The organism is Vibrio sp. 704, assembly GCF_033339295.1.
In genome coordinates this window covers 113096-170766 of record NZ_JAWOUH010000006.1, presented here as the reverse complement: position 1 = coordinate 170766, position 57671 = coordinate 113096, and the positions used below count along the sequence as shown (strand labels likewise).

General features: G+C 41.1%; 52 protein-coding genes (1 of these 52 cut by a window edge). 28 read left to right on the top strand and 24 right to left on the bottom strand.

Going from position 1 to position 57671, the window contains the following annotated elements:
* The 12 genes from cysC to R7R24_RS11425 form a co-directional block, all read right to left on the bottom strand.
* Window positions 1-575: the 5' portion of an adenylyl-sulfate kinase gene (cysC, locus tag R7R24_RS11480; RefSeq protein ID WP_054576848.1), read on the bottom strand. The gene continues 55 nt to the left of window position 1, outside the view; the window shows 575 of its 630 coding nt (coding positions 1-575); its start codon is at window positions 573-575; its stop codon lies off the left edge, out of view.
* A 2-nt stretch (window positions 576-577) separates the two neighbouring features.
* Window positions 578-1492: a sulfate adenylyltransferase subunit CysD gene (cysD, locus tag R7R24_RS11475; RefSeq protein WP_049534422.1), complete on the bottom strand. Its 915-nt coding sequence runs from the start codon at window positions 1490-1492 to the stop codon at window positions 578-580.
* Window positions 1493-1521: 29 nt separating this feature from the next.
* Window positions 1522-3258, bottom strand: coding sequence for an SLC13 family permease (locus R7R24_RS11470; protein ID WP_054576849.1), 1737 nt, complete (start codon window positions 3256-3258; stop codon window positions 1522-1524).
* The gene (gene waaA / locus R7R24_RS11465) at window positions 3258-4502 is read right to left on the bottom strand and encodes a lipid IV(A) 3-deoxy-D-manno-octulosonic acid transferase (RefSeq protein ID WP_054576850.1); all 1245 of its coding nucleotides are present in this window, start codon (window positions 4500-4502) and stop codon (window positions 3258-3260) included. Before waaA ends, R7R24_RS11470 begins: the two co-directional genes overlap by 1 nt.
* The gene (waaF, locus tag R7R24_RS11460) at window positions 4496-5551 is read right to left on the bottom strand and encodes a lipopolysaccharide heptosyltransferase II (RefSeq protein ID WP_005379458.1); all 1056 of its coding nucleotides are present in this window, start codon (window positions 5549-5551) and stop codon (window positions 4496-4498) included. The genes waaA and waaF overlap by 7 nt, the downstream gene beginning before the upstream one ends.
* On the bottom strand, window positions 5548-6270 hold the full coding sequence (locus R7R24_RS11455) for a glycosyltransferase family 25 protein (protein WP_005379459.1): 723 nt from the start codon (window positions 6268-6270) through the stop codon (window positions 5548-5550). Before R7R24_RS11455 ends, waaF begins: the two co-directional genes overlap by 4 nt.
* On the bottom strand, window positions 6267-7253 hold the full coding sequence (gene lpxM / locus R7R24_RS11450; protein WP_318119495.1) for a lauroyl-Kdo(2)-lipid IV(A) myristoyltransferase: 987 nt from the start codon (window positions 7251-7253) through the stop codon (window positions 6267-6269). Before lpxM ends, R7R24_RS11455 begins: the two co-directional genes overlap by 4 nt.
* A gap of 126 nt (window positions 7254-7379) precedes the next feature.
* Window positions 7380-8321, bottom strand: coding sequence for an ADP-glyceromanno-heptose 6-epimerase (gene rfaD, locus R7R24_RS11445; protein WP_005379462.1), 942 nt, complete (start codon window positions 8319-8321; stop codon window positions 7380-7382).
* Window positions 8322-8468: 147 nt separating this feature from the next.
* On the bottom strand, window positions 8469-10661 hold the full coding sequence (locus R7R24_RS11440; protein ID WP_191116043.1) for a YjbH domain-containing protein: 2193 nt from the start codon (window positions 10659-10661) through the stop codon (window positions 8469-8471).
* A complete protein-coding gene (locus R7R24_RS11435) occupies window positions 10658-11416 on the bottom strand; it encodes a capsule biosynthesis GfcC family protein (RefSeq protein ID WP_191116044.1) in 759 nt (252 codons plus the stop codon). Before R7R24_RS11435 ends, R7R24_RS11440 begins: the two co-directional genes overlap by 4 nt.
* A complete protein-coding gene (locus R7R24_RS11430) occupies window positions 11413-12093 on the bottom strand; it encodes a YjbF family lipoprotein (protein WP_191116045.1) in 681 nt (226 codons plus the stop codon). Before R7R24_RS11430 ends, R7R24_RS11435 begins: the two co-directional genes overlap by 4 nt.
* A 69-nt stretch (window positions 12094-12162) precedes the next feature.
* The gene (locus R7R24_RS11425) at window positions 12163-12381 is read right to left on the bottom strand and encodes a hypothetical protein (RefSeq protein ID WP_031780921.1); all 219 of its coding nucleotides are present in this window, start codon (window positions 12379-12381) and stop codon (window positions 12163-12165) included.
* A gap of 403 nt (window positions 12382-12784) precedes the next feature.
* Here R7R24_RS11425 and R7R24_RS11420 point away from each other — a divergent pair, with 403 nt between their 5' ends.
* The 11 genes from R7R24_RS11420 to R7R24_RS11370 all read left to right on the top strand — a co-directional run bounded on the left by R7R24_RS11420 (window position 12785) and on the right by R7R24_RS11370 (window position 26604).
* Window positions 12785-13303: an outer membrane beta-barrel protein gene (locus R7R24_RS11420; RefSeq protein WP_191116046.1), complete on the top strand. Its 519-nt coding sequence runs from the start codon at window positions 12785-12787 to the stop codon at window positions 13301-13303.
* A 64-nt stretch (window positions 13304-13367) separates the two neighbouring features.
* Window positions 13368-16070 carry an SLBB domain-containing protein gene (locus tag R7R24_RS11415; RefSeq protein ID WP_213970183.1) on the top strand — a complete coding sequence of 901 codons (2703 nt, stop codon included), beginning with the start codon at window positions 13368-13370 and terminating at the stop codon, window positions 16068-16070.
* Between the two features lie 182 nt (window positions 16071-16252).
* Window positions 16253-17230, top strand: coding sequence for a Wzz/FepE/Etk N-terminal domain-containing protein (locus R7R24_RS11410; protein WP_005379476.1), 978 nt, complete (start codon window positions 16253-16255; stop codon window positions 17228-17230).
* Between the two features lie 81 nt (window positions 17231-17311).
* On the top strand, window positions 17312-18589 hold the full coding sequence (locus R7R24_RS11405) for a lipopolysaccharide biosynthesis protein (RefSeq protein WP_005379478.1): 1278 nt from the start codon (window positions 17312-17314) through the stop codon (window positions 18587-18589).
* Between the two features lie 54 nt (window positions 18590-18643).
* Window positions 18644-19660 (top strand): ATP-grasp domain-containing protein, encoded by a 1017-nt coding sequence (locus R7R24_RS11400; protein WP_005379479.1) that lies wholly within the window; start codon window positions 18644-18646, stop codon window positions 19658-19660.
* A 111-nt stretch (window positions 19661-19771) separates the two neighbouring features.
* Entirely contained in the window at window positions 19772-21217 is a 1446-nt protein-coding gene (locus tag R7R24_RS11395) for an asparagine synthase-related protein (RefSeq protein WP_005379482.1), read from the top strand.
* Window positions 21214-22326 (top strand): glycosyltransferase, encoded by a 1113-nt coding sequence (locus tag R7R24_RS11390; protein WP_005379484.1) that lies wholly within the window; start codon window positions 21214-21216, stop codon window positions 22324-22326. Before R7R24_RS11395 ends, R7R24_RS11390 begins: the two co-directional genes overlap by 4 nt.
* 33 nt (window positions 22327-22359) lie before the next feature.
* Entirely contained in the window at window positions 22360-23442 is a 1083-nt protein-coding gene (locus R7R24_RS11385) for an EpsG family protein (RefSeq protein WP_005379486.1), read from the top strand.
* A gap of 8 nt (window positions 23443-23450) precedes the next feature.
* Complete coding sequence (locus R7R24_RS11380) at window positions 23451-24539, top strand: glycosyltransferase (RefSeq protein WP_005379488.1); 1089 nt, start codon at window positions 23451-23453, stop codon at window positions 24537-24539.
* A complete protein-coding gene (locus tag R7R24_RS11375) occupies window positions 24536-25798 on the top strand; it encodes a hypothetical protein (protein WP_021034099.1) in 1263 nt (420 codons plus the stop codon). Before R7R24_RS11380 ends, R7R24_RS11375 begins: the two co-directional genes overlap by 4 nt.
* Window positions 25795-26604: a glycosyltransferase gene (locus R7R24_RS11370; protein ID WP_005379492.1), complete on the top strand. Its 810-nt coding sequence runs from the start codon at window positions 25795-25797 to the stop codon at window positions 26602-26604. Before R7R24_RS11375 ends, R7R24_RS11370 begins: the two co-directional genes overlap by 4 nt.
* Window positions 26605-26718: 114 nt before the next feature.
* On the opposite strand, the gene R7R24_RS11365 is transcribed toward R7R24_RS11370, so the two are convergent.
* Both R7R24_RS11365 and R7R24_RS11360 read right to left on the bottom strand, forming a co-directional pair.
* Window positions 26719-27726: a sugar transferase gene (locus tag R7R24_RS11365; protein WP_005379494.1), complete on the bottom strand. Its 1008-nt coding sequence runs from the start codon at window positions 27724-27726 to the stop codon at window positions 26719-26721.
* A gap of 239 nt (window positions 27727-27965) precedes the next feature.
* Window positions 27966-29282: an MBL fold metallo-hydrolase gene (locus R7R24_RS11360; RefSeq protein ID WP_005379496.1), complete on the bottom strand. Its 1317-nt coding sequence runs from the start codon at window positions 29280-29282 to the stop codon at window positions 27966-27968.
* Window positions 29283-30428: 1146 nt separating this feature from the next.
* On the opposite strand from R7R24_RS11360, the gene wecA reads away from it, so the two are divergent.
* The 13 genes from wecA to galU all read left to right on the top strand — a co-directional run bounded on the left by wecA (window position 30429) and on the right by galU (window position 44942).
* Window positions 30429-31535: a UDP-N-acetylglucosamine--undecaprenyl-phosphate N-acetylglucosaminephosphotransferase gene (gene wecA / locus R7R24_RS11355; RefSeq protein ID WP_191116059.1), complete on the top strand. Its 1107-nt coding sequence runs from the start codon at window positions 30429-30431 to the stop codon at window positions 31533-31535.
* A 25-nt stretch (window positions 31536-31560) separates the two neighbouring features.
* Window positions 31561-32847, top strand: a complete 1287-nt coding sequence (locus tag R7R24_RS11350) for a UDP-N-acetylglucosamine 1-carboxyvinyltransferase (RefSeq protein WP_213907289.1) — start codon at window positions 31561-31563, stop codon at window positions 32845-32847.
* Window positions 32848-32917: 70 nt separating this feature from the next.
* Window positions 32918-33841 carry a UDP-N-acetylmuramate dehydrogenase gene (gene murB / locus R7R24_RS11345; RefSeq protein WP_191116050.1) on the top strand — a complete coding sequence of 308 codons (924 nt, stop codon included), beginning with the start codon at window positions 32918-32920 and terminating at the stop codon, window positions 33839-33841.
* Window positions 33826-35130, top strand: coding sequence for a lipopolysaccharide biosynthesis protein (locus R7R24_RS11340; protein ID WP_191116051.1), 1305 nt, complete (start codon window positions 33826-33828; stop codon window positions 35128-35130). Before murB ends, R7R24_RS11340 begins: the two co-directional genes overlap by 16 nt.
* Window positions 35127-36320 carry an O-antigen ligase family protein gene (locus tag R7R24_RS11335; RefSeq protein WP_191116052.1) on the top strand — a complete coding sequence of 398 codons (1194 nt, stop codon included), beginning with the start codon at window positions 35127-35129 and terminating at the stop codon, window positions 36318-36320. The genes R7R24_RS11340 and R7R24_RS11335 overlap by 4 nt, the downstream gene beginning before the upstream one ends.
* A gap of 22 nt (window positions 36321-36342) precedes the next feature.
* On the top strand, window positions 36343-37443 hold the full coding sequence (locus tag R7R24_RS11330) for a hypothetical protein (protein ID WP_191116053.1): 1101 nt from the start codon (window positions 36343-36345) through the stop codon (window positions 37441-37443).
* A gap of 1 nt (window position 37444) precedes the next feature.
* Window positions 37445-38494: a glycosyltransferase family 4 protein gene (locus R7R24_RS11325; RefSeq protein ID WP_213907293.1), complete on the top strand. Its 1050-nt coding sequence runs from the start codon at window positions 37445-37447 to the stop codon at window positions 38492-38494.
* The gene (gene pssD, locus R7R24_RS11320) at window positions 38481-38963 is read left to right on the top strand and encodes a PssD/Cps14F family polysaccharide biosynthesis glycosyltransferase (protein ID WP_191116055.1); all 483 of its coding nucleotides are present in this window, start codon (window positions 38481-38483) and stop codon (window positions 38961-38963) included. Before R7R24_RS11325 ends, pssD begins: the two co-directional genes overlap by 14 nt.
* Complete coding sequence (gene pssE, locus R7R24_RS11315; protein ID WP_213899427.1) at window positions 38960-39412, top strand: PssE/Cps14G family polysaccharide biosynthesis glycosyltransferase; 453 nt, start codon at window positions 38960-38962, stop codon at window positions 39410-39412. The genes pssD and pssE overlap by 4 nt, the downstream gene beginning before the upstream one ends.
* 171 nt (window positions 39413-39583) lie before the next feature.
* Window positions 39584-41677 (top strand): YjbH domain-containing protein, encoded by a 2094-nt coding sequence (locus R7R24_RS11310; protein WP_405516110.1) that lies wholly within the window; start codon window positions 39584-39586, stop codon window positions 41675-41677.
* A 100-nt stretch (window positions 41678-41777) separates the two neighbouring features.
* Window positions 41778-42944: a nucleotide sugar dehydrogenase gene (locus R7R24_RS11305; RefSeq protein ID WP_005379519.1), complete on the top strand. Its 1167-nt coding sequence runs from the start codon at window positions 41778-41780 to the stop codon at window positions 42942-42944.
* 66 nt (window positions 42945-43010) lie between these two features.
* A complete protein-coding gene (locus R7R24_RS11300) occupies window positions 43011-44015 on the top strand; it encodes an NAD-dependent epimerase (protein ID WP_005379520.1) in 1005 nt (334 codons plus the stop codon).
* A gap of 48 nt (window positions 44016-44063) precedes the next feature.
* Window positions 44064-44942: a UTP--glucose-1-phosphate uridylyltransferase GalU gene (gene galU / locus R7R24_RS11295; protein ID WP_005379521.1), complete on the top strand. Its 879-nt coding sequence runs from the start codon at window positions 44064-44066 to the stop codon at window positions 44940-44942.
* Window positions 44943-45039: 97 nt separating this feature from the next.
* Here the strand turns inward: galU and tpiA are convergent, their stop codons facing one another.
* Window positions 45040-45810: a triose-phosphate isomerase gene (gene tpiA, locus R7R24_RS11290; protein WP_005384863.1), complete on the bottom strand. Its 771-nt coding sequence runs from the start codon at window positions 45808-45810 to the stop codon at window positions 45040-45042.
* A 269-nt stretch (window positions 45811-46079) separates the two neighbouring features.
* Between tpiA and R7R24_RS11285 the strand changes: the two genes are divergently transcribed.
* From R7R24_RS11285 to R7R24_RS11275, 3 genes are all read left to right on the top strand, one after another.
* Window positions 46080-46427: a 5-carboxymethyl-2-hydroxymuconate Delta-isomerase gene (locus R7R24_RS11285; protein WP_005379524.1), complete on the top strand. Its 348-nt coding sequence runs from the start codon at window positions 46080-46082 to the stop codon at window positions 46425-46427.
* A gap of 162 nt (window positions 46428-46589) precedes the next feature.
* Window positions 46590-47012: a DUF805 domain-containing protein gene (locus R7R24_RS11280; protein WP_005379526.1), complete on the top strand. Its 423-nt coding sequence runs from the start codon at window positions 46590-46592 to the stop codon at window positions 47010-47012.
* A 225-nt stretch (window positions 47013-47237) separates the two neighbouring features.
* A complete protein-coding gene (locus R7R24_RS11275; RefSeq protein ID WP_318119496.1) occupies window positions 47238-47531 on the top strand; it encodes a GIY-YIG nuclease family protein in 294 nt (97 codons plus the stop codon).
* Here the strand turns inward: R7R24_RS11275 and R7R24_RS11270 are convergent.
* The 3 genes from R7R24_RS11270 to glpX all read right to left on the bottom strand — a co-directional run bounded on the left by R7R24_RS11270 (window position 47525) and on the right by glpX (window position 50048).
* Entirely contained in the window at window positions 47525-47875 is a 351-nt protein-coding gene (locus tag R7R24_RS11270) for a DUF3135 domain-containing protein (protein ID WP_005379531.1), read from the bottom strand. The two genes, R7R24_RS11275 and R7R24_RS11270, sit on opposite strands and share 7 nt — an antisense overlap.
* Window positions 47876-48035: 160 nt before the next feature.
* Entirely contained in the window at window positions 48036-48656 is a 621-nt protein-coding gene (locus R7R24_RS11265) for a helix-turn-helix transcriptional regulator (RefSeq protein WP_005379532.1), read from the bottom strand.
* A 384-nt stretch (window positions 48657-49040) separates the two neighbouring features.
* Window positions 49041-50048 carry a class II fructose-bisphosphatase gene (gene glpX / locus R7R24_RS11260; RefSeq protein WP_005379534.1) on the bottom strand — a complete coding sequence of 336 codons (1008 nt, stop codon included), beginning with the start codon at window positions 50046-50048 and terminating at the stop codon, window positions 49041-49043.
* A gap of 348 nt (window positions 50049-50396) precedes the next feature.
* Between glpX and zapB the strand changes: the two genes are divergently transcribed.
* Window positions 50397-50639, top strand: coding sequence for a cell division protein ZapB (gene zapB / locus R7R24_RS11255; protein ID WP_005379536.1), 243 nt, complete (start codon window positions 50397-50399; stop codon window positions 50637-50639).
* Window positions 50640-50774: 135 nt separating this feature from the next.
* On the opposite strand, the gene rraA is transcribed toward zapB, so the two are convergent.
* The 6 genes from rraA to cytR form a co-directional block, all read right to left on the bottom strand.
* Window positions 50775-51281, bottom strand: coding sequence for a ribonuclease E activity regulator RraA (gene rraA / locus R7R24_RS11250; RefSeq protein ID WP_005379537.1), 507 nt, complete (start codon window positions 51279-51281; stop codon window positions 50775-50777).
* 76 nt (window positions 51282-51357) lie between these two features.
* Window positions 51358-52275, bottom strand: a complete 918-nt coding sequence (locus R7R24_RS11245; protein ID WP_053349706.1) for a 1,4-dihydroxy-2-naphthoate polyprenyltransferase — start codon at window positions 52273-52275, stop codon at window positions 51358-51360.
* A gap of 1280 nt (window positions 52276-53555) precedes the next feature.
* A complete protein-coding gene (hslU, locus tag R7R24_RS11240; protein WP_005397950.1) occupies window positions 53556-54887 on the bottom strand; it encodes an HslU--HslV peptidase ATPase subunit in 1332 nt (443 codons plus the stop codon).
* A 23-nt stretch (window positions 54888-54910) separates the two neighbouring features.
* A complete protein-coding gene (hslV, locus tag R7R24_RS11235) occupies window positions 54911-55462 on the bottom strand; it encodes an ATP-dependent protease subunit HslV (protein ID WP_005383176.1) in 552 nt (183 codons plus the stop codon).
* Between the two features lie 115 nt (window positions 55463-55577).
* The gene (gene ftsN / locus R7R24_RS11230; RefSeq protein WP_172563399.1) at window positions 55578-56126 is read right to left on the bottom strand and encodes a cell division protein FtsN; all 549 of its coding nucleotides are present in this window, start codon (window positions 56124-56126) and stop codon (window positions 55578-55580) included.
* Between the two features lie 224 nt (window positions 56127-56350).
* Entirely contained in the window at window positions 56351-57379 is a 1029-nt protein-coding gene (cytR, locus tag R7R24_RS11225) for a DNA-binding transcriptional regulator CytR (protein WP_254901949.1), read from the bottom strand.
* Between the last annotated feature and the right edge of the window lie 292 nt (window positions 57380-57671).

Sequence of the window (57671 nt, the reverse complement as noted above, 5' to 3'; positions counted from 1 at the left end):
ACAGACAGCTCAGCTGTCTTGATGTGAATTTCTGGAGATATAGGCGCTTGGTACTCAGAGTCGATGCCAGTGAAGTGTTTAATCTCACCTGCGCGTGCCTTTTTATACAGGCCTTTAGGATCTCTTTGCTCGCAGATTGCGAGTGGAGTATCAACAAACACCTCTAAAAACTCGCCTTGCTGCATTAACTGGCGCACTTGCTCTCTATCTGAGATAAATGGCGAAATAAACGCGGTCAGAACAATGTTCCCGGCATCGACAAATAGTTTAGCCACCTCGCCAATGCGGCGAATGTTCTCAATACGGTCTAGATCACTAAAGCCAAGATCTTTGTTTAGACCGTGGCGCACATTGTCACCATCAAGAAGGTAACTATGTTTACCTAACGCTAATAGCTTGCTTTCTACCGCGTTAGCGACGGTCGATTTTCCTGAGCCACTAAGTCCGGTAAACCAAAGTACAACAGGCTTTTGCTGCTTAAGCGCAACACGATCTTCATGAGTTACGCTGGTGTTATGCCAAACCACATCGTCACTCACAGACTCATTGTGCTTCTTTTGATACGGCGAGGTCATAGTTAGAAGTAACCCTCACGTTTCTTTTTCTCCATGGAGCCAGAGCTATCATGGTCAATGGCACGGCCTTGGCGCTCAGAAGTGGTTGTAAGCAGCATCTCTTGAATGATCTCTGGTAGCGTTGTTGCTTGAGATTCAACCGCTCCCGTTAATGGGTAGCAGCCTAGTGTACGGAAGCGAACCATGCGTTGTTCTACCGTCTCCCCTTCACGAAGCTCCATGCGATCATCATCTTTCATGATCAACATACCGTCACGCTCAACGACGGGACGCTCTTTTGCAAAGTACAGGCTTGGAATCTCGATGCTCTCTAGGTAGATATATTGCCAGATATCCAGCTCAGTCCAGTTAGAAAGAGGGAATACGCGAATGCTCTCGCCTTGGTTTACTTTGCCGTTGTAGATATTCCAAAGCTCAGGGCGTTGATTTTTAGGATCCCAGCGGTGATGTTCATCACGGAAAGAGTAAACACGCTCTTTCGCGCGAGACTTTTCTTCGTCACGACGAGCACCACCAAAAGCAGCATCAAAGCCATGATTATCTAAGGCTTGTTTTAGGCCTTGTGTCTTCATGATATCAGTATGTTTTGAGCTGCCATGCACAAATGGGCTGATGTTCATCGCAAGCCCTTCTGGATTTTGGTGCACAATCAGCTTCATACCAAGCTTTTTCGCCATGTAGTCACGAAACTCAATCATTTCTTTGAATTTCCATGTGGTATCAACATGCATAAGTGGAAACGGGGGAATGCCAGGCGCAAAGGCTTTCTGCGCAAGGTGTAGCATCACTGAAGAGTCTTTACCAACAGAGTAAAGCATCACTGGGTTATCAAACTCGGCAGCTACCTCACGCATAATATGGATAGATTCTGCCTCAAGCTGCTTAAGGTGAGTCATTCGTTGTGGAGAAAGTTTCATTCCGGTCTCTCTTTGATTCGATGAGGGAGTTAAACGCCATAGATAGTTGTGATAGCCGTTAATACTAAACCGCTATACGTAATACTCATCGGCACCCCAATCTTTATATAATCCTTGATACAGTACTGACCTGCATTGTAAACCATTAAGTTGGTTTGGTATCCATATGGGCTAATAAAGCTTGCACTTGCGCCGAACGCGACAGCTAAAATATAGCTGTGAAGATTTGCATCTAGACTCGTCGCGAGGGCATAAGCAACGGGGAAGACTAAGGCCGCCGCCGCATTGTTGGTGACCAACTCCGTTAGCAATAAAGTGACCAAGTAAACCATGATAAGCCCTGACAATGGGCTCATAAATTCAGCTTGTTCTGTCATTGCGCTCCGCAGGAGGTCGACTGCTGTACTATTATCTAATGCCTGAGACAGCAAAAGTGCAGATGAAATTACTAGCCATATCTGGACTGGTAGCCTTCGTATAATTTCATTCGTTTTCAGTGCTCCAGTTAATAGTAGAACACCAAGCAACAAGATCAGGTTGTGCAGCAGTGGAGCTATCTCCATAGCTGCGAGGGCGATAGCACTAAAAAAGCCAAGAACAGCGACAATTTCTTGTGGTCCTTTGAGCAGCCTATCGGCTTTTAGCGCTTGGAGCTGGATAAAGTTTTTAGCGATGTTATTTCTCTGGTGATAGTCATCACCTACAGCGAGTACCAGATAGTCACCAGCTTTTAAGGTAACTTCACCGAGCTTTCCGGAAACCGTGTGGCCATCGCGTCGGATCGCGACAACTGCAGCGTTGAACATAGCGCGAAAGCCAATTTGTTTTAAGGTCTTATTTACTAAAGCACTTTCAGGGCGTAATACGACCTCTTTGAGATCATGACTTAGTCTTTCGCCTTTATGAGCAAAGAGTGATAAGCCCGGGAAGTGATTCAGTTGAGTTACTTTTCTAATCTCTCCACAGAATAATAGGCGATCATTTTCCTCTATTAACTCATGTGGTGATACTGGTGAAATAGTTCTTCCTTGGCGATGAATCTCGACTAAAAACAGAGAGTTTAGATTTCTCAGCCCGTTGCGCTGAATAGTTTTACCGATAAGTGGGGAGTTTGGTTCTACCTCAGCGTCAATGAAGTATTGAGCTTGAGTATCTGCTCGTTCAATGTTGCTAGGTAGCCAATGGCTAAGTAAAAACAGGGTGAGCCCGCACCCAAGTACAACAATGCTGCCAACAAGTGAAAAATCAAAAAAGGAGAGACTAGGTAGCCCAGCATCGAGCACCATACTATTGACGATTAAATTCGTCGAAGTGCCGATCAGCGTTAGTGTTCCGCCAAGGATGGCAGCAAAAGATAGGGGAAGTAGCAGTTTGCTGGCTGGGTGAAGGGCATTGGCACGTATTGGGGCGATCATGGTAGAGACCACCGCTGTGTTGTTTAGAAATGCTGAAGACAATGTGGTTATCGAGAACAGTCGAACCCAGGTAGATTTATAGCTAGGTTTGATGACTAATTGCGAGATTCTACGAAGTAGTGAGGTCTTTTCTAAAGCTAGCGAGCAGATGATAAGTAGTACCAGCGTAAGTACGCCAGGATTGGCAATACTGCTAATGAGTTGCTCTGTCGATACGGATCTGCTGCTATATAAAACAAGCAAAACTACTCCAAAAACCTTTTCAGGTTTGTTTTGATACCTTGTGACAAGGGCAATTATTGCAATCACAAAAACGGTAATGACAAAGTAGGCTGAATGGGTCTGTGACATTATTTAATTGCTTCAATTGTTTTTTGAGTCGAGTTTAAATAGCCTTGAATAAAATCACTCATTTGCTGAGAGTTACTATGTTGAAAGCGCTCTAGTACTTTACTCGCTAGCTGAGTTTTATCGGTAATGTCTATAATATTCAGAGCAATCATGTCTTCTACAATCGCTTTGAAGTTGAAGTAACTAGGGCCTGATATCACTGGAACGTTGAGTGCGACTGGTTCAAGCACATTATGTCCACCAACTTTATCCCCAAGCAAACTCCCAGCCATAAAGCAAACATCACTGGCACCAAGGAGAATCAGCATTTCACCCATAGTATCAGCAAGGTATACCTGTGTATCGGCGTTAACTATTGCAGCATTGGTTCTTCTGGTGCTATTAAAGCCGGAATTTTGGCAAAGCGCAAACACATCATCAAATCGTTCCGGATGGCGAGGAACCAAAATAAGTAATGCATTTGGATGAGATTTTAAAACTTGTCTATGTGCATCTAATACCTGTTCGTCCTCGCCTTTGTGGGTGCTAGCTGCAATCCAAATCGGACGATCGTTTCCAAGTTGGGCTCGAAGCTGCTGTCCTTGCTGTTTCACTTGCTCTGATATTTGAATATCGAACTTAATCGAGCCAGTAACGGATAGTTTCTTTTTCTCAACGCCTAAGCGTTCGAAGCGCTCTGCATCTGAATCCGTTTGGCAGAGTACTTGAGTTAGGCATGGATGAAGCTGGTTAAAAAGCCGCTGTATTTTGGCGTAGTTCTGACACGATTTTTCAGATAGGCGCGCATTTACGACAGTTATAGGGACACCCGCTTTGTGAACATTGTGAAGCGTGTTTGGCCACAGCTCAGTCTCAATGATCAACATCTGTTTTGGTTGCACTGCTTTAAGAAAACCTTTGATAGCAAACCCAAAGTCAATTGGCATATAGCGGTGTTCAATTAAATCACCCAACTTAGCAATCTGTTCAGCTCCGGTACTTGTTGTTGTTGTAACTAGAATAGATTGTTCGGGGTTTTGTTCCTTAAGGGCTTTGATTAAAGGTGTTGCTGCTATGCTTTCACCAACAGATACGGCATGTATCCAAATAGGTTTGTCGTTGCTTTTTAGCTTGGGGGTTATGCCAAAGTGCTCTTTCCAGCGAGAGCCGAACTTAGGCTTATTTGGTTTGCTCTTGTACAAACCAAATAAAAGCAGCGGTGACGCTAGGGCGAGTAGTAAGGTATAAACAATACGAACTAACATGAGCTTATCGTAATGGCGTCAAGTTTTTGGATGCTATCTAGCACTTGCTTAGGCGAAAGTTCTGTCAAGCACTTAAGGTGTTTGTATTGACATTCACGCTGGAAACAAGGGCGACAATCAATATCGGTATGAACAATCTCCACTTTTTCTGCGAGTGGGGGGGTGTACTTCGGTGAAGTTGAGCCATACACGGCAACAACATTACAACCAACCGCAGCTGCCACATGCATTAAGCCTGAGTCATTCGCGACAACAGTCTTACATGCAGCAAGGAGATCGACTGCTTCAATTAAGCTGGTTTGGCCTGCCAGAACATGAATGTGCTCATGGAATTGCGTCGGAACAAGTGCGCGAATATTGTTACAAGTCTCTAAGTCCTTTTGAGAACCAAACAACCAGATTTGGTGCCCAGAACGAGCCATTTGCGTCGCAACTTCAGCGTAGTGTGTTTCGGGCCATTTTTTGGCAGGACCAAACTCTGCTCCCGGGCACAGTCCAATAATTGGTTGGTCTTGCGTTAAGTTGAACTTTTTGAGCGTGGCTTGTTGCTCTGCCGCGTTGATTGCAAGGCGTGGGCGAGGCAAGGTTTCAAGCCCGCCGAGAGAGTTAGAATCCACCATTTCTGCTTTTGGATAAGCTAACGCTACATAGCGCTCTACCATGTACTGAAAAGACTTCATGTTAGGGCGTAAGTCGTTCAATAAACCATAGCGCATTTCTCCCTTCCAGCCAGTACGAAGGGGAATGTTGGCAAACCATGGGATCAGTGCTGATTTCGCTGACTTAGGCAAGATATAGGCGTGGTCATATTGCTTTTCACGTAATGATTTGCCAATTTCCCTGCGGCCTAATAAGTTAAACTCACCATGACCGATAGGCATTTCAATCGCTTGATGGATTTCTGGCATACGCTCAAGAATCGGTTTACACCATCCTGGAGCGATAACGTCAATTTGGCTATCTGGATGGCGTTGCTTTAATACGATATATAACGATTGCGACATTACCATATCGCCGACCCATGCAGGGCCAATGACTAAAATCTTCATGCTTTGTTTTTCCAGTATAGGAATTTCAAAATTGACTCATAAGTTCTAAAAAGTTCAGCGTATATTTTATTCGCAAGAGTCATTTTGGATTTATCTTTTCTTTTACCACCAATCGTCGAAGCAATCTCTGCTCTAGTAAAGAGATCTGGAGACACGCTGTAGACTTGAACACCATGTCTCCATGGTTTTTCCATGTAGTCATCGACTGGTTCAATAAACTCTTGAGCATGCATAACAAACTTTGAGGCTGCTTTAGGTGTAACGATATAAGCGGTGGTACCACAAGTGCCTGCTGAGTATCCCCCTAGCATATGATTATCATCAATCGGTACGATTGGGGTGAATACACGCTTCTGAGTGGCAGACAACTTGATGTAGTCATAATTAGAAGTCAATGGAAGGGTATGTTCGAGTACTTGCTTCAGCCCTTCTACGGGGTCGACGTTGTCTTCTAAGATGACGATCGGTTCATCAAGCTCAACACAGCGAACCCACAACTCGTAATGGCTTGCAAAACAGGCGACTTCACTGGTTTTTAATTGATACCCTTTGCGGCGTAGAGTAATGGTAGGACGACTTTTTTCTGAATGAAGAAAACGGTCAACAGAGCCATCTACTGCATCAAAAAATTCAAACGTAATGTCTTGTTGTTTTAACTTTTCTTCAATACGTTCTCGGCGATCTAGCGATCGAGCCAAGCTTACGACAAATACTTTCACTGCACTTTCCAGTCGCTGTTATATCTTGGTTTAAACAAATTGTAATAGTTATTGCCGTCTTCTTGAGAGTGCAGCAACTGTAGTACCCACATATATTGTTCGGGTTTATCACCGACAAAATATTCAATGGCTTCATTACAGGTACGAGCGTCTTGCTCTTCGCCTTTATCCAGCTCAAACGCTGGTAAAATCTCAATATCAAACGTACCATCTTCAGTGTTCATCGACGCAAATAGAGGCAGTACTTTTGAGCGTGATAGTTTCGCAATTTTGCCTAAACCAGGTAGCGTTGCTTTACGTGTTGCAAAAAAATCCACAAACACACTATGCTCTGGGCCGTGATCTTGATCAGGTAGATAATACCCTACATAGCCATCTCGAATGGATTTCAGAAAAGGCTTAATGCCACCTGAGCGTTCATAAACACGACCACCGTATTGGACCCTTTGCTTGTGCATCAGCCAGTCAGCAACATTATTCTTTTGCTTCTTCGCCATTGCAGAAACTGGCATTCCCATTGAAGCGAGCAAGATAGCAGGCACATCAATAGCCCAAGAGTGGGGAACCATTAAAATTACATTTTCGTTGCTATCAATGTGCTGTCGTAAAATGTCTAGGCCGCGAATTTGGCAACGGTTCTGAAGCCATTTTGGTGAGCGTAAACTTAGTAACCCGAAGCGAAAAAAGAACATGGCCGCTGTGTAGAGTGTTTTTTCTATCAAAGCTTCACGTTCTTGGAACGATTTTTCCGGAAAACACAGCTCAAAGTTAACCCTCGCTCGATGAGCTGGACCTTTGTGGGATTTAGACAGTTTTTTGGCTATGGTTTTCGCCAACCACTTTTGTAAACCCAGTGGCATTAATGATAACGGTAAAAATAAGATAACACCTAACCACGTGCCCCAGTACTTAGGCGACAGAAAGTGGCGCTTAAACTCAGGGTTATATGCTTTGGGGTCGAAGTCATCACGTTTTATTGTCATGGCGTGTCTAGTTACCTATTCGTGTACGGGCGAAGTGGTTTAAATGAGAAAAAGATAGTTAGGAATGATACAGGCTATTGCACTTGAGTAAAGGTGGCAGGTTATGGTTCTACCACCTTGTGGTGCTTAACTGTTTTGGATAGTTAAGTATTCGGCAACGCCTTCTGCAACTGTCTTGAATTCAACATCACAACCTGCGGTGCGCAGTTTGGTCAGATCCGCTTGTGTGAATTCTTGGTAAGCGCCTTTTAGGTGCTCAGGGAATGGGATGGTTTCAATTTGGCCTTTGCCATGATGCTTGATAACTGCTTTTGCTACCTCTTCAAAAGATTCAGCACGGCCAGTACCACAGTTAAAAATGCCTGATACGCCGTTTTCTAAGAACCACAGGTTTACTTTACATACATCACCAACGTAAACGAAGTCGCGTTTGAATGATTCGCTGCCCGCGAACAATTTAGGATTTTCACCTGCGTTAAGTTGGTTGTTTAGGTGGAATGCAACTGATGCCATGCTACCTTTGTGGTCTTCACGTGGGCCATATACGTTGAAGTAGCGGAAGCCGGTGATTTGAGAAAGGGTCTCACCATGTTCTTCAGCATCTTGCCATAGGCGACGAACGTAGTTATCAAACTGCTGTTTCGAGTAACCGTATACATTCAGTGCGCCTTCGTATTCGCGTTCTTCAACGAAAGTCTCTGTATCGCCGTAAGTGGCTGCTGAAGAAGCGTATAGGAATGGAATCTCGCGATCTAAACAGTAATGCAGCAGCTCTTTAGAGTACTCATAATTGTTTAGCATCATGTACTTACCATCCCACTCAGTCGTTGCAGAACAAGCACCTTCGTGGAAAATTGCCTCAATCGGACCAAAATCATCGCCCGCCATAATTTGGGTCAGAAAGTCGTCACGATCCATGTAATCTGTGATGTCCAGATCAACTAAGTTCTTAAACTTTTTGCCATTTTTTAGGTTGTCGACAACCAGGATATCGTTAATACCAGCTTCGTTTAGTGCTTTAACAATGTTGCTGCCGATCATGCCAGCGCCACCAGTTACGATGATCATAGAACTTCCACCATAGATTAAAATTTTCTCAGGAATTCTAGCAAGAAACGAAAAGTAGCGCTATTGGAAGCAGGAAGATAGGTTTGAGTCTTCTATACTCAGTATCTAGATATGAAAAAGGGAGCCGCAGCTCCCTTGATTACTTTATTATTCCACATCCGAACGGTTAGGCCTTTGATACCAAGGATTTCGCTCGTCGGTCAACTCAATCAAGCTGTATTTACGTCCGAGTTTCTGTCCTCCGTCACGAGTAAGAGGCTGCCAACTAAAGTTCGCACGATTGTTGCTTGGCTTAACGGTCATGATGTCAAATGGAATCGACAAGTAGAAACCTTTGGTAAAGCTACCTTCACCAAATTCATCCGCAGACAAGTCTGTAAATGACGCAAAGGCACCAGCAATTACGCCACTCTTGAACTGCTTAGAAACATTAATTTGTGTACCAACATCACCAGCTAGGAACTGACCAACATCGACTTGGATCATCAAATCTTGTAGGAATTCCCATTGAGGGTAGTAGTAACCAGATACAAAACCAGTGAAGCCTTTATCAATAACTTGGAACGGACGTCCATATTCTGGCACGTTTTGCCATTTATCATCGTAAACACCGAAGTAACTTTGTGGATCACGTTGAGAAATTAAGTTGACGTCAGCGCCAATCGCCCAGTTAGCTCCTTGTGGACGGTAAAGAAACTCGGTACCGACTCCAGCAAACATACTCTCCAGATAGCCCGCGTAGAATTGCTGATCCATCGTATCGGAATACTCTTGGAACCAAGTCAATTGTAAGTTTGACATGGTTACAGCATGTTCATTTTGGTAAGCGCGGAACATGGTGCGAACACGAGGAACAGTAGTGCCATCAGGTGGAGTGACATAAATAAACTTATCGTAGTTGTTATACCAATCCCAGTATAACGAACCGCCAATTTCAAGGTTGTCCGTCAGCCAATATGAGGCATTACCGCTTAGCCCTACACTAAAGAGATAGAAATCTTCAGCGTTTCCGAGAGTTTGAACTAGTTTAGGTGCAAAGCCCCAATCAAAACGTTCAAAACCATCGTAGATAGATTCTCCCGTAGGCTTAGTAGTAGCCCTTGAGGTTGCATCTTCTATTTTCGGATTGATGTAATTAACTTGGGCAAAGTCGCGATATTTCTCTTTGGAAATAATCGTTTGTTCACCGACTAAGCCTCGGCTACGTTCATTGATCGCATAGGTATCAATATCGTCAGGCATTTCATTATGGAGTACAGCTGCCGCTTTTTCGTGTGCCTCTGTACGGTCACGATATTTTTTCTGCTCACCAACGACAGTTACGGTATTGTTATCAACATAAACACGCGTGTTTCGATAGCCAGCAATTTTGTCTAAATCTTCTGTTACACGTTCCCAATCAACATCAGACAGTTCTTTGGGTTGGTTATCTTCCACTTCTGGGGTTGGTGTGTCTCGCCAGAATGATGGCATGTCATTGAAATTAGTGTTTAGCGTTAAGCCTGCTACTAAAGTATCGCCGCGTTCATAACTTAAACGAAAATCGGCCATGCCTAGACGGTAGAGAACACCAAAGTTCCATGGTGTGTGGGGAGACATATCTATACCGGCCTGAACAACTGGATAGTCTGTGCTGTAATCGTTACCGTCATATTCAAGCTTGAAGCGAAGAGGCTTATGAAGAGTTTGATATTCAATACCACCAAAAAGGGCAGCAGGGCCTTTAAAGGCTCTATCGAAGTTAGTTGTTCCGCCAGTAGATAGAAATTCTGAAGGTCTATCGCAGAATTTGTCTGATGCTTTACAAAAAGGGTTTGTGACCGTATCTCTAGTTCCTAGGTAGCCCCAGCCCATACCTAAAGTAAAATCAAAAGTACCTAATTTCGAATTAGAATATCGTTTTGTCGCCGCAAGAAACTCAGCATCAAAAAGACCAGTACCAGCAAAGTCTCGTACCCCTAGGGCGATTTCTGGCATGTATTCAGATTCTTCCCATAATCTAAATTTAAAATCTATCCCTTTGTCTGTGTATTCATTATCAACATCGGGGAAGGATGATGAGTAAGGCAGGTCCTTAACTTGAGTGTAACGGATGGTTGTTTCTAACCAAGGCATGAGTTGCAGAGTTACATTGTAAAAAAGGTACTCATCACTACCTGTTACCGAAAAGTTGAATTCCCCTTCAGGAGCCATACGTCCGGTTGGCATCTGCATTAAGCCAACGCCACCGAAGTCAGATTGAGAAGGTTGTAAAGAGGGGGCCTCAAAGGGCATGTCTTGAGCCCAAACCAATGCTGGGCCCATTAAAGAAAGGGTTAAGCTTTTTCTAATTGGCATCATTGTGGTCTCTTTGTGGAATTTGGTATCAATTGAGTGAGTAGACGGACAATATCTTGGTCCATTTCGGAGTATTCAAGATCACCAAACGGAATATATACCAATGTCAGAGGTGGTAAGTAATATTGTGTCGTTAACCAAGCTCCGTGATGCGGCTTAACTATGTGACCATCTGGATAGATCAACACTGGCGGTGTTGATAACGCACCAATATTAGTTTTCAAATTCTCTATCTGTCTCTGCAAAGGGATGCCAGCTTGCTCCGTAATGGAATACACGCTATTTAGGTTTCCCAAGAAGTACACTTTCTCTTCGCGCAGAGGGCTTGCGAGCAGGAAATTGCCGCGCAACAGTGGGTTGTCGAATTTATTTAGTCGAATTTTATCAACATCGATCGCAGACAGTAAGCGCGGTGCAAAGCTTTGCTTCTGAATGAACTTGTAGAATGGATGTGCGACCAAATTGTGTTGAATCATTTGATTGAGCACCGAGTTCTTTAAAGCGGTTGAGGTTTTCTCGGCGCGTTCCGATTTATCAAACAAAGTGGTACCAAGAGAGTATTGCAGAGAGACGCCTTGCTCCCTAGCAAGTGCTAACACACTTTCTAAACGAGCCGTCCCTTGAAATTGTAGCCGTTTGCCTGCTTCTAGCAATTCAACATTTAATGGTTGCAATGCAGAGGTTTCTGTTTGAGCGAAGCTAGACATGCTCAAAAGCGGCATGACCAAACCGAATACTGTGAGTAGTTGCTTGCTCATGATTTGCTATATCCCTTCAAAATGGTTAACTCAACCGGAATCATATTTGGCCCTAGGTGTTGTAAGGTTTTAACGACCTGACCCTGTTCATTGACCCAATAGTAGTTTTCGACCGATTGAGAAAGACTGCTAAACTCAACAACTTCTTTATATACGTTGGTCATAGTGCTAGAAATAGGTGTTGTTAACGTCTCTTGGCCTGAGTAAGAACGCGTTATATTTGCAGGAAAGCCATAACGGTATTGTGTTGCCCAATCGTATGAAAGTGTGTAGTTGACAGAGGTTGAGTGTAAAGAAAAATCTGGAACGTCACCGTAAACACCTGCTAAGTCCCCACTCTGTAGACCGATCGTTTTGACGATATGCCCATTCTCTGTAACGATCATAGCTTTATCGGCGCTTACCCATTTTAGTTGTTTTTTGCCGCTGAGTCGGTTTTGCTCCGCAAAAGCTAAAACAACAAATACCTGTTTTTGAGTTCCAAGTTTTAAATAGGCACTGGCATAAGGAACGGCATTTATTTCTTCTGGTGTCATCTCGACATCAATGTAGTTACCGTAGGCTTCTTGAACGGTTGCTGAAACATCATTGAATTTCTGTGTGCAGCCAAAGAGTACAAGGAGTAATGGAAGAATGAGGAGTTGGCGTATCCATTTAGGTATTCGGAAGATATTCATTGATCCCTCTTACAAATAAAATCGCCCTGACTTAATCAGGGCGATTGGCTTCTGTTCTACAAAACGAAATTAGTTAGAAGTAGAAGTAGAAGTAGATGTCGAAGTAGATGTTGAGTCGCTATCTGACGCTGCAACTGCTACTACAGTTACTGCTGCTGCTGCGCCTACACCTACAGCTGTAGTGCCAGTTGCTGACGCAGAAGCTGTGCCTGTTGAGCCTGCTTCTTCTGCTGCAAATGCAGTTGTTGCGCTTAGAGCCATAAGAATAGCTAGAGCTGTATTCTTCATTATTAATCCTTGTGTATCCGGTATAAAACATCGATGTTTGGTAGCATAAAAAATGCTCCAAATTATATTCTAGATAAAAAAGCCTTAGCATGTAAATAGTTTCTTATTTTGCCATGGCTTTCGATCTCATTTCTAACACCAGCGTGACATTGCGCGGTTATCTTGCTCCCTTGCTTGCTGATAAACTATCAAGAGTGCATAATTTGTCGGTCTATTTCCTCCAGAACTAGAGGTTTGGAGGAAATCGGTCGTTTTTACTTACACCATATAGAAAGCGATACAGTGGCTTACGCTCAACGCCTCAGGGCGGTAGCGTGCCAACTCTTCAGTATTTAATGGCCTGCATAGCACGCTTAACTTTGCTTTGGCAGCCCATATTATTACCAGTACTAGGGACTTTTACGTGATAAGAAAGCAGCATTGTTTGGGAATACTTGGTGCACTGGGCTTGAGCCTGAGTTCTTTTTCAGCGTCAGCCGATTTTTACGCAGGCGCTCTAGTGAGCTACTCAAATGCAGAACTGAAAAGCTCATCTTCTGAGTCCGTGAAAGAGGGAAGTCCCTTTCTTCTTAGTGCTCAAGCAGGATACTTCTTTAATGACTACATTGGTTTAGAAGGTCGTTACGGGACATCAGTTCAACGTGACAGTGGTCTTGCCGTTGATAGCGCTTTGAGCGGCTTTGTTAAGTTGAATATGCCGGTTTCAGAGCGAGTTGCACTTTACGGTTTAGCTGGGTATTCAAGCGTTCAGCTTGATCTACAAAATGTAGGTTCTCACAAAGAACAAGGATTTAGTTTTGGGTTAGGTATGCACTACGCTTTAAATAACCAAAGCGCGGTGATATTTGAGTTCGTTGATAACGTCTCTGAAGACCAAGTTCGCCTTAACTCGATTTCACTGGGTTTTCAGCACCGATTCTAATTTAAATACCTAGAGCTCAAACTTGGGGCTAGGGTCTTTTATTCAATTATTATAGTGACATACCATGTTTAAAGGATATTTCTCTATTGCCGCTTTTATATTGGCAAGTACGTTTGCGTCTTATTCAATGGCACAAACACCCACTCCAGAACAAATGAAAATGTTTCAAAATCTACCCGCCGACCAACAAAAGGCCTTGGCGAGTAAGTATGGTTTCTCCATTCCTTCTAGTTCATCTTCAAACAAGTCTCCTTACGAAAATCCGCAAGTAATCCAACCTAGAACTGAAGCTAGTAGCGCTGTATCTTCCAATATCGAAGAACAATGGCTCAAAAAAGGTGAGCAGGAAGAGCTTAAACGTTTTGGTTTAGATCTTTTTGCTGGTTCTCCAAGCACTTTTGCTCCGATCAGTGATGTTCCTGTGCCGGCAAATTACACTGTGGGTGCAGGTGATGAAATCATTGTGCAGTTGTTTGGTAAGGAGAATGAAACGCATCGTTTACGCGTAAATCGTGCGGGCACAATCAACTTTCCCTCACTTGGGCCGGTAAATGTTGCTGGCATGCACTTTTCTGATGTTCGAGACTCTCTGACGCAACGTGTAAAAGAGCAAATGATTGGTGTGCGCAGTGATATCTCATTGGGTGAATTACGCACCATGCAAGTGTTTGTAATGGGGGATGCATATAAACCTGGTGCCTACACGGTTAGCGCATTAACGACAATTTCACAAGCTATCTATTACAGTGGCGGTTTTGGTGAAAGTGGGGCGCTGAGAGATATCCAGCTAAAGCGTGATGGTAAAATCATTCGTAAGTTGGATATGTATGACCTTTTACTAAAAGGTGATGCAAGTAATGATGTGCGCTTACTACCGGATGATGTTGTTTTAATTGGTTCTGTTAAGGATACAGTGTCTATAGAAGGGGAGATCAACCGTCCGGCAATTTATGAAGTCAAGGCCGGTGAAACTTACCAACAACTTATTCAGATGGCAGGTGGTTTTACTGCGAATGCTCATGTCGAGCAGTTGGAGATAAAACGCTACGCTTCACATGACGCTCGTGAGGCTTTGACGCTTGATTTCAATAAAACGCAAGATCGAAAGAGTAAAGTTAAAAATGGCGACGCCATCAAGATCTTGAAAAAAAGCGAAGAGCTTACTCGTTACGTGCAGATAGAGGGGGATGTTCGTCATCCTGGCTATGTGGAATGGCGCAATGGGCTTCGTGTTGCTGATCTTTTCAAGTCTGTTGACTCAGCTTTTAATTCTACAGCTGATGTTAACTATGCTGTTGTGGTAAGAGAGATTAATCCGCAACGTGATATTGAAGTGTTCCAACTAAGCTTAGCCAACGCAATTCTATCACCAGGTAGCCAAGACAACCTCCAGTTACAATCACGAGATCGCATATTGGTTTTCAACCGCTTTAATAACGAAGACTTGGATACATTCGCAACACAAGAGTCTGTTTCAAAAGCAAAAACGCTAGAACAAGCGCAAGAGCAAGCTGAGCTAGAACAACAGAAAGAACAAGAAGTAATGAGTTCTTCTGTTGCCGTTTCGCATTCAGTAAACGGTACGTTGAACAACCAGAGCACCACAGAGCAAGCGAAACCAGCTAAAATCATTTTCCGTGGTAAAGAGATTACAGAGGAAGACTTTGAAAAGCTGAAGCAAAACACTCGTCGCACTTTGCTTGCACCAGTATTGTTACAACTCCAACAACAGTCTCGTTTGGGGTTAGCCCCTCAAATTGCTGAAGTCTTTGGTGAAGTGAAGCACCCAGGACGCTACCCGATTACTCCAAGAATGACGGTATCAACGCTTATTGAAGCAGCTGGTGGTTTGACTTACAACGCATTCACAATTAATGCAGAATTAGCACGAACCGCGATTAATAGTGCGGATGAGCGTGCGTATATTGATGTTGAGCGTATTGATTTGCGTAAAGCAATCCAAGGCAGTGCTTCGGACGATGCAATTATCGTAGGCCGAGATCGTTTGAACATCCTAGAAAAGCCAAATGTGAAGCTACAAAGCACAGTCACTTTACAGGGTGAAGTTCGTTTCCCTGGAACCTATACCGTGCGCCAAGGTGAAACCTTAAGTGAGCTATTGGATCGAGCGGGTGGTCTCACAGAGTTCGCTCACCCCCAAGGAGCGATATTTACGCGTGAAGCATTGCGTTTACAAGAGCAGAAGCTTTTAAACCAATACGCCGCAGATATGCGAAAAGAAACAGCGAAGAAGACGTTCCGAGCCGATAGTAATATAGGTTCTGTAATTTCAGACCCAGAAAAAACACTAGCATTTGTTGAGGAAGCAAGTCGCAGCAAAGCACTTGGCCGTATGGTGGTACAGCTAAACCGTATTTTAAAAGGCGAGCGTTCAGCAGACTTTATGCTCGAGGACGGTGACTTCCTCTTTGTTCCTACTTTCCGAAACACAGTATCAATCATGGGTGAAGTTCAGGTTCCAATTACTTACTTGTTGGACAACAAACTTGATGTCGATGACTATCTTAACAAAGCGGGTGGTGCTAAAAAACAAGCGGACGAAGACCGCATTTTTGTAGTGCGTGCAGATGGTTCTGTTTATAAGCCTTCATCTGGTTATTGGTTCGGAAATAGCAAAGAAGAACTAAAAGCTGGTGATACTATTGTTGTACCAATTGATACCGACTACCGTGATGCATTAAGCACATGGACTGCAGCAACGCAGATTCTTTATCAGACGGGTGTTGCGATTAATGCTCTGAAGTAAATGACTCCACCCTAGTTCTAGTTTGAATTAGGGTGGGAATTATTCATTGATAGCAATAGGTTCAGGCTCAGATATCTGAGTATACCTAATGGCTATAGCTATTGATTTATTGGCTGGATCTCAGCCTCATCAAAGTCATTCTATTAGCGAAGATTTCGCTATAGCGAAGGAAATTTGATTAAATGGAACCACAACAAGAAAAGCAGGCTCAACAATTGGTTAGATATCCACATTCCAATGAGTTATACGACGCGCCTATTGATTTGCGCGAATTATTCAAGTCCTTGTGGCGAGGCAAATGGGTTGTAATTGCAACAACTTTTACTTTTGCTGTTGGCTCTGTGATCTATGCATTGAGCCTACCAAATGTTTATAAAGCGGATGCGCTGTTATCTCCAGCGGAAAGTGCTGGCGGTGGTGGGCTCTCGAAAATGGCAGGCCAATTGGGTGGGTTGGCTGCTCTTGCAGGAGTAAATCTTGGTGGAGGAGGTGCGTCTCAGACAGACCTTGCTGTCCAAGTTATGAAATCTCGTCAATTTGCTGAAGCGTTCATTGAGAAGTACGATCTATTGGTTCCTTTAATGGCGGCAAAAGACTGGGACCTAAGCAAGAATCAGCTTGTTTTAGATGACGAAATATATAACTCTAAGACTGGCATGTGGGTGCGAGAACCAGATGGTTTAAGAGGACCTAAACCAACACCACAAGAGGCTTATGAGGTATTTAGTAAAAATGTCTTAAGCGTAAATAAAGATGATGAAACTGGTTTGTACACAGTATCTGTACAACACTTTTCTCCTTATTTAACAAAGCAGTGGGTAAACTGGTTGATTGAAGATATTAATAAGGTTATGAGAGAGAGAACTATTTCAGAGGTATCTCAAAACCTTACCTACTTAAATACTCAATTACAAAAAACTTCAGTTGCTGAGATGCAAAGCACTTTTTATAGTCTAATTGAGGAACAAACAAAAAGCTTAATGTTAGCTGAAGTTCAAGATGAGTTTATATTTAAAACAGTAGATCCTGCTGTTGTTCCTGAGCTTAAGAGTTCGCCAAATCGTGCATTAATTTGCGTAATAGGAACTCTTTTAGGGGGGATATTAGGTATGATAATTATACTTGTAAATTATTCTTTTAAAGAAGATGAGATAAGTTAGAGCTATAAATTTAAATAGGCTTAACAGATCTTTTATTATTAACTATATAATAACGAATTATATTTTATTAAGATAAGATAATTGAATATTTTTAAGAGCAATAAGAACTCCGAAGTTGCAAGTGTATTCAAAGGAATGCTTACTCTGGCAAAAGGTGCTGTGTTTGCCAGAATTATAGGTTTAGTTAGTATTCCAGTTTTAACCCGAATCTATTCTCCAGAAGATTACGGTGTTTTAGCTCTTTACACGTCACTGATAGCTATATTAGCGCCTATTTTTACCTTTCGGTATGTGCAAGCAATTCCTTTACCCAAAACTGATAAGATGGCAATAAATCTTTTTTCGGTATGTCTAGCTCTGATATTGATGAGTTCTCTTTTTATTGCAGTAATACTATTTTTCTTCAGTGAAACTATCCTGAACTGGTTTGATATGAGAGCGCTTGCTCCATGGTGGCCTGTAATTGTACTTGGTGCAGCAGGAACTGCCTTATATGAACTATTTAGTCTTTGGGCTACTAGGAAAAAGCAATATAAAATAATAGCCAAAACACAAGTAACTCAATCTTTTTTTGGCAATCTTACAAAAATTTTAATGGGTTTGTTCAGTTTTAAGCCTGCAGGTCTACTGATCGGTCAGTTTATTGCTCAAAGCGGTGGTGTGGGAAGTTTTATTAAACAATCATTGCCAGATTTTATAAAGCTAAAAAGTCAGGTTACTAAGAGTCGTTCTACTTTTATATCTAGTTATTATCGTGGCTTTCCAGTATTTCGATTGCCATCTCAAATTCTGATGTCTTTGTCATTACAAGCTCCAACCTTAATGATGGCAGCATTATTTAGTAAAGAAAGTACAGGACAACTTAGTCTAGCTATGGTTGCACTAAATCTACCTATAACCCTTATAGTTAGGGCTGTATCTAAGGCTTATTATGCTGAAATATCGTCAATAGGAAAGAATAATATTGAAAAAATCCGCAGAATTACATTCTCTGTACAAAAGAAATTATTTTTAATTGGATTCCCTTTGACGATAGTGACGATGTTTGTGGCTGAGTATGCGTTTGTTGTCATTTTTGGTAATGAGTGGTTAAAAGCTGGACAAATGGCGGTAGTGTTAGCTCCTTTTATGTTGTTACAATTTACTTCCTTACCTTTGATTGAAGCAATAAATGTTGTTGGTTCTCAAATTCATTTTCTTATTTTAAGCATTGTCAGAGTGTTAGGTCTAATAATTATGTTTGTAGGTTCGATTTATTTTCATGTTCAAGAATCTACTTTTTTGATTATGTTAAGCGCTTATCTTACTTTATTTTACCTGTTCACATCTTTTTTTGTTGTCTTTTCTATGAGAAAGTAAGTTAGTCTCAGTATTTATTAAAAGCACAAGAACGAAATATTAATTGGAGAAAAAATGTTAGCTATTCACTCTCGTTCGGGTAGCTTCAGTGACAAATGGATTGATTATTGTCAGCTGAATGATATTAACTATAAAATAGTGGATTGCTACTCCGACGATATTATTGAACAACTAGAAGGTTGCTATGGTGTTATGTGGCATTGGGGACACAATGATCACAGGGCCGTATTGTTTGCGCGTCAATTAAGCTACTCATTGGCGGCAGCTGGTAAGCGAGTATTCCCAGATCCTGCAACAGCTTGGCACTTTGACGATAAAGTAGGTCAGAAGTATTTATTAGAAGCTATAAAAGCTCCATTAGTTCCTAGCCACGTCTTTTATGATAAAGATGTGGCTTTAAATTGGGCTTCAACAACAACCTTCCCTACGGTATTTAAACTTAGAGGAGGAGCTGGAGCTGAAAATGTGCATATTGTAAGGTCCGAAAGTGAAGCTCAAAAATTCATAAGAAAAGCCTTTGGAAAAGGGTATAAAGTAAAAAATAGGATCAACTTTTTAAAGGAGCGCTATTGGCACTTTAAACGCGATAAAACTCTAAGCAGCTTTTTAAATATTAGTAAGGGCTTTGCTAGGTTAGTTATTCCGAAAGAGGCTGAAAAAAACTTTCCAGTAGAAAGAAATTACGCATATTTTCAAGAGTTTATTCCTAACAACGATCATGATATTAGAATCATTGTTATAGGTAAACGAGCGTTTGCGATCAAGCGAATGGTAAGGGAAGGAGACTTTCGAGCTTCTGGTAGTGGTAATATTATTTACGACCCGCATCAAATACCCAAAGAATGTTTGAAAATTGCTTTTGATGTAACAAAGAAGTTGAACTCCCAGTGTCTTGCTTTTGACTTTGTTACGTTGGATGACAAACCTCTCATTGTTGAGTTGAGTTACTCTTTTGCGCGAAAAGGATATCTTGACTGCCCCGGGTATTGGAACAATGAACTAGAGTGGATTGAGGGAGCATTTTCTCCTGAATTCTTCATGATCGAAGACTTCATAAGCAAGAAGCTTTAAGCGTTTATATTCTTCTCTCAAATTAGTATAAATATTTAGAGTGGTAATTATTTTCAGGGCGGAACAAATTAAAAAACTTCGCCTATAGCAGTTTATTAAGGTTTTAGTAGCATGAGTAAGCTAGGTCTGGGAACTCGAACTTTCTACTCAGAGGGTGAGAATTGTATCAACTATAAAAAGCATATTTCTAAGTTTGATCTTCAAGGGCGTTTAGTAGATCCTATTTCGGTTATGGAGTTTTTGATGAAAAACTACATATTCTCGAACCGAACTATGGTTCAAGGAATTGAACGAACACCTTGGATGGCAAAGCGTGCGTCAAAAGATAGTGAGTCTTGGAGTTATTTAGATTTGCCTCCTCATCTTAAAGATAAAAAAAGTTCTCCAGAAGTAGCAAAAAAGTTAAAACAGTTACTAGAAATTGAAGCCCTTGAATTCCTTAACGGAAAAAGGAATATAGGTATTCTACTATCTGGTGGTATGGACAGCCGAATTGTTGCTGCTATCGTGAGGGAGCTACAGGTTACAGGTAAATATACTGGCGATGTTACCGCTTTAACATGGGGTTTAAAGGACTCTCGTGATGTAGTATATGCGCAGCGAATTGCACAAAGCTTTGGCTGGGAATTCAGCTATAAGCCTTTGACTGAAGAGGTGCTTTACAACAATATTTTTCTCACAGCTGAACGAGGCGCAGAATATTCTCCCGTGCATTTGCATGCAATGGCAGATGTTTCAAAAACTATTGGTATCGATGGAATTTTGGCTGGTAGTTATGGTGACAGTATTGGTAGAGGCGAATATTCTGGCAGAAAAACTTCTGAGCTGCCTCATATACTTGACCGACATATGAATCATTTTGCTTTTCTTCGAGCTTCTGTTGAAAAGGCGGCTATTCATGGTGTTCGAGCAGACTTAGAACGTGAGCGGTCTCGATTCCCTGGGCGAAGTGAGATGTCTTATCGAGAGATAGAAATGCAACAGCATTATATGCGCCGCCAGTTGAACGCTTGCATGGAAGTTATTGATGACAGAATTCCTTTGTACCAGATGTTTACTTCACCGGATGTATTTGGGTTTATGTGGTCGTTAGATCCTAGTTGTCGTACAGACGATAACTATGAACACTTACTTGAGTTGTTGCCTGGAAACTTATTGGATATTCCTTGGGCTAGGACAGGGCGTCGTTACAACAAAGCTAACAGTATCGTAGAAGATACGCTCACTAGTCGTAACAATTGTTATGGGAAATGGTTGAGACACGACCTAAGGAGCACCGTTTTGAATGAGATTAATAGTGGTGTATTGCAAGAGTTAGGTATATTTAATGAGAAGTCTTTAGATATGTGGGCAAAGCACTGGCCTAAAACAACTTATGCTAAGGCAGATCGTCTTGATGAAAAAATGGCATGGTTAGCATCATTTTCAGTTTTCGTTAGAAACAATAACCTTAAGTCACAAGTAAACAAATATAGTGCACTTGATGACTTCAATCGACTAAAGGCTTTTGCTTACACCAAGCTATATCATACAGCACTGAAGGTCAGCAAACGATGAGAAAATCAATAACATTTATTATTGGTGGCTTACGTGGCGGTGGTGCAGAGAAAGTTTGTGTAACTTTAGCGAACGGTCTTGTTAATCAGGGGTACTCTGTAGACTTAGTCGTATTGAGTCTAAACGGTGCTGTCAGAGAAAAAGAGCTAGCTTCCGAAGTGAACTTAATTAATTTAGACGTTAAGCATACCCGTTATTCAGCCGTTGCTATTTCTCGCTATCTTAAGCAAGCAAAGCCTAAAATAGTTTTATCTTTTAACCGCCAAATATCAGTAATGTTGGGTCTGATACGAAGTATCATGAGACTGAAATTTACATTGATTTCAAGAAATATCATTTTCTTATCTATAGCTGAATCAAAGAAAAAAGGCCTATGGCACGGTTTTATTGTTAAACATTTGATTAAGAAGTTTTATGCACTGTCTGATTATTTTATCGCTCAATCTTCTGCAATGAAAGTAGACTTGATTGATTACTTAGGTGTCGAAGCATCCAGAGTTGAAGTGATCAACAATCCTGTTTGCCAAATTGTTGCGAACTATCAGAAGCAAGTGTCACTTGGCACTATCGTAAATGAAGCCAGTATTGAAGACTATTTGCTATGTGTGGGAAGACTGGAAGAGCAAAAAGCTTTCCATTATGCGATTGAAGCCTTCTCGAAAGTGGCACCAAGGTATCCAGAGCTCCGCTTGAAGATTGTTGGGCAAGGAGGCTTGGAGAGTGAACTGAAGAAGTGCGCCGCTAAGTTTAATGTACTTAAAAGAGTAGACTTTGAGGGGTTTCAGGGTGATATGATTCCTTATTATGCCAATGCAAAGGCAACGTTATTAACTTCATTATTTGAAGGCTTCCCAAACGTGCTTGTTGAATCGATAACACTTGGGACTCCAGTTGTTTCATTTGATTGCCCAAGTGGTCCAAGCGAAATCATTGAAGATGGCATAAATGGATATTTAGTCGGCTATCAGGACGTAAATGAGTTAGCAGAAAAAATATCACTAGTCTGTGATGGCAGTATTATTAGAAAAAAAACACAAAGTACATCTGAACGATATACTATAGAGAAAATTTTGCAAAGTTATCAGTCTTTAATTGAAGCTAAGTCTTAATGCTCTTATCTTTTTACTAAAGGTTGAATTATAGTGGCAATATACTTCTTTCCATTCTTTCTGATTATGTTTTTTTCTATTATTTCTGTTAATAGAAGTCAGAGTGTAATCAATTTATCGCCAGCACTTTATATATTACTTGTGCTTTTTGTTGGCATTAGATATGCCTCAGTTGATTACTTTAACTACGAAGAAATTTACTATTATGTCGACAATGTTTCAGAGATGGGATTTCCAAACTATATCCCATCTTCTGGAGAAAAACCGACGGAAAGCCTTTATGCATTCTTAACACTATTTATTAAGTCATTTGGTGGTAGTTTCGAACTATTTGTTTTTTTTATTGCTTCTATATCTATAGGGATAAAGCTCTATGCATTTAAAAAAATGTCGAACTTCTTTTACTTATCAGTACTTTTATACATAGCTATCTGGATGCGGGCAGACTTAGGGCAAATAAGGAATGGTTTGTCTTCTGCGATTACTTTAATGGCCGTCTACTATTTATACCATAGCAGGAAGTTGATTTTTACTCTCGCCGCGACATCATCTTTACTGGTACATATTGCTGCAGTGTTATCTTTTTTATTGATTTTTATGAAAAAGCTCGCGCGTCCGTGGATGCTGTCTTCAGTGCTCGCAGCATCCTTTGTTATGGCTGCTGCTGGTGGGTTCGGGATGACAATTGTTCTCTATATTGCTGAGTTTATGGGGCTGGGTAATGAATTTAGACTCGTCAGATACATGGATTCAAAGTTTGCTGAGTCATATTCTATATTTGGCGGTACCGTTTTAGTTCATTTATTAATTTCTGTATTAATCCTCTTGTTTTACAAGAGATTGGTTAAGGTAAACAAATATAATTCTATTCTAATACCCATGTATGTTTATGGATTTTCGATGATGCTGTTTTTTATCGATTATGGGATTATGTTTGCTCGTATAAAAGATCTTTTCTGTACACCAGCTTCCATCATAATATTGCCTTCTATTGTGTTGATTTTTCATAGAAGGTCTAGGCCGCTTATATATTTATCTTTAATAGCATTTTCTGCACTAATGTTTGTCACTACAGTTCAAAACGCAGAACCATATCAAACAATAATATTTAATTAGGTACAAACATGAGAATCCTCTTTGTTGTCAGTACATTGAAACACTCTGGCCCAACAAATCAATTGCTTAATATCATAAACAACCTTGATAGAAACATTTTTGAACCACACTTGATCACATTGTCTCCGGAGCCTCAACATAATAGCCGCTGGAAAGACTACGAAAGTGCAGGGGTCAATCTGTATTCTTTGAATCTATCTAGAATTAAAGGCATGTTTCTAGCTAGCTCAACACTGAAGAGTTTAATCAAAGAGATCCAACCAGACTTAATCCATACTCAGGGCATCCGAGCTGACAGTCTTGCCTCTTCAATTGCAGGTAGCATTCCATGGGTTATGACATCGAGAAACTTTCCACCTGAGGACTATATTAGTAAGTTTGGTCGAATTAAAGGAGCGTTGATGGTTAAGCAGCACTTTTCTGCTATGAAAAAGTGTCACAACTTAGTGTCATGCTCTAAAACGATCCAAGCACAGCTAAAGAGTGTTGGCATCGAGAGTGATGCGATTCAGAATGGTGTAAAAGACTTTGTAGAAAGCTCACAGGCTCCTTCGGTTTTGCAAGAATACGAGAAACCGGTTTACATTTCTGTGGGAAGTTTAATTCCAAGAAAAAACATGGAGTTATTGATAGATGCGTTTAATAGGCTACCCAATAAAAGTGCAGGTAGTTTGATTATTCTTGGCGATGGCCCTCTTAAAAATGACCTTCAGGTCAAAGCTGGGCCCAACGTGGGTCTTTTGGGCAATGTATCCAATGTAAATGAATATCTTGCTGCTTCGGATTATTTTGTATCTACTTCATTATCTGAAGGCTTACCAAATACAGTCTTAGAAGCTCTATCCGCAGGTTTGCCTGTAATATTATCAGACATTGACTCCCACCAAGAGATAGCACAAGAATCTAAACAAGCGTGTCAATTATTTTCTTTAGATTCCGGTACGCTTCATCTTAAACAAAAGTTGTCTCAAGCACCGATCGACTTTGATGAAAACTCAAAAAAAGAGGCGAGACGACTCGCAACAGAAGTGTTTTCTGCGAAGCAAATGTCTGAAAAGTATCAAGAACTATATCGTAAAATTTTGGAGGCACAGTGAGTAGTTATAGCGGGTTGGAACGTAATATTGCCAGAGTACTGAGGCGCTTTCCTGCGATCAAAGAGTTTGCAAAGTTCTGTTACTCTAGATTAATGTATGTTCGAGCTAAAAAGTCTTACAAGTTCAAATCTGAAGTGAGCCCTATCGCTTATTCCAACCAATCAAGGGAAAGCTTTTTTGGCTACTACGATAAGTCCCCGGAAAATAGCCTAGGAATGGTAATTACCCAATTATCTAGTCGCTCAACTAGTCTTTTACCTTCAATAGAAAAAAGTGTAGAAGTTGCTGTATTTGATAATAATCAAGAAATGTTATTAAGCTTGTCTGTCAATGCCTACAACTGGCAGCAAGGTTGCAGAGCGCATTGGCTAAATGAAGATCTTTTCATTTTCAACGACTACGATAGCGAAAGAAACATTTACATTGCGAAAATCTATTCAGTAAGTGAAAGAAAGCAAATTAAAGAGTTTAGCCATGCGGTGCAGGATTCTTTCAAAGACGAGTATTTTATTTCGCTAAACTATAAACGTCTGATGACTTTAAGGCCGGACTATGGTTACCGAAATACCTCACTACTAAAAGACAAAGAATTGCGTGATAATACCCAAGATGGATTATGGTTTGTAGATATTAAAACTGGTAATACGAAACTATTATTTTCTCTAGATGATGCTTGTAAAATAAATCCCACTCCAGACTTTCAGAGTGCGGTGCATAAATTTAATCACGTGATGATCTCACCATCAGGTGAACACTTTATATTTATGCATCGATATTTACTAGGTAAGCGTCGTTTCGATCGCTTGCTCAAGTTTGATATTACAACAGGAAATGTCACCTTGTTGAGTGACTTTGGTATGGTAAGCCACTGTTTTTGGGTTAACGAGTCAACGGTGCTTGGTTTTATGCGGGGTCCTAATGGAGTTGATGGTTATTGGCTTATTGATGTGGCTTCTGGCAACTTTACTCCATTCCAGCATGAGAAACTTTCAGGTTATGGGGATGGGCATCCTCATGTAGTCGGAGATTGGTTTGTGACTGACACATATCCAGACAAAGCTAGAATGCAGCATCTTCTTCTCTGTAACCTTGTCACTGGTGAAGTTAAACCAATTGGTGAGTTTTTCCATGGATTTGAGTTTTCAGGAGAAACAAGGTGCGACCTCCATCCTCGATTATCATCATGCGGGACGGCCGTTTTCTTTGATTCGGTATTTAGCGGTAAGCGTCAACTTTACAGAATGGATCTACCTAAATGAAATTTAGTGTTTTGCTCTCTGTCTATACCCAAGAGAGTCCCTCATACTTAAAAGAAGCAATGGAAAGTATTTGGGAGCGGCAGACCTTAAAGCCAGATCAGATAGTTTTAGTGAAAGATGGGCCTCTATGTTCTGAGTTAGAAGATGAAATTGTATCGTGGAAGGTCAAGCTTGGTGATGTTCTAACACTTGTTGAGTTGCCACAGAACATTGGGTTAGGGGGTGCATTAAATGCGGGCTTGAAAGCTTGTCGAAACGAATTAGTTGCGAGAATGGACACCGATGATATCGCATTGCCGCAACGTTTCGAAAAGCAAGTTGAATTTATGCTTCGAAATCCGAGTATTGCTGCCTCTAGCGCAACGCTTGAGGAGTGGGATGAGAGTTTTAGCTTTCGTATTTCTGAACGCAAGTTACCAGTTAGTTCAGCAGAGTTACGCAAGTTCGCTATTCGTCGTAGCCCTCTTAGCCATCCAGTTTCTATTTTCCGAAAGTCGATTATAGAATCCGTAGGTGGGTATCCAGACTTACGGAAAGCTCAGGATTATGCTTTGTGGAGTCTTTTATTGAGTAAAGGATATCAGCTAACTAATTTACCTGACACATTGTTGAAAATGCGCTCGGGCAAAGAGATGCTTACTCGCAGAGGGTATTTTTACTTCAAGCAAGAGTGTAGGTTAATGCGCTATCAAAAAAGAATAGGTTTCTTATCAACGAAAAACTTGATAGTAAACACTTCATTAAAAGCGGTGCTGAGGCTTTCTCCAAGGTTTACTAAAAAGATTATCTATAGATTTGCAAGATAATTGTTAGCATACTTTTTAAGATATAACTAACTAAAGTAAATACAAAAAGAGCAGCGACCGCGAGGCGCTGCTCTTTTTTATACCTGTGATACGTTCGATAAAATTCGCAGTGTTTTAGCGACCCATCCCAAATAACACTGTTTTGACTGTAAGGAAAAGAATCTTCACTTCCATCATCCAGTTTTGATGTTTGATATAATAGACATCGTATTTATGCTTCCAAATAGCATCTTCTACCGATGCGCCGTAAGGGTATTTTACTTGAGCTAGGCCAGTGACCCCAGGTTTAACGGCGTGACGAAAGCGATAGTAAGGAATGGCTTTTTCCAACTCAGAGATGAACACTTCACGTTCTGGGCGAGGGCCAACCATCGACATCTCTCCCTTTAGTACATTGATTAACTGAGGGAGCTCATCAATGCGAGTTTTACGAATAAAACAGCCGACTTTCGTTACGCGCGCGTCATTTTGGGTTGCCCATTGGGCTCCGTTCTTTTCTGCATCGTTTCGCATCGAGCGAAACTTAATCACTTCAAACTCTTCATTATACTGGCCGGTACGACGCTGTTTAAAGAATACCGGACCTGGCGATTCAAGCTTAATGAGTAGTGCCGTAATAAGCCCTACTGGAATAGCAACCCATGACAGCATGAAAACAAACAACAGATCGATGAAGCGTTTTTGCCAGCTGTTCTTACGATTAGAAAGGATAGAAAAAGCTTTTTGGTGTAAGAAGTAGCCGCTGTGCAAAAGCTCAGTTTCAGTATATCCGAGTGAACGGTCAAAATAGCTCACTAATGGCTCAACCCAAGCACCTAGCTCTGTCGCCGCGACAAGAAAAGCTTGCTGTTCAGGAGCTAGATGCGAGCTTTTGAAGTGGCAAAGCGTTTTGCTCTTGAAGTCTCTAAGAGAATAGTTATTAACCTGAGCGTTAATCTCAGGATGCCTCTTAAGTACTTGAGCAATTTTTGCTTCGTCTTCTTTTGGACAGTAGATATAAAGGCAAGCATTTGATTCACTTGCGGATAACTCGTCCAATGCTGATGTTATGCTGATAGAATTATGCTTAGTTAATTCAGAAGCTTCTCGTTCTTGAAGCGTGTCGCTCATACTGTCTGTCATAGGAATGGAATAAGTTGTTATCGACTAGCCAATTGCTTACAAGTCGGCGATTATAATTTATTTCGTATAGAAATTATATCCCTGAATCCAGAACATGCTCATAACTTTGTTAATTTTCTTGAACCTGAGTCCTTGTTCATGACTTGTTTTTGAATCTTAACGTAATTATATCAACGAACTCGAAAAACTATGTTTGCGATATATTATATTGCCTCGAGATTAAATGATTGTTCATTTCACTATATAACGCAGTTATATCCGAGGGTTATCAGTTGTTGATAAAGCGATCTTTTCGACTCTTGTTCACCATGAATAAGGTGAACTTCTTTCGGAGGAGTAGGAATGCCAGAAACAAACTGTATTAAATCGTCCCTATCCGCATGTGCAGAGTAACCTGACATGGTATGTACTTGAGCCTCCACTCTAACGCGCCTTCCTTCAATCAGTATGTTCTCTTCTCCATCCTGAATTCGCCGACCTAACGTCCCTTCTGCTTGATAGCCTGCAAATAGCACATCATTTCTTTTATCTGGCAGCAATGCTTCTAAATAATTGACGACACGTCCACCTTCACACATACCAGAGGCCGCAACTACGATAGCAGCTTCTGTCGTGCTCGCGAGTCGATTGACGAGCTTTAAATGGTCAGTGTGGCTTTCGACGGTAATACATTGATCAAACGCAAGAGGGTGTCGGTGATGCTCGAGCCGCTCTTTCGCTTCAGCTCCCCAAAGCTTTTTAAATTGCCTATAGGTAGTAGTTACCTTTTTAGCCAAAGGAGAATCGAGAATAATAGGCAGAGAATCTTGCAAGGCGTGCTCATGAATAAGCTGTTCTATATCAAACAGTAACTCTTGAGTTCTCCCGACGCTAAAAGCAGGTATAACAATTACGCCACCATCCTGAAGTGCATGCTCAATAATAGAAAGCAATCGCCTACTGCGAGACTCAACATCTTCGTGAACTTTATTGCCGTATGTTGACTCGATAAACAAATAGTCAGCTTTTTCAGGCGATACCGGATCAGGTAGGAGAGGCGTGTTACGAGGTCCCAAATCCCCTGAGAACACAACAACTTCATTGTTTAATAAATGAAACTCAACATATGCAGACCCTAAAATGTGTCCTGCTGGTTGAAAGCGAAGAGAGGTATGTTCTTCTATCTCTATCCATTGGGAGTAAGAGCAAGGGCGAATAAGCGTTCGAATAAAATCGAGTACGTTTTCTCTTTGATGACGCCTCATGCCTAACTGGAGCTTTAATCCATCTTCTAACATAAGCGGTACGAGCTCAGCGGTGGCTTCCGTACAGTAGATAGGCCCCTTATAACCTGCAGCCAATAGCCAAGGTAGCCGGCCAACATGATCGATATGAGAATGGGTTAGAACAACCGCTTTGAGATCAGAGATAGAAAAGTCGATATTCAAACTCTGCTGCTGAGCATTATCTTGACCTTGTAGCAAACCGCAGTCGATCAGCACACTTCCATTTTGCAATACGAGCTCGTGACAAGAGCCGGTAACCGTATTTTTCCCACCGTGGTGCAGTACTTTCATAACGAAACGACGCCTTTTCCTTTTTAACCCACGCTTACGAGTATTTACTTTTATGTATAGCGACACCTCGCGACGTAAAAAACGGCTCAGTCAATCGCGCAATGAACAAGGTAAGCAGAAAGTGGTGAATAAGTGAGCGTATTGTAGGCAAGTATAATGAGAGTAAGAAAACAGCAAAACCGAAAGTTTAGAGAGACTTAGATATTCGTCATAAATTTGACTGTGTAGCATTGCAACCTGTTGTGATGCAATTCATATTATTGCAACTATTTTCACCTAGGCTTCTGAGGTTAACGCGCTAGCTATACAAACATCAGCTATGCCGGAAGGAGTTTAATAATTAGTAAGCCAATAAAAAGCGCCACGTTTATGGCGAGTTAAGTGTCAGAAAAAAGACATTTTTTTGCAAGCTTTTTACACGTTCTACTTTTAGTTGCAACGTGTTTACTATACAATTCGTCTCCTGTTTGGAAACGCAACCATTAACCACTACGTGCTAAAACTTGCTTCTAGGAGCCAGACCTAGGGGCGGTAGCGTGCCCAAATCATCGGTTGGCCTCTTTCCTAATAGAAAAGAAACCAAGCAAGATAATTTTTAATAATAATAAGCACCTAAGTGCATTTCTGGCAAGATTGATTTATAAAAAACGAGAACTATTACAAATTTATGTAATTCCCTTTTGTCAGAGGGACGCTCAAAGCTAACAAAGTGGCGAGCAAATGTTGGTTAGGCATAGGTTACAACTTAAATCTCCATTTCTCATACCTATCAAAACCAAATACTAGGTTTATAGAAGTACATAACTACCGGCCCAAACCGTTAGTTAGTGTATTCGGCTTTGTATTTGGCCTGCCTATAAAAGGCTGAGAACCGATGACCGTCACGAGCTAGTGTCGGTGGAGCTCAGTTACTTACATATTCAATATTAGAAATTAGCGTTTGCAATGCGTTACAACCCACGTTGGCTAATGTGGTTTTGTCACGCCAAAAAATCACCTGCTCATTCTTAGAGTTCGGCGTGTCTAGATACGAGCGAAGCAAGAATCAGCAGTATCGGACCTGTGATGCAATGGAATCCGTATAGGGAATCAGTCGGATGCGTTATAGATTTACCTCAAACTTATTTAATAACACAGTTGGCTATCATGAATAATGCATATTTATTTGTATTTATTTTGTCGTTCGTTCTACTTTTTGTTATGCGCAAAGTTGCTAAGCGCGTAGGTCTAGTAGATAAACCCAATGCAAGAAAGCTCCACCAAGGTGTGGTGCCACTTGTAGGAGGGATCTCCATTTTCTCTACTATACTGGTGGGGTTCCTTTTGTTCCTACCAATGAATGACAACTTATCACTCTACTTATCTTGTTCGGCTGTACTCATCGTGCTCGGCGCATTAGATGACTATTACGATGTAAGTTTCAAAATTCGCCTTATTATCCAAGCAGGAATATCCCTTGCGATGATTTACATCGGAGGCCACAGCTTACATGATTTAGGTTATCTAATGGGGAGCGAAACCATTGCCCTTAATGAAGTCGCTGGCGCAGTGATCACCGTTATTGCGGTAATAGGCGCAATTAACGCATTTAATATGGTTGATGGCATAGACGGCTTGCTGGGCGGGTTAGCCTCGGTCACCTTTACAGCATTAGGTATTGTATTTGCCTACAACGGAAACGAATATTTAGCTACGATCTGTTTATTGATCGTAACTGCGATGCTTCCTTACATCTTCCTGAACTTAGGTTTCCCACTTGGTCGTCGCTTTAAAATCTTTATGGGTGATGCTGGCAGTATGTTTATAGGCTTTACCGTGGTCTGGATGCTGATTCGCGGCACGCAAGAACCAGGAGCGGTAGCCTTCAAGCCGGTCACAGCACTGTGGTTGATAGCTTTACCGTTGATGGACATGGCAACCATTATGATCCGTCGTATTCGTAAAGGTCAGTCACCATTCCAACCAGATAGAGAACATCTACACCATATTTGTCAGCGTATTGGGCTTTCTCCAGGTGCAACGTTAATTTTCATCTGTTCGATGGCATCAATTTGTGCCGCTATCGGTTTGTGGGCTGATTTTACTGATGTCAGTGAATCTACAATGTTCTTCGCCTTTATAATTCTGTTTGCGTGTTATTTCTCCATTATAAGCCACATATGGAAGATTACAGCTTTTATGAAGAAAAAAATCAAAGTATTAGGTACTAAAACCACAAGTTACGTCAGAAAATATAAATTGCAAAGTAAATGAAGCTATTTATTGTTAGGAATTAATAATGTCATTGTATAAAGATATATTAGAAATTGAAGGTGGTCAAAAGCCTACAGGTAAGGTCGTTATTTCCGGTGCGAAAAACTCCGCAACGAGGTTGTTAGCAGCAGCGACACTTTGCGATGAACCTGTTAAATTGAGCGGTTATCCGATAAACTTAGTAGATTCAAGACATAAAGAAAGGTTTTTAAACTCCAATGGGGTCTATACTTATTATGAGGGCATTGAAACTGTAATTATCAATAGCAATGAATATAGTCCAAGAAAACTTGATGATTACTTTTATCCGATAAGAACAACATATTTGTTAGTAGCTGGTCAATTAAAGCGCTCAAACAAAGCATATATACCTTATCCTGGTGGATGCAATATTGGCTCTAGAAAATATGACATTCATATTGCCATATGGGAAGAGTTTGGTTGTCAGGTAGAAGAAACCGAAGATTGTATCATCGTAACTAGACCTGAAAAGCTTGTTGCAACAGAGTATGAGTTCCCGATTTCAACAGTTGGTGGAACAGAAAATGCGCTTTTAATGGCATCTATTTCCGAAGGGACTACAACGCTCGCCAACGCATATATAACTCCAGAAATTGAAGACTTAATTGAGTTTCTTAAAAGGTGCGGAGTTGGAGTTGAAGTTGTAGGACAGAGTCATGTGAAAGTAACAGGTAAGACATACTTAAAAGGACACCATTACCATGTTCTTCCTGATCGAATAGAAGCCTTAACTTGGCTTGTTTACGGGGCAATCTCAGGAGGAGATATCTTGATTGAGAATGTTCCATTCTCTTCAATGGAAATTCCTCTAATGTATCTACGTAATGCCGGAGTTGACTTTTTTCAAAACAGCACAAGTATTTATATAGATTCCTCTTGCCTAGTTAATGGGCACGCTCATTCTTTTGAAGTTGCTTGTGGTACACATCCAGGAATTATTTCAGACATGCAGCCGTTTTATGTGATGTTAGGGTTAATGTCGATAGGTAAGTCAAGAATACATGATTATAGATATCCAAAGAGAATCTCTTATATTGATGAGTTGCAGAAGTTTGTGAATCTAAAAATTGATGCTGAAGATGGAAAAATTACAACAAACGGACCTGTGATTTTCAGTTCTTCTGAAGCAAGCTCCACCGACTTGAGAGGAACTATGGCTGCTGTATTAGCTGCGTTATGTGCAAAATCAGGTACTTCGAAAATATATGGAGTTTCGATGGCCTTGAGAGGATATAATGATCTTATACCCAAGTTAGAAGGTTTAGGTATAAAAGTTAAATACAAGTCTTGATGAAGCAAAATATTAACTGAGAGTTGGAGATTTAGCAGCCTGGCTACTACTGGGCTGCTGCTGTGTTTTTATGAAATTATCAAACAAAACATTTTGGAAGATTGGTGGGGGATGTGAGTCCTTCTTTGAATTTAATACAGAAAGTGATGTCTGCAACTACCTAAGTACTGAATCAAGCTCTCCTGTAGTTATTGGTAATGGGACAAACACTTTGTTTTGCTCCTCAGGCTTTAATGGGCCCATTATAAAATTAGGTCAAGATTTTGATTTTATTAATGTTATTAATTCTACAGAGGTTGAAATTGGAGCTGCAACATATGTTCCTAAATTAGTTCGTAAACTTTCGAATAAAGGGCTAGGTGGTATAGAACACTGTGTAGGCATTCCTGCCACATTTGGTGGTTTAGTTGTCATGAATGGAGGTAGTCAAAGACGATCCATCTCGGAGAATTTAATATCAGTAAAGATTGTTGATTGTGATGGAGTTATAAAAGTCCTTTCAAAGGAAGAGTGTAACTTTTCATACAGAGAATCAATATTTAAACATGAAAATTTCATAATACTAAGTGCAAGAGTTAAGCTTGAGAAAATTAATATTGGCGAAAATAGAAGAGTGCTTCTAAATATTCTAAAAGAAAGGAAGAATAAATTCCCTATAAAGTTTCCAAGCTGTGGTTCTGTTTTTTTAAGCAGTCCTGAACTTTTTAATATGGTAGGGCCTCCAGGTTATGTTATTGAATCTCTTGGTCTAAAAGGTTACAAAATAGGGAATGCTCAAATATCAGAACAACATGCTAATTTTATTGTTAATTTAGGCGGGGCAAGTTCTGATGATGTCTTGTCTTTAGTAAGTCTTATTAATGAAAAGTGTAAAGATAAATATGGTTTTGAACTCGAGTCAGAAGCATTATTTTATAGCAATAATATGAAAGGAGTTCCATTAAATAAGGCAGTGGAAATAAAAGGGAAACAATCAAAGTGCGAGATTTTTTAGGGTTACTGTTCTCGAAGTTTACAGTTTTGATATTATCCGTTTTTGTGGTTTTTGTTCAAGCGAAAGCTCTAGGTGCAGAACAACGAGGGATGCTTGCGATGATACTATTGCTCCCTCAGTTATTTGTTTCCATTACTGATGGTGGAATGAGGCAAGCTATCAGTTATTTATTAGGAAAGAAATCTGAATCTGAAGCTAATATACTTGGAAGTGTAAGACTATTTACATATATATCTGTGATGTTTTGGGGAAGTATTTTACTAGTGCTTCAATATTTATACCTAAAAGATGACGTAGATAGATATATATTACTTCTTTCAGTTCTAATTCTACCCTTTATAGTATTAGTAAACTCTTATCGAGGGGTTTTTATTGGTAGGGAACGTATTAATAACTTTTCAAAAACGTTGCTAGTTCCTAGAGTTACGTATTTTTTTGTTATAGTTTTACTATACTATATGGATAAACTAACTTTAGAATTTGCCTTTTTCTCTTTTCTATTTTTTCATTTTTTTTCATTCGTGTTGTCAAGGTTTCTTTGCAAAAGAGACAATGTGTCTTTCAATATTTCACTAGCATCAAGGACCACACTTTCAAAAATATTTCGACTAGGAATAGTCTATGCCGTATCACTGTTTTTTATTGACTTTAATTACAAAGCAGGTTTGTTTATTATCAGTCATTTAAGTGATAGTTCTGATGTCGGTAATTATATCGTTTCTACACAAGTCGTTGAATTCATATGGCAGATTCCTGCAGCACTATCCATAATTATCTTTTCAAAAAGCGTGAATAAAAAAGAACACGGGGATGTTTGGGTAGATAAACTCAAAAAGGTTTCTAGAGTTCAGTTTTTTATCGGAGGTGTTTTTAGTTTATTTATTGGTTTCGTTCTCCATTTTTTTGTTCCTTTAGCGTTGGGGCAAGAATATGATAAAGTTTCAGCTCTATTTTTTATCCTTATTCCTGGGATTGTTTTTATGAGTGTATTTAAGCTGATTAATGTAGACTTTGCTGGGCGAGGAAAACCAATTATTTCACTTTATTTCATGCCGATAATTTTAGTTTTAAACTGTCTGATATCATATATTATATTTCCATATTATAATGTTTATGGGGTTGCGATTTCTGTATCAATTTCTTATGTTTTATCTACCCTGATTGCAGTGTTGATATATGAAAAAAAATATTCGGAAAAATTATCAATATTAGATTACTTTATTGTGAATAGAAAAGACCTTAATGAGTTTCATGATAAAATTAAATCTATTAGGTCTGAGAAAGCATGAAGAGATTAAGTGAAAATCAATTTGTATCATTGTCCTGTTTATTCTTGTTTTTTGATGCATTGAATGGCTTTTTTCTAACGGTTGTAGGCTTAGACATAAAAATATCGATAGCTTATAAGTTGCTTTTCTTATGCTTTGCTTTAGTTTTTTTGGCTAAGAAAAATAAAAATTATTTCTTTTTTTCATTATTCCTTATAATATACTCATTCATTTGGAGTGTTTTTCAAAATATTTTTGGTAGCGGTGACTACCTTTTGAATGACTTTTCTGAAATACTAAAGTTATTTTACACATTTATTATTTTTTTTACTTTCTCAAGTTTTCAAACAAGCAACCCAAACGTGGCTTTAATTAAGATATCTTTTTTCTCTACAATAGTTTTATTATTTAACGTAACTATTGGTTATCTTGGTGTCGGGAACACAAGTTATGATGATTATGGATTTAAAGGTCTTTTTTATGCGGGTAATGCGCTTTCTGGTGTATTAGTGATTATATTCTCTTTCTATTTGTTTTCCAATTACTCCAATGGAAAGTATCGCTTCACTTCATTTTTTATTCTTATGTTCATTGCTTTGATGTTAGGAACTAAGAGTGCTGTTCTTGGTTTAGTATTAGTATTTTTTCTGTCTTATACCAAACTTTCGGAACTTAAGAGTTTTCTAGTTTTAATGGTTATTCTTTTTCTAATTACTTTTTTAGTGTTTAGTAATTTTGAATTGATAACTAACTCAGCAGTTTACACAAGGATTAGTTATTTTTATGACAATGGAGGGGTTACTAGAGTTTTGTTGTCTGGCAGAGATGTTTTTTTAGACAATATTTTTCCCATCTACTTAAGTACACATGTTGGCGGATTGATTTTTGGACTCGGGTTTGAAGAACTTAGAGAAGGCGGTAAGCCTTTAGTTGAGATGGACTTCTTTGATATTTTATTTATATTCGGCATGTCGGCTTTATTTTTTTATGTAATTTCTATTCTTACTTATGTCTGTGTTTCAGTTAAAAAATTTGCATTTATTAATGGTGTTAGGGTCGTTTTTTCAGCTCTATTAGTTTTATCATTAATTGCTTTTTGGGCCGGACATATATTGTTTAATGGCTTAGTTACTCCTTTTCTTGGGATTCTGCTTTCTATACCTTTCTGGAAATATAATTATTTAAAATGGAGTGAGTGTGACAATGAGTAATGTACTATTTATGGTTTATACTATGGATACCGGACTGGGTGGCCATATTTACAGTTTAAAAAATATTTCAGAGCGATTAGAGTGTGAGTTTAAAATTTTATACTTTGGGTATATGCCTCCTAAAGTTGAGCTTAAAAATTTAACATTTGTCGATTTAAACAAAAACTCTATTTTTGATTGTATAAAAATATCTTGTAAAGAAGGTAAAAATACTCAAGTAATTCATTCTTTTAATGAACACTCATATTTCTTTTCTAGGATATCATCTCTAGTAAATAAGTCTAAACTAGTGCTTAACAAGTGTGGTGGTAAAAATAATAAATATTATCCTAAGACTAAATCGTTAGTTGTTTTTTCCAAAGAAAATTATGATTTTTTTAAAAGAAAAGGAAATGGTAATGTTTATTTAATACCTAATAGGGTCTCAAGCCCTACAGTTTTACCCCAAAGTATTACAATTGATAAAGAAAAGAAGAATATAATATGTATATCTCGATTTAGTAGGAAATATAAAGAAAAAATAGAAAAATCAATTCATCTATTAATGTTTTTGAATAAAAAAAGAAACTCGACAACACTGTCTATTGTTGGAACAATCGATGATGTAAGTGTTTTCGAACAGATAAGAGATTCTTATGGGAATATTCCTAATCTTTTTATTTATACCGATCCTGTATATACCTCAAATGCTCAAAGACATATACCTTATTTTGATCTTACTATCTCGGCAGGAAGAAGTTTAATGGAGTCTTTTTCTTACGGAGTTCCTGCTGCGATCGTAACAGAAGATAGAGAATACCCAACTTTAATAAATCAGAAAAATTTTGACACAGCATTTTATTACAACTTTTCTGAAAGAACAAAATTTGAATGCGAAAAAGAATTAGATAAAAAGGAAGTTTTTGATTATTTTTTCTGTGACTCAAACTCAGTGGTAAACTTTACAAAAGATATGTATGTAAAGTACTTTGATTCATCAGTCATAAACAATAGGTATCAAGAAGTTTATTTTAACTCAAATGGAGAGTCTTTTTATAATTTTGTTGATATTATTTTGAATGGACTATATATATACTGGATAAGAAGAAGTGTGAATATTTCTAGTCTGACTCAGGAATACTAAGATGAGAATCTTGTTGGTATCTAATATGTACCCATCAGAGTTTAGTCCTAGCTTTGGTGTCTTCGTAAAAAATATCTATAATCAACTACGAGATGAAAATAAAAACATTAACAAAGTAACAATTAGTAAAAGCCATGCTAATAATTTGAGAAAAGTTTTTGATTATTCTTTTTTCTTTATTTTTATTTTTATTAAAATTCCGTTTTATCAATTGTTTTATGTTCACTTTGTTTCTCATTCAATGATTCCATTTGTCTTGTTGTCATATATCGGAATTAGACCTAGAATTGTAAGTCATGTGCACGGTGGTGATGTTAAATTACTAGATGGCTTCAGTCGTAATCAATTTAAAATTAAGCGTAAGATCGTACAGAGAGCATTAAGTATATCAGAAAAAATTGTCGTCCCTTCTTACTCATATTCTAAGTATGTACAACAAGAGTATGGAGTTAGCGCTGATAAGATATTAGTTTATCCCTCTGGAGGTGTTGATCTTGATAAATTTAAGCTCCTACCAATTGAAAGAGAACAGAAGTTGCTTGGTTATGCAGGTAGACTTATAAAATCTAAGAATGTTGATATTATTATTCGAGCATTAGTCGATATTCCTGACTTTTATTTAGAAGTGGTAGGTGATGGAAATCAAAAAAATGCTTTAATTGAACTAACTAAAAAGCTTGGTGTTGAGAACCAGGTAAAGTTCCTTCCGCCTATGTCCCAAAGTGAACTAGTTCTTTGGTACAATAAGATCAATACTCTTATATATCCATCAGATAGCGAAAGTTTGGGGCTAGTGCCTATCGAGGCTATGGCATGCGGCGCGCAAGTTGTATTATCAGATATACCTGCTTTTACTGAGTTAGTAGATCTTTCTTTCAATGTCTGTATTGTTAACGAAAAGAAACCAGAGCGTTACTCTAAGGTTATTTTAGAGAAAATAGATATTGAGAATCAAGATCGTAAAAAAATAATAGAACACAACCTGGATATTATCCGTAAAAATTATTCATCCTCTGTAACCTTAAAGAGTTTAAAAAATGTCTTGTTCTAAAAGTATCCTGTTTTGTTATGGTGTCGGTGGGCACAATAGTCAAATGAACCGTTTAGTTAAACGTTTAAAACCTCATTTGGAAAATGCGAAATTAATTTCACTTTCCGACAAAAAAGATGCTCCTGATTGGGCTGATGAACATTATGTCTGTGGCGAGTTGCGCTCTAAACATAGACATATAGACTCTCTTTTAAATACAGGCCCAGCGAAAATAGTTACTTCTCTCATTAAAATTCGTCGTAACCATCATATTCATAGCGTTGTATCAACAGGACCTGGTATCTGTATAGTTGCTGCTTTATTTTATAAGACTATGGGAGCAAAAATCGTTCATGTGGAAACATGGTCTCGATTTAAAACTAGTTCATTAACTGGTCGTATTATGTATAAATTAGCGGATAAGTTTTATGTACAAAACGAATCCCTTGTACGTCTCTATCCCAATGCTATTTACGCAGGATTATTATGAAGATTTTTGTGACTGTTGGTACAACAAAATTTGACACTTTGATTCGAGCAGTTGATTTCGCTTCTGATACTGAAAGCCATCAGTATACTTATCAAATTGCTGACGGCGAATACAAGCCATCATCTGGAAGCTATTTTACTTTTACTTCAGATATAGAGGATTACTATAATCAGGCGGATGTTGTTATAACTCATGCTGGTGCAGGTTCTATTTACGGTCTTTTGGAGCGAAACAAGACCATAATCATTGTTCCAAATCTAGACCGCGTAGATAAACATCAAAGCGATATTGCAGATTTTATGGAAGAAGGTGGGTATGCAAGAGTATGTTACAATATGGAAATAATAGGTGAAATAATTAACAGTATTGTTGAATTTCAACCCAAAAGGTTTATTAAGAAAGACTTTTTTAAGCAAGAAGAAATTTCCAGATTTATCTTGGGTGTGTAAAATTTTATTTGATGTTTTTTACTATATGGTGATTTTTTGTAAAATACATTAGAACCTTAATAAAAGATCATTCATGTCGTTATTAATCATTTCGATATTTTTTATTACTGTTATGGTTAGCGATTAACTTCTGCATTCTGAATGCAAACTTAATATATTGAAAATGGAATGATGGTAAATAAACCTAATGCACTAGGGATTGTATTTTTTGCATTATCTCTATATACAGGCGAAACGCTTGCAACATCCTTAAAAGAATTACCTTCTAACCAAAGTTTTACTGGTTTGACTTTTATACCCAATGCCCAAGTTCAAAACTACGGGAGCTTTGGCTTTGACTTTGCACATGGGTTACCACTTAGGAATAACGTCTCTGATATAGAGTCTTTAACGTTTTCTCTCGGACTAATCGAAGGGTTAGAGGCACAAGGACGAATCGTGACTGAAGACTATAGTTCTAATGGGTTTGTTGTGGGGAGTGTTAGAGACCTATCAGCCTCTTTTAAGTATCAACTTCCTTTTTTTAAAGATTTTAATAAACTCAAGTTGGCAGTTGGCGTGCAAGACCTTGGAGGAGAGTTAAACTACTTTAATACGAATTATATAGTTGCTGACTACTCTTTCGATTTTGCTCCAGTTCGAATGTCGTTGGGGTATGGTCAGTCAGATATTCCGCTTGGCGTTATGGATGGCCCATTTGGTGGTGTTGAGTACCAGCCATTCAATTTCATTCAGTTGGTAGGTGAGTACGACTCAGAAGAGTTTAATTCTTCAGTAAAGATTTTTACGCCAAAAGAGCTGCTCCCGTATGATATAACAGCTTCTCTTAGTTATCAGGTCTATTCAGGCCATGACACTGATACTAAAAATGTATGGAATGCCGCTTTTTCAATCCCTCTGATATCTGATTACACACGCTCAGTTAGCTTTTCTAAAAACGATATGTCTTTGAGAGATAAGCTTTTTGTAGAACAGAAGAAGTTTCAAGATGCTTCGATCTCAACTTTGGTGAGTGCGTTAAAAAACGAAGGTTTCGTTAATGTTCAAGTGGGGTTAGTCAATGGTAGAGTCGTGGTGGCTTTAGAGAACCGTCGATACAACCATAATCAAGCAGATGGATTAGGTGTAGCTCTGGGGATTGTATCGAGTCATTTTGGTCAAAATGCAGCGCAAGATATTGGCGCTGCATCGGATCAATTTGAACTTGTGATGCTTGCCAACCAAAAACCAGTGGTCAGCGTTTTGTCTAACTCTAACTGTTACCAAAGTTTTGTCAATGGTAGCGCAGCTTGTGACGACATTCAGTTTATCACGCGCGATTTGTCGGAAAGATTAGACATGGTTGCTTGGAAAACGGAGCGAGTTAATTCAGGCACTTTAGATTCGCAGATAGTACTTTCCCCTATGGTAAGGCATGGCGTAGCAACCGAGTACGGAGTGTATGATTACTCTTTTGCCATGTCCAGCAACTTATACACCTACCTATGGTCTGGCGCGGCAATAGATGTTCGTCATATTTTACCTTTAGCAGAAAGTGATGATTTTGAAGAGGGTGGGTATTTCGAAGACAGCGCGTATGAGAGCGAGATTGATCGTGCAATGGTGCATCAGTTCTTCCGTTTACCATATGTCGATATTGCTAACCAGGTCTCTCTAGGCTTGGTTAAGTCGGATTATATCGGTGCGCGTAGCGAATCAGCTTGGTTCTCTCAATCGGGCAACCATGAGTTGGGACTAGAGATGAGCTACTTCCAACATCAAGACGAAAAAGACAAAAATGGTTATGCGAATCCAGATCGCCAAACCTTTTTAACTCGTTACACATTCTCTATGCCAGAGTGGGATTGGCAGTTTAACGCAACTGCTGGCGAGTTTTGGAAAGGGGATGTTGGCGCAAAATTCACGACCTCACATTGGTTTGAAGACATAGAAGTATCTGCAAGTTATCAGGTGACAAAGTTTAACGATACAGACGAAGAGCAGTTTGTCACTGTGTCGGTAAAGCTGCCATTAACGCCATGGCGTGATATGTCTCCGGGAGTGATACAAGTTCGTGGTAACGAGGCTTATGATTTCAACGTTACGACGCGAGTTGGCAACGATTATAATTACTTAGCGGCAGGCCAAGGGGATGAACTCGTAATGGATAATAGCATGCTTCGTCGCTACTTTAACCGAGGCCGTTATGGCCAAGAGTACTTTGAGCAGAACAAGCTGCGCATTCGCAACGCGTATTTGCGTTATTTGGGTTCTCAGTTAAATTAAGTTTTTGTCGCGAGTTTGAGCTTTCTAATTATTCACCACACTCTACCGAGAGTGTCGGTGTTTTGATATGCTAGCGTCAGTCAAATAATAGGAAATAAAAATGAAAATTGCTGTAGCAGGCACGGGCTACGTCGGTTTGTCCAATGCCATGTTATTGTCACAAAACCATGAGGTTGTGGCGGTTGATATTATCCAAGAAAAAGTGGACTTGTTGAATGACAAGAAATCTCCAATTGTTGATGTGGAAATCGAACATTTCCTTGCAAACAAAGAACTCAACTTTATCGCGACGCTAGATAAAGAGCTGGCTTACAAAGACGCGGAGTTTGTTGTTATTGCCACACCAACGGATTATGACCCTCAAACGAACTACTTTAATACTTCTTCAGTTGAAGCAGTGATTAAAGATGTGATGGCAATTAATCCAGATGCAGTTATGGTGATTAAGTCGACTGTACCTGTGGGTTATACTGCGCGCATTAAAGAGGAACTCGGTTGTCAGAATGTTATGTTCTCTCCGGAGTTTCTTCGCGAAGGCAAAGCTCTTTACGATAACCTACACCCGTCTCGCATCATCGTTGGAGAGCGCAGCGAACGTGCAGAGAAGTTCGCTAACCTTTTGGTCGAAGGTGCGGTAAAAGAAGACATCTCGGTTCTGTTTACTGACTCTACAGAAGCAGAAGCGGTTAAGTTGTTCTCAAACACGTATCTTGCGATGCGCGTAGCTTATTTCAATGAGTTAGATTCGTATGCTGAAGCTCATAATCTTGACGCTCGCCAAATTATTGAAGGTGTTGGCTTAGACCCTCGTATTGGCAATCACTACAACAACCCGTCATTCGGTTATGGTGGTTACTGCTTACCAAAAGATACAAAGCAATTGTTAGCAAACTACCAAGAAGTTCCTAACAACATCATTGGTGCAATCGTTGATGCAAACCGCACGCGTAAAGATTTTATTGCAGACTCAATTATCAAACGCCAGCCAAAAGTGGTGGGTATCTACCGCTTAATTATGAAGTCTGGTTCAGATAACTTCCGCGCTTCGTCAATTCAAGGCATTATGAAGCGTATTAAAGCGAAAGGTATTGAAGTAGTGGTGTACGAGCCAGTACTTCAGGAAGATGAGTTTTTCCACTCTGTCGTTATCCGCGATCTTGAAGAGTTCAAACAAGTGTCAGATGTTATTGTTTCTAACCGCATGGTTGAAGAACTTGCTGATGTGGCTGATAAAGTTTATACCAGAGACCTGTTTGGTAGCGACTAATCAAAATGACATTATAATAAGCCAGTCGTAGTGACTGGCTTTCGTTTTATTAAGGTAATCAATCTGATGAAATACTTAGTGACAGGTGCGGCCGGTTTTATTGGTAGTGCAACCGTAGAGAAGCTAAATGCTGCAGGGAATGAAGTTGTTGGTATCGACAATCTAAACGATTATTACGATGTAAACTTGAAGCTTGCTCGATTGTCCCGTATTGAACATCCTATGTTCAAGTTTTTGAACGTTGATATTGCTGATCGCTCTGTGATGGAAACACTCTTCTCGACAGAGAAATTTGATCGTGTTATTCATTTGGCCGCGCAAGCTGGCGTACGTTACTCTTTGGAAAACCCTCATGCTTACGCAGACTCTAACCTAGTAGGACATTTGAATATCCTTGAAGGTTGTCGTCAAAATGATGTTAAGCACTTAGTGTATGCATCATCTAGTTCTGTATATGGCTTAAATGCCAAGGTACCATTTGCTACATCTGATAGTGTTGATCACCCGGTGTCACTGTATGCGGCAACCAAAAAGTCTAATGAGCTAATGGCTCATAGTTATTCGCATCTATACGATATTCCGACCACAGGCCTGCGTTTCTTTACCGTTTACGGTTCATGGGGACGCCCTGATATGGCTCCTTTTATTTTCACTAAAAAGATTCTTGATGGTGAAACCATTGATATTAATAACAATGGTGATATGTGGCGCGACTTTACTCATGTGGATGATATTGTCGAAGGTGTGGTTCGTATTTCGGATGTGTTGCCTGCACGTAATGATAGCTGGACCGTTGAAGATGGTACTCCAGCAAGTAGCTCTGCGCCTTACGCCGTTTATAACATAGGCCATGGTTCACCGATTAACCTAATGGATTTTGTTAAAGCGATTGAAGATGAACTGGGTATTGAAGCTAAGAAAAACTTCCGAGAAATGCAACCCGGTGATGTCTATCAAACCTATGCGGATACAGAAGACTTATTTTCTGCGACTGGCTACAAACCAAAAGTAACTGTAAAAGAAGGAGTTGCTGAGTTTGTCTCTTGGTATAAAGAGTTTTACAACAAATAATAAATAGCGAGCTGAGTGCTCGCTATTGGTTGAGTTAGGTTTAATAAAATGATTAAAAAGTGTTTATTCCCTGCGGCGGGTTACGGTACACGTTTCCTTCCTGCGACTAAGTCGATGCCGAAAGAAATGATGCCAGTGGTAAACAAGCCATTGATTGAATACGGTGTTGAAGAGGCGATTGAAGCCGGTATGGATGGTATGTGCATCGTCACTGGTCGTGGTAAGCACTCGTTAATGGATCACTTTGATAAAAACTACGAGCTAGAGCATCAAATTAGCGGTACAAGTAAAGAAGCGCTGCTTGATGATATTCGTTCTTTGATTGATTCTGCGAGTTACACTTACATCCGTCAGCGTGAAATGAAAGGCTTAGGTCACGCTATTCTTACGGGACGTGAATTGGTCGGTGATGAACCGTTTGCTGTTGTGCTTGCGGATGACCTATGTGTGAATGGGGACAAAGGCGTTCTAGCGCAAATGGTTGAGCTGTACAAACAGTTCCGCTGTTCAATCGTTGCGGTACAAGAAGTGCCGGAATCAGAAACGCATAAATACGGTGTGATTGCTGGCGAGATGATCAAAGATGATATCTTCCGCATTGATAACATGGTTGAAAAGCCAGAGCCAGGCACTGCACCTAGCAATCTAGCGATTATTGGTCGCTACATTCTGACACCTGATATCTTTGAACTGATTGAAAATACAGAGCCAGGTAAAGGTGGTGAGATTCAAATCACCGATGCGCTGATGCAACAAGCTCAATCTGGTTGTGTTTTGGCATACAAATTTAAAGGTCAGCGCTTTGATTGCGGTAGCGTAGAAGGCTACATTGAAGCCACAAATTACTGCTACGAGAACCTTTATAAGAAAGATTCCAGTGCGGAGCTCGCGAAAAAGCCAACCGTGAAAATTGCTGAGCCAGCGTAAGTCGGAACTTTCTATTAGGTACTCCGACGGTACAACACAAACAAAAAGGGATGCATGATGCATCCCTTTGTTATTTCTACTCTCAGTAAAAACGAGATTAAGCTTTTGCTTTAGCCGCTGCTTTAGCGATTGCTGCGAAGCTTTTAGCGTCTAGAGAAGCACCGCCAACGAGAGCGCCGTCGATGTCTGGTTGTGAGAAGTAAGCTTCAGCGTTTTCTGGCTTAACAGAACCACCGTATTGGATGATTACTTGTGCTGCAACTGCTTCGTCTTTTGCTGCGATTAGTGCGCGGATAGAAGCGTGGATGCGTTGTGCATCTTCAGCTGTTGCTGCTTTACCAGTACCGATAGCCCAGATTGGTTCGTAAGCGATGATTGCGCCGTTTAGAGCTTCAACACCGTAAGTGTCGATAACTGCGTTGATTTGACGTGCACATACTGCTTCAGTTTCGCCAGCTTCGTTTTGCGCTTCAGATTCACCGATACAGAAAACAGGTGTTAGACCGTTTTCTTTTAGGAAGTTGAATTTCTTAGCGATGAACTCGTCAGATTCGTTGTGGTATTCACGACGCTCTGAGTGACCGATGATGATGTGAGTAGCACCGAAATCTTTCAGCATTTCTGGAGACATATCGCCAGTGAACGCACCGCTGTTGTTTAGGTCAGTGTTTTGAGCACCTAGGATGATCTTGTTACCGCCTTCAGCGATTACGCGCTCTGCTAGGTCGATGTAAAGTGCTGGTGGAGCGACTGCTACGTCAACACCTTCAACGCCTTCAAGTTCAGCGTTAAGACCAGTTAGCAGCTCAGTTACCATTGCTTTGCTGCCGTTTAGTTTCCAGTTACCCATCACTACAGGACGACGCATAGGAATATCTCCCTTATCTTTAATGTAAATAGTCAATTAATGTAAAAAATCTACGTAGGAATATAACAGAATAATGTGAACAGATCATGATTGGCGTCATGTCTTGTCCGGCTTTCTTTACTGATTCGACCAAGCATCGATCCTGTTATTTTTGTCAAAAGCAACCGATTGGTGATCGCGTAGACAGAATGATAGTTCATTCCTCGGAAATTGCTGCTGAGATTGGTATTACTACGCGCTGGAATTAATTGTTGTAGAAAGGAATCAAAATGCCAAATCTCGTTTTAGAGTATTCAAACTCGGTGGAAGAACGCGTCAATGTTCAGGGGTTGCTGGAGGATTTACATAAAACGGCGTTAGAAAGTGGCCTCTTTGAACTCGCGTCAGTGAAATCTAGAACGCTCCGGTGCCACAATTGGTTAATAGGAGAGGAGGGTGATAGCCTCGACTTTATCCATATCAACTTTGATTTGTTATCTGGTCGCTCCCAAGAACAAAAGCGAGAACTGTCACGAGCCTTGATGGCGACACTTCAAGAGCAAGCCAGTCACGTGCACAGTTTAACAGTCAATATCCGAGACATAGATATAGATAGCTTCCAAAAGGTCGTGAACTAGGTTGCGCTGAATTGCCCGAGAATAGCGAGGGGTTATTGCTACGAATTCTCAGCCTGGCTCTGCTTATTGTAAGGTCGTTGTGGGCACCCAAGCTATCGGTGTCCTTTCCAAACTATATCGACTCGGCTAATCTATAACCTTTCTACTTTGGGGTAAAATTTGATGTCGACTAAAGAGTTACTGTTTTCTTTTCAAGGACGTATAAACCGTAAAACCTACTGGATTTGGAACGTCATTTACTATGTGTCCATTCTAGGCTTTGGTGCCGGTATCAGCCAACTGCTTCCTACTCTCTCCTATGTGCTTCTTCCTATTTTCTTGGTGGTTCTGTTGATCCCTGATTTGGCGATCACCACCAAGCGTTGGCACGACCGCAACAAATCGATCTATTGGCTAGCACTGAATATTCCGCTGATTATCGGACGAATTGCCACGCCAATGACCAGCCCTGCCGCGCAAGAGCCGTCGACCCCACAGATGTTCGTCGCTTCCATTTCTCTGATTTGTGGTTTATGGATTCTAATTGAATGTGGTCTCTTAAAGGGGACATCAGGACCAAACCAATATGGCCCTGAGCCGGAGTAATTGCCTCAAGTATCGTGCGTGCTGAAAGTAGATTCTTAGTCTCGCTAAGGCTCGCTAGAATGACGATCCTTTTTGGTTTGGAGGCTGTTAAAGTCATCATCATTCTGAACAGCGAGGGACGAGTGTGATTCAGAATCTAGGCGCAGAGTGCTCTGAGATTGAAATAAACTGCCTGAGCTTGCGAATTACAACGGAAAAGTAACAGCGAATAATGAAGGAGAATGAATCATCGATAAGACACCTTGCGTTTATATCCTAACGTCAAATAACAACGCCGTTCTCTACATAGGTGTTACCAGTCAGCTGCCCCAAAGAATATGGCAACATAAAAATGGAGTAGTGGAAGGATTTACTAAGAAATACAACGTTCATAAGCTCGTTTGCTTTGAGCTATTCGACGATATGGCTACGGCTATAAACCGAGAAAAGCAGCTCAACCAGTGGAAGCGTGAGTGGAAGTTAGCCTTGGTAAGAGAAACGAACCCTAACTTTCTCGATCTATCTACTGAGTATCAGTAAAAATCATCCCTATCTTTAAACGCATTTAAGCTAACCACATCCGCTTTTTGTGTCGGTGTCGCTTCCCCTTCTAGCGCTGCTTTGAACTTTACGACCTGTTTTTGCAACTCGTTCATCAATACCACATTGGTGTGATGAGGGTTTTTACACGTGCTGATGACTCTATCAATGTGGCTTTGTTGAGCCCACAATCTTTCTTTCATATCTTCTGATGCGCTTTCGATCATCTCTTTCGCCATCTCATGACGAAATTGCTCAAAAGCTTCTGGGTCTCGCTCTGCCATTTGAACCATTTCATCGAATGGAGGAAGCGTTTGGGATGGGATATGACGTAGAGTAGACATCGATGCTCTCCAAATCCTTATGGAAATTGCCTTTAGTTACTAAAAGCCTATACCACTAGAAAGAGGAGAGAGGATGAATTCTTCAGCCGTCTCACTTATAAGAGAAGCTTTCAAGCTTGAGATTGAATAAGTGCGGCATGTCGATGCTTGGTTGTGGTGGTTACTGCAGTTGTTGGATGCGGTAAACGCAGCGTCTTTGGCCACTAATGATGTGTTCGGTACGCTCTACTTTGGTGTCACGTCCAAGTAAAGACTGAAAGACACTTAATTCTGATTGGCACAAGCTTGGGCAGCGAGTTGCGGCTTTACAAATCGGACAGTGATTTTCGATCAAGATGAATCCGTTCTCATCTTTCTCGAGCTCTGCCATATAGCCTTCTTGCTCTCTTAATGTGACGAGTGTTTCTAGTTTGCTTTGCAGAGAGTCGCATTGCTCAAGATGCTGACGATAACTTTGTAACGTGAGTTTTTCCCTTTCTGATGTGACTTTTTCCAGTCCATCTTTGCCAAAGATATGTTCGACAGCTTCTATAAACTGAATAGTCAACTCACCGTGACGGTCAGCAAATTGCTCATGACCTTTTTGAGTGAGAGACCAATGACGAGCAGGGCGACCGACTTTTACTTTTACGTCATGGATAGAAAGAATGCCATCATCTTCTAAACTTTGCAGGTGCTGACGAGCCCCCATGGTTGTCATCCCTAGCTCAGAAGAGAGTTGTTTTGCAGTGACGGAGCCATCACGCTTAACGATTTGCAATATCCTATCTACGGTCTTCATATACCCACCATTTATACGTCAGTACATATTATGCGCGATAGGGTTAGTAAAGAAAAGTGTTGACTTAATTTGAGTGTGGATTTGTAGGCGCTATGTTCATATGAGTCAATATATGTCGTCATTCTGAACAGCGAGGAACGAGGTGATTCAGAATCTATCGTCCGGTTGAGCAGTGGTTAAGGTGACCAGGAAAGAATAGCAGTCTGCTGTTACCAGATTCTTAGTCTCGCTGGATCTCGCTAGAATGACGAGTTCTTTTGATTTAGAGCTTATTAAAGTCTCCGTCATTCTGAACGGCGAGGGACTAGGTGATTCAGAATCTACTGTCCGGCTGTGCGGAAAGAAAGGCTCAAACTCAGATTGAGCTAGAGCCTCGGGAAATGCTTAAAGAATAATATCGCGTACTTCTGGATCTTTACGATCTAGGTAGTGAGTCGACTTAATGCGACGAATAGTACGGCATCGACCGCGCACGAGCAGCGTTTCTGTGGTCGCTATATTGCCTTGACGAGAGATACCTTCCAGCAAGTCACCTTTAGTGATGCCTGTAGCTGAAAATACCACATTGTCGCTACGAGCCATGTCTTCCATTTTGAGGACAACATTCGCTTTTACGCCCATTTCATCGCAGCGTTTTAGTTCATCTGCGCCGTAAATGCGGTTTTCTTCAGTATCGCCTTTTACTTCGTGACGAGGAAGCAGGCGACCGTGCATATCACCGTCTAGCGCTCGAATTACCGCCGCTGATACTACCCCTTCTGGCGCGCCACCAATACAGTACATCATGTCCACTTCACTGTCTGGCATACAAGTCAGAATAGAGGCAGCCACGTCACCATCAGGCACCGCAAAGACACGCACGCCCATTGCTTGCATTTCTGCAATAACGTTATCGTGGCGAGGTTTCGCAAGGGTAATAACGACTAGGGTATCAAGTGGCTTGTTCAGGGCTTTTGCTACGTTCTCTAGGTTTTCTTTTAACGGCTTTTCTAAGTCAATTACGCCTTTTGCACCAGGGCCAACAACCAGTTTTTCCATGTACATATCTGGCGCTTTAAGAAAGCTGCCTTTCTCACCTGCGGCAAGTACGGCTAGTGCGTTCGATTGTCCCATTGCCGTCATACGCGTTCCTTCAATCGGGTCGACTGCAATATCTACTTCATCACCACCCATACCCACTTGCTCACCAATGTACAGCATTGGCGCATCATCGATTTCACCCTCACCAATGACAATTTCACCACTGATATCTGTTTTGTTCAGTAGCGTGCGCATAACTTCAACAGCTGCGCCATCGGCTGCGTTTTTATCGCCACGGCCAAGCCATTTGTAACCAGCCAGAGCTGCACCTTCAGTCACACGGGAAAATGCCATTGCTAAATCGCGTTTCATGATGTCTCCAAGTAAGCAAGAGGGAAGAAGAATTTGCGCGGCGATTCTATCACAAGGTCGAGTAAACGTTTGCCTTTTTGCGAGGCTTTTACTTTATCTAACTTGAATTTGATCAATACTTAGGGCGATTTTCAGCGTAGCGAGACGCAAAATCCTTGCTCAAAAATGCTTCGGCGACAAGAAAAGTCAGCGTTTAGTGAGATTGCGCTGATTTTTTGACCGAATGATGCAAAATATCGAATATAGTGAGTGTTTCTCATCGCGACGCTGAGTAGAATGAACCTTATATAGGTTAGGTGTGCATCAATCTCGCACATCGTCCCAACGGAATAACATAGGTAGGCCAAGATGTCTTTTGAAGTACTAGAACAACTAGAATCTAAAATTCAAACTGCAGTTGACACAATCACTCTTCTTCAGATGGAAGTCGAAGAGCTGAAAGAAGATAAAGCTAAACTTGCGGAAGAAGCGAACGAGCTTCGCTCTCAACGTGAAGAGCTAGAGCAAAAAGCACAACAAGCACAGCAAGAGCACGCACAATGGCAAGAGCGCATTCGTGCACTACTTGGCAAAATGGACGAAGTGGAATAATTCGGCTTCTTCATTCCAAATTAAAAACACCCGCGTTAAGCGGGTGTTTGTGTTTTAGGGAAGTAGAAAATGTTAAGACAAGGCTAGGCGCTAAGAGCCAAGAGAAGACCCTATAACTTAGACACCTAAGACTCGCTATGCTTCTTCATCCAACTCTAAATCAATATTCAATGGTTCAGGCGACAGGATAATTCCGGTGCTATCAGCATAAATATAATCTTCAGGTAAGAAGCTGACGCCGCCAAAGTTGACTGGTACATCCAATTCGCCAATCCCCTGACTGGTCGCTCCAACAGGAATAGAAGCGAGGGCTTGAATGCCTAAGTTCATATCTTCAAGTTCATCTACTTCACGAACACAGCCGTAAACGACAATGCCTTCCCACTCGTTTTCTTCCGCAATGGTTGCGATTTCTGCATCGATAAGGGCTTTACGTAGGGAACCGCCACCGTCAATTAACAAAACGCGACCAAGTCCATCTTGCTCTAATGTCTCGCGGATCAACGAATTATCTTCAAAACACTTGATGGTGGTGATTTGCCCGGCAAATGAAGCGCGACCGCCAAAGTTACTGAACATTGGTTCAACCACATCTACCTGATCGAGGTAGATATCACAGAGTGCTGAGGTATTGTATTCCATAGCGTACCTTTCTAAACAGAAATTGGTTGTCTTTGAGTATATCTAGGCATTAAGTCAATGCAATGACAATCCTTTTTTAACTTACTAGAGTTTGAGCTACCACAATTGTTGCAAACAAAACGTTGGTGACTAAAGAGCATTTCACGATGACTGGCATCATTGGTGCTATCTGAGCGGGCTTTTGTGTATGCCAAACTGCTTTACCATGATCGGCCACGAAATAAATACTAAGTAAAAATGGCAAGCTAATCCAAACGGGTTTGTCTTGAATTAACAAGTAAGCTGCAAAGGCAAGGATAGCACCACCAAGTAAAATAAAGTGGTACTGTTTGGCTTTACGTTGACCTAAGCGTACCGCCACCGTGCGTTTACCACACTCTCGGTCGTTCTCTATATCACGCATATTGTTGATGTTGAGTACTGCAACGGCGAGTAAACCGCAGCCTAAAGCAGGTAAGAATAGCGTGGTGTCTACGTGACCAGTATGCAAGAAGTAGGTACCGGATACACCGAGTAGACCAAAAAACAAGAACACTGATATATCGCCAAGCCCCACGTAACCGTATGGTTTGCTACCCATGGTATAAGCAATGGCTGCGAGAATGGCCAAAATTCCCAGCCCGATAAAAGTGACAATGCTTTCCAGTGAACTTAGTGAATAGAAAACCAACACCAAGCCTGAAATGGCGGTCAGAGCGATGTTAAAGATAATCGCTTGTTTCATCTGTTTAGCACTTACCGCGCCTGACTGCATCGCTCGTAATGGGCCGAGGCGTTTGTCGTTATCTGTACCTTGAACGGCATCGCCATAGTCGTTTGCCAGGTTGGACAGAATTTGCAGCAATGTCGCGGTTACGAAAGCCATGATGGCAATCGTCAGTGAGAAATGACCCGCCGAGTAGGCGAGCACGCTACCTGTTAAGATAGAGACCAATGCCAGAGGTAATGTTTTTGGACGAGCGGCTTCAAGCCAGATCTGTAGAGATTGTTTCATGGAAATTTCGTGCTAGTAACCAATGTGCCCAGTATAAGCACAAAGAGGCAGATACGCTATTGACCTAAAACAACTCAGCTAGAAGTCAAAGGGTTATTCAGAATCTATCGTCCGATTGTGCGGTGGTGAAGGCGAGTGAGGAAAGAAAGGCGTTTGCTGTTAGCAGATTCTTAGTCTCGCTTGAGCTCGCTAGAATGACGAGATCTTTTTGATTTAGGTGTTGTCAAAGTCACCGCCATTCTGAACAACGAGTGTGATTCAGAATCGATCATCCGATTGTGCGGTGGTGAAGGGGAGTGGGAAAGAATAGGCGTCTGCTGTTACCAGATTCTTGGTCTCGCTTGAGCTCGCTAGAATGACCAGGTCTTTTGATTTAGGTGTTGTCACAGTAACCGTCATTCTGAACAGCGAGGAACGAGTGTGATTCAGAATCTATCGTCCGATTGTGCGGTGGTGAAGGCGAGTGGGGAAAGAAAGGCGTTTGCTGTTAGCAGATTCTTAGTCTCGCTTGAGCTCTTAGAATGACGAGATCTTTTTGATTTAGGTGTTGTCACAGTAACCGTCATTCTGAACAGCGAGGAACGAGTGTGATTCAGAATCGATCATCCGATTGTGCGGTGGTGAAGGCGAGTGGGGAAAGAAAGGCGTTTGCTGTTAGCAGATTCTTAGTCTCGCTTAAGCTCGCTAGAATGACGAGCTCTTTTGATTTAGATGTTGTCTAAGTCACCGTCATTCTGAACAGCGAGGAACGAGTGTGATTCAGAATCTATCATCCGATTGTGAAGTGTTACGGTGAGAGAGAAAGAATAGGCGTCTGCTGTTACTAGATTCTTAGTCTCGCTTGAGCTCGCTAGAATGACGAGATCTTTTTGATTTAGGTGTTGTCACAGTAACCGTCATTCTGAACAGCGAGGAACGAGGTGATTCAGAATCTATCGTCCCAATAGTGCCGTGGTTAAGGTGAGTTGGAAAGAATAGGCGTCTGCTGTTAGCAGATTCTTAGTCTCGCTTGAGCTTGCTAGAATGACGAGATTTTTTTGATTTAGGTGTTGTCAAAGTCACCGCTATTCTGAACAACGAGTGTGATTCAGAACCTATCATCCGATTGTGAAGTGTTACGATGAGAGGAAAGAATAGGCGCTTGCTGTTAGCAGATTCTTAGTCTCGCTTGAGCTCGCTAGAATGACGAGATCTTTTGATTTGGGTGTTGTCAAAGTCACCGCCATTCTAAACAAAAAGCCCAGAAACAAGGTTCTGGGCTTTGGTAAAATAGATTGCGATTAAAGAATAAAGCGGCTTAGATCTTCATCTTCAATCGTGTCGCCTAGGCGCTCTTTCACATAAGCGGAATCAATAACGAATTTAGCGCCAGATTGCTCCGCTGCGTCGTAAGAGATTTCATCCATTAAGCGTTCCATAACGGTGTGTAAGCGACGAGCACCGATGTTTTCTGTGCTTTCGTTGACCGTCCATGCCGCTTCCGCGATTTGCGTGATACCGTCTTCTGTGAATTCGATGTCCACATCTTCCGTTTTCATCAACGCAACGTACTGCTCTGTTAGAGAGGCTTTTGGTTCTGTCAGAATGCGTTTGAAGTCGTTGCTGCTTAGTGCTTCTAGCTCAACACGAATTGGTAGACGACCTTGCAATTCTGGGATCAAGTCAGATGGTTTTGCCACTTGGAATGCACCAGATGCAACAAACAGAATGTGGTCTGTTTTTACCATGCCGTGCTTGGTTGATACCGTGCTGCCTTCAATCAATGGAAGTAGGTCGCGCTGAACACCTTCGCGTGAAACGTCTGGGCCTGAGCTCTCGCCGCGTTTACAGATCTTGTCGATCTCATCGATAAATACGATGCCGTTGTTTTCAACGTTGAAAATCGCTGCTTCTTTTAGCTCTTCTTGGTTTACCAGTTTCGCCGCTTCTTCTTCCGCTAACGCTTTCATTGCGTCTTTGATTTTCAGCTTACGTTTTTTCTTAGTGTCGCCAGCGAGGTTTTGGAACATGCCTTGCAGCTGGTTAGTCATCTCTTCCATACCAGGAGGCGCCATGATCTCTACGCCCATTTGTGGTGCGGCTACGTCGATTTCAATTTCTTTATCGTCTAGTTGGCCTTCACGCAGTTTCTTACGGAAGATCTGGCGAGTGTGAGAAGACTCTTCCGTTTGCTCTGCTTGACCCCAGCTATCACGTGCTGGTGGCAGTAGCGCATCAAGAATGCGTTCTTCCGCTTGCTCTTCTGCGCGGAATTTCACTTTCTCCATCGCTTGTTGATGCGTCATTTTCACAGCGACATCTGTTAGGTCACGGATGATGGTTTCAACTTCTTTACCAACGTAACCCACTTCGGTGAATTTTGTCGCTTCAACTTTGATGAAAGGGGCATTTGCCAGTTTTGCGAGGCGTCGTGCGATTTCAGTCTTACCAACACCAGTAGGACCAATCATCAAGATGTTTTTTGGCGTCACTTCGGCACGCAAGCTTTCTTCAAGCTGCATGCGGCGCCAGCGGTTACGAAGTGCAATCGCAACCGAACGCTTGGCTTTTTCTTGACCGATAATGTGGCGGTTCAATTCATGAACGATTTCGCGAGGCGTCATTTCAGACATATTCTTTCCTTACTTCGTTACGATTACGCGGTTGGTTTTTCAGGCTCTACTGTTGAGTCTAGCTCTTCTACCGTGTGGTGATGGTTAGTGAAGACACAAATATCACCCGCGATATTGAGAGCTTTTTCCGCGATCTCACGAGCATCTAGATCTGTGTTTTCTAGTAGGGCGGTTGCGGCAGCTTGTGCGTAAGCACCACCAGAGCCAATCGCAATCAGGTCATGTTCTGGCTGTACGACATCACCATTACCGGTAATGATTAACGATGCGGTTTCGTCGGCAACGGCAAGTAAGGCTTCGAGCTTGCGCAAAGCACGATCGCTACGCCAGTCTTTAGCTAGCTCAACTGCCGCTTTGGTTAGGTGACCTTGGTGCATTTGCAGTTTGCTTTCGAAGCGCTCAAAAAGGGTGAAGGCATCCGCAGTACCGCCGGCAAAGCCCGCTAGTACTTGGTTGTTGTATAGGCGGCGAACTTTGCGCGCATTACCTTTCATTACGGTATTGCCTAGAGATACTTGGCCATCACCCGCGATGACGACTTTATTATTTCGACGTACAGATACAATGGTAGTCACAGTCGACCTCTTGATTATTTCTCTTTGGATTTAATTCAGTATATGGGGGAGGAGAAATGGGGATTCAAGGGGGCAAAAAGAAAGGCCCTAGGATCTTAGCTCCTAGGGCCTGAGTTTAAAGATTTTCTTTCCAAATCGCACACGGCTCGATTTTCGCGCGTTGCAGTTTATGACGGTCACGTTCTGCATCACGTTTGAACTTATACGGACCTAGCACCACGCGATACCATGAACTGCCTTCTTTCTTACGAATCTTGCTCGACATCCCTTGGAACGCGATTGCAAGCTTACGCTCTTCGGCTTGTGCCTGGGTTTTGTACGCGCCACACTGCATGATGTAAGGAATTTTAGAAACTTCAATTTCTTTGGCCACAACTTCAACTTCACGTTTCGGTAGTGACTCAACATATTCCCATTTTTCTTCTGGTGGTGGCGGCAAGTCTTTTTTCGGCTTTGGTTTGCTTACAGTGGTTGTTGGCTGCTTCACGGCTGGTTGTTTAGGTTCTGGGTCACTACTCAAAAGGTAAAGACCATAGCCAAAACCGCCCACGAGCAAGATAGCGAGCAGGCCACTGCGCCAAGGTTTTTTTCTTCTCGGCGGCTGTTTTTTTGTCGACTTTTTTGGGGCGCCTCGCCCCCGTCTTACATAATCTCTATTTGCCACGGTTATTTCTGGTCATCAAGGATTCTTGCAAATATGTTAATCCAGAACGAGTTGAGAAAACACCCTATTGATAGAATCTTGATAGCTAAAGCGCGACAACGCCCGAGTGTAGGAGTGTGTTTCTGTTCTCGCTTATATTTATTTGGGGATATACAAAAAGCAGGAGGGGTAAATAAAAAGCGGCGCCTTAGCACCGCTTTGGGGATGAATACCTAATATTTAGGTTAAGGGCGCTGTGGTGGCGCTGCACTTCCACGAATGACGAGATTAGTTTCAAGCAGACGCGAGCCTGAATGCACGTCGTGGCCTTTTAACATCTCGAGCATCATTAGCATCGCTTGTCGACCAATCTCATAGCGAGGTTGAGAGATGGTGGTCAACGGTGGATCGCAGTACTGAGCGAAGTTAATGTCATCAAAGCCCACAACAGAGAGATCTTGCGGTACTCGTAAGCCAAGCTTTTTCGCTTCTTGAATTGCGCCGATGGCCATTGTGTCACAGTGACAGAAAATAGCCGTTGGTGGTTCTGGCAATTCGAGCAGTTTACGAACGGCTTTTGCTCCGCCATCAAAAGAGAACTCAGTAATGACACTATATTGTGGATCTTTATTGATGCCGGCACGGCGCAGGGCTTGTTGGTAGCCTTGCTGGCGGAACTGACACAATATTGCTGTATCTGGTCCAGAGATTTGAGCAATGCGTTTATGACCTAATTGGGTCAGGTAATTCACCGCTTCAAATGCTGAGGTCAGGTTATCAATATGTACTGTCGGAAGCTCGAGCTCTGGCGCAAATTCACACGCCATTACCATCGGAGGTAAGTTCTTTTGCTCTGGCTTACTGACATCGAATGGTAGATCTGTACCAAGCAGTAGCATTCCATCTGCCTGCTTAGTAAATACGAGGTTAACGAAAGAGCTTTCGCGTTTCTTCTGTTGTCCGCTATCGCCCAGCAGGACTAGATAGCCATGTTCCATGGCTGCATCTTCAATACCGCGAATAATTTCAGAAAAATAAGGATCACAGATGTCGGGAACGATAGTAACAATGGTTTTTGATTCGTTTCTACGTAAGTTACGCGCTAATGAGTTTGGAGAATAACCCGCTTCAAGTACGGCATCTTCTACTCTCTTTCTTGTAGAAGAAGAGACTTTCTCTGGATTCATTAAGGCTCGAGATACCGTAGCCGTAGACACTCCCGCAAGCTGGGCAACATCCTTCATTGTCGCCATAGTTTTTAACCTCTCATTTATTTTTTGCCAAGATGACGTTATTCCGGTTTGAAATCAGAGTAATCAAACCGAGTTAGAGCTGTATTTGCTCTTCGCTCAGTTCGTGTTAACGAGTGGGAAAATGGATTCTTCACCGCGATATCAATTTGTGGGAATAGTCATTGTTTTAATCTAAGCCTGTGCAAACAAGTCACTTTAGACTTTTCTAATTTGGATAGTCTATTCATTTCTAAAGTGAAAGTTACGGTCTGTTTAACAAAAATTGTAATCTTGGTGTGATTCTGGTCACATTAAATGGTAATTCATTACATAG

Excerpts from the sequence above, each read along its gene's own strand:
- R7R24_RS11335 (WP_191116052.1), top strand. The coding sequence starts at position 35,127 with ATGAAGAGATTAAGTGAAAATCAATTTGTATCATTGTCCTGTTTATTC.
- R7R24_RS11245 (WP_053349706.1), bottom strand. The coding sequence starts at position 52,275 with ATGAAACAATCTCTACAGATCTGGCTTGAAGCCGCTCGTCCAAAAACA.
- waaA (WP_054576850.1), bottom strand. The coding sequence starts at position 4,502 with ATGTTAGTTCGTATTGTTTATACCTTACTACTCGCCCTAGCGTCACCG.
- wecA (WP_191116059.1), top strand. The coding sequence starts at position 30,429 with ATGAATAATGCATATTTATTTGTATTTATTTTGTCGTTCGTTCTACTT.
- R7R24_RS11430 (WP_191116045.1), bottom strand. The coding sequence starts at position 12,093 with ATGAATATCTTCCGAATACCTAAATGGATACGCCAACTCCTCATTCTT.
- pssE (WP_213899427.1), top strand. The coding sequence starts at position 38,960 with ATGAAGATTTTTGTGACTGTTGGTACAACAAAATTTGACACTTTGATT.
- R7R24_RS11270 (WP_005379531.1), bottom strand. The coding sequence starts at position 47,875 with ATGTCTACTCTACGTCATATCCCATCCCAAACGCTTCCTCCATTCGAT.
- waaF (WP_005379458.1), bottom strand. The coding sequence starts at position 5,551 with ATGAAGATTTTAGTCATTGGCCCTGCATGGGTCGGCGATATGGTAATG.
- R7R24_RS11380 (WP_005379488.1), top strand. The coding sequence starts at position 23,451 with ATGAGAATCCTCTTTGTTGTCAGTACATTGAAACACTCTGGCCCAACA.
- R7R24_RS11370 (WP_005379492.1), top strand. The coding sequence starts at position 25,795 with ATGAAATTTAGTGTTTTGCTCTCTGTCTATACCCAAGAGAGTCCCTCA.
- R7R24_RS11265 (WP_005379532.1), bottom strand. The coding sequence starts at position 48,656 with ATGAAGACCGTAGATAGGATATTGCAAATCGTTAAGCGTGATGGCTCC.
- pssD (WP_191116055.1), top strand. The coding sequence starts at position 38,481 with ATGTCTTGTTCTAAAAGTATCCTGTTTTGTTATGGTGTCGGTGGGCAC.
- R7R24_RS11305 (WP_005379519.1), top strand. The coding sequence starts at position 41,778 with ATGAAAATTGCTGTAGCAGGCACGGGCTACGTCGGTTTGTCCAATGCC.
- hslU (WP_005397950.1), bottom strand. The coding sequence starts at position 54,887 with ATGTCTGAAATGACGCCTCGCGAAATCGTTCATGAATTGAACCGCCAC.
- R7R24_RS11365 (WP_005379494.1), bottom strand. The coding sequence starts at position 27,726 with ATGACAGACAGTATGAGCGACACGCTTCAAGAACGAGAAGCTTCTGAA.
- glpX (WP_005379534.1), bottom strand. The coding sequence starts at position 50,048 with ATGAAACGCGATTTAGCAATGGCATTTTCCCGTGTGACTGAAGGTGCA.
- R7R24_RS11285 (WP_005379524.1), top strand. The coding sequence starts at position 46,080 with ATGCCAAATCTCGTTTTAGAGTATTCAAACTCGGTGGAAGAACGCGTC.
- R7R24_RS11470 (WP_054576849.1), bottom strand. The coding sequence starts at position 3,258 with ATGTCACAGACCCATTCAGCCTACTTTGTCATTACCGTTTTTGTGATT.
- galU (WP_005379521.1), top strand. The coding sequence starts at position 44,064 with ATGATTAAAAAGTGTTTATTCCCTGCGGCGGGTTACGGTACACGTTTC.
- R7R24_RS11300 (WP_005379520.1), top strand. The coding sequence starts at position 43,011 with ATGAAATACTTAGTGACAGGTGCGGCCGGTTTTATTGGTAGTGCAACC.
- R7R24_RS11415 (WP_213970183.1), top strand. The coding sequence starts at position 13,368 with ATGTTTAAAGGATATTTCTCTATTGCCGCTTTTATATTGGCAAGTACG.
- R7R24_RS11395 (WP_005379482.1), top strand. The coding sequence starts at position 19,772 with ATGAGTAAGCTAGGTCTGGGAACTCGAACTTTCTACTCAGAGGGTGAG.
- R7R24_RS11400 (WP_005379479.1), top strand. The coding sequence starts at position 18,644 with ATGTTAGCTATTCACTCTCGTTCGGGTAGCTTCAGTGACAAATGGATT.
- zapB (WP_005379536.1), top strand. The coding sequence starts at position 50,397 with ATGTCTTTTGAAGTACTAGAACAACTAGAATCTAAAATTCAAACTGCA.
- R7R24_RS11280 (WP_005379526.1), top strand. The coding sequence starts at position 46,590 with ATGTCGACTAAAGAGTTACTGTTTTCTTTTCAAGGACGTATAAACCGT.
- R7R24_RS11325 (WP_213907293.1), top strand. The coding sequence starts at position 37,445 with ATGAGAATCTTGTTGGTATCTAATATGTACCCATCAGAGTTTAGTCCT.
- R7R24_RS11435 (WP_191116044.1), bottom strand. The coding sequence starts at position 11,416 with ATGAGCAAGCAACTACTCACAGTATTCGGTTTGGTCATGCCGCTTTTG.
- murB (WP_191116050.1), top strand. The coding sequence starts at position 32,918 with ATGAAATTATCAAACAAAACATTTTGGAAGATTGGTGGGGGATGTGAG.
- R7R24_RS11410 (WP_005379476.1), top strand. The coding sequence starts at position 16,253 with ATGGAACCACAACAAGAAAAGCAGGCTCAACAATTGGTTAGATATCCA.
- R7R24_RS11390 (WP_005379484.1), top strand. The coding sequence starts at position 21,214 with ATGAGAAAATCAATAACATTTATTATTGGTGGCTTACGTGGCGGTGGT.
- R7R24_RS11440 (WP_191116043.1), bottom strand. The coding sequence starts at position 10,661 with ATGATGCCAATTAGAAAAAGCTTAACCCTTTCTTTAATGGGCCCAGCA.
- R7R24_RS11310 (WP_405516110.1), top strand. The coding sequence starts at position 39,584 with ATGGTAAATAAACCTAATGCACTAGGGATTGTATTTTTTGCATTATCT.
- lpxM (WP_318119495.1), bottom strand. The coding sequence starts at position 7,253 with ATGACAATAAAACGTGATGACTTCGACCCCAAAGCATATAACCCTGAG.
- tpiA (WP_005384863.1), bottom strand. The coding sequence starts at position 45,810 with ATGCGTCGTCCTGTAGTGATGGGTAACTGGAAACTAAACGGCAGCAAA.
- R7R24_RS11360 (WP_005379496.1), bottom strand. The coding sequence starts at position 29,282 with ATGAAAGTACTGCACCACGGTGGGAAAAATACGGTTACCGGCTCTTGT.
- rraA (WP_005379537.1), bottom strand. The coding sequence starts at position 51,281 with ATGGAATACAATACCTCAGCACTCTGTGATATCTACCTCGATCAGGTA.
- cysD (WP_049534422.1), bottom strand. The coding sequence starts at position 1,492 with ATGAAACTTTCTCCACAACGAATGACTCACCTTAAGCAGCTTGAGGCA.
- R7R24_RS11330 (WP_191116053.1), top strand. The coding sequence starts at position 36,343 with ATGGATACCGGACTGGGTGGCCATATTTACAGTTTAAAAAATATTTCA.
- R7R24_RS11350 (WP_213907289.1), top strand. The coding sequence starts at position 31,561 with ATGTCATTGTATAAAGATATATTAGAAATTGAAGGTGGTCAAAAGCCT.
- R7R24_RS11425 (WP_031780921.1), bottom strand. The coding sequence starts at position 12,381 with ATGAAGAATACAGCTCTAGCTATTCTTATGGCTCTAAGCGCAACAACT.
- rfaD (WP_005379462.1), bottom strand. The coding sequence starts at position 8,321 with ATGATCATCGTAACTGGTGGCGCTGGCATGATCGGCAGCAACATTGTT.